Raw genomic sequence first — 57,671 nt, 5'->3', positions numbered from 1 at the left:
TGGACAGAGCATGATGAACAGGACTTGTATCAATTACTTGTACAAACACCGGCTAGGTTTATTCTTTCAACATGGTATGGCAATAAGTATCGCACAAACGCGATGATTAAGCGGTATCAAGCATTGTTTGATGTCTATACAAAAGAGCATTTCTACCACGTTGGCGCAAGTGAGCGAAATCGCAATTCAATGATTGAAGCGCTTGTGCTGAATTACCGCCCATTATCACTAGTACAAGATCCAGCGCCCACGGGTGCGCAGCAACTAGGGTTAACCGAATTCACATTGGATCAATGACCATCGCTTAAGGATACCGCCTGCCGTCCAACTATTACCAACAGCGCCATCCCCGCAGTTAGCAGCCCGATCAGACACCAGAGCATGCCGTGGTAGCCGGTGAGGCCGATCAACGCCCCCGCCCCCACCGGCGCGGCGGTGCGGGCCACGGTGAGCAGTACATTCTGCCAGCCGCTGATCAAGCCGTAGTTGGCCGAGCCGTACTGTTCGGCGATCAGCGCCGCACGCATAATGGTCTGGGTGCCGGCGCCGGCGCCAAAGAGGGCAATATAGACGATCGCGGCAGCGGTATGGGAGAATGCGACCAGCGCCAACAAACCGGCGATCTGCATCGCAAACAGACCAGCCGTCACCAACCAGCGCGGCCATCGTTCGCCGAGCGGGCCGATCAGCAGCCGGCCTAACAACGACATCATGCCATGCAGACCGGCGATGGACGAAGCGACCGTGAGACTCTCACCGCGCGTGAGCAGGTACGGAATGAGATGGACGGTCATTGCCACCGTCGCAAAACCGCTAGCGGCAAACGCGCCGCCGAGCAGCCAGAAGCGGCGTTGGCGCAATGCCGCACGTGGACGCACCACCGTTTCTGCCGGCGCAACGGCAGCGGTCGCCGGCGGATCGCCATCAGGGGCCAAGCCAAGGTCGGCGGGCCGGCGGCGGATGATCAGGGCATGCGGTGGAATGGTGAGCGCAAGTATGGCCGCGAGCGCGAGCAGCGCCGCGCGCCAACCGAGCTGATCGACCAGCCAGCCCGCCAGCGGGATGAAGATGAAACTGGCCCATGCGCCAAAAAAGGTGAGTATTTGCAGCGCTCGTCCGCGCTCGCGACGAAACCACGCGGCGACAATCGCAAACGCCGGTTCGTAGAGCACCGCCGCGCTGGCCACGCCAATCCCGGCCATCACCAGATAGAGCTGGAGCGGCGTGGTCACTTGCGACCACAATAGCACGAGGACACAACCGCCGATCGAGCCAGCGGTCATCAAACCGCGCGCGCCGTAACGATCGAGCCACCACCCGACGAGCGGCGCAGCCGCGCCATTGCTTAGCAATGCAATGGCGTAGCCGGTTGCGATGGCAAGTTGATCGACCGCCAGATCACGGGCCATCGGCGCTACAAAGACGCTGTAGGCGTAATACAAAATCCCCCACGAGACAACCTCGGTAAGCGAGACGGCCCACAGCATCACCCAACCGTAATAGAGGTGACCGGTGCGAACGCGGTTTAGCAGCATGAGCGTGATACGGGGTGCAACGCGATCAAACCAGACGGCGCACAACACGCGCCGGCCTCAGCTTGTGGCCCGCTGCACACCCCCGTCTCCGGCAGTTCGAGTTCGACCCGGCGGGCCGCGGCCCAATCACCGCATAGCGCCGCCGTCACCGAACGGGCCTGTTCGTAGCCGGTCAGCAGCAAGAAGGTCGGCGCGCGACCATAGCTCTTCATCCCAATGAGATAGAAGTCGGGTTCGGGATGGCGCAGCTCATCAACACCGTGCGGCGGCACCGTGCCGCAACTGTGCAGATTCGGATCGATCAACGGCGCTAACGCTACCGGCGCTTCCACCACTGGATCGAGCGCCAGCCGCAGTTCGCGCAGAAAACTCAGATCGGGGCGCAAGCCGGTGCAAACCACAATCTCATCGACCGGCGGCAAGGTACGTTGGCCATCACTCACAACCAATCCATCAGCAGTACGATCAACCCGTTCGGTATGCCACCCGGTAACGAGCGTTACCTGACCAGCCGCAACCAATTCCCGTATCTGCATCCCCAACCGTCCGCGCGCCGCCAGCGCATCGGCCTCGCCGCCGCCAAAGATACGGTCAAGGGTCGCGGTATCACGGCGCACCACCCAGATCACGCTTGTTGCCGGCGCAGTGGCGCGGAGTTGCACCAGATCGAGGATCGTGTTAAACGCCGAATGGCCGCTGCCGGCGACCAACACCCGCCGGTTGGCGTAACGGGCGCGATCACGACCCAAGACTGCGGGAATGCCGTAGAAGATACGATCAGAAACGTGTCGCTCGCCGATCGCCGGCACCCCCGCCGCACCGAGCGGGTTGGGCGAGAGGTAAGTGCCAGAGGCATCGATCACGGCGCGGGCCAAGAGTAGCGACTCGCGCCCCTCGTCATCAGCCAGCGTCAATTGAAAGGGGAGCGCCTGCCGATCAGGGCCTCGCTGGCGATCGTGGCCACGGCGGGCAACAGCGACGACGCGCTGGCGGTAGCGGATATGAGGAGCCATCGCCGGCAATGCTGCTAATGGCGCAAGGTACTGTGCAACCAACTCAGCGCCGGTCGGGAAGGCATCGGCGGGAGGCATCTGCCAACCGGCGGCGGCCAAGAGCCGGCCAGCCGCTTGATCAACACAATAGCGCCACGGGGTAAACATCTGCACATGGCCCCAGCGCAGCACTGCGGCGCCGGCTTGCGCCCCAGATTCAACGACCACAAAGGACTCGCCGCGTTCGGCCAGATGCGCAGCGGCGGCCAAACCAACCGGGCCAGCGCCGATGATGGCAATTGGGAGAGGCATGATCATGACCTTTCATTGATGTATTGAAATACATCGATATAATAGTTCATCAATTCGGTCGCAGCGGCGCTGCCCCCCGCTATATCCGCGCAAAAAACTGGGCTAGCGCCGCTTGCACTGCTGCCAGTTCTTCGCGACGCACGGCGTAATAGATCCACTGGCCGCGCCGCTCACCCTCGATCAAACCGCCATCACGGAGCAAGCGCAGATGGTGCGAGACGGTCGGCTGCTTCACCGGTAACGCGGCTTCCAGATCACACACGCAAACATGGCCGCCATTGCGGGCAAGGATCGCGAGCAAGCGCAGACGGATCGGGTGCGCCAGCAACGACAGTTTCTCGGCCAGTTGCGCGGCCTCGCCATCGGTTAACCCTACATCAAATACCGGCGCGCAACAACCGGGGATGGTTGTATGAGCAGTAGTGGGTGGTTCGGATTGGGTGTTCATCGTGCCTCCTGCCGTGAAGGGCATAGCGCCAGTATACGCGATATATCGAAGATTGTCAATATATTGATAAAGAGTGGTGTAATAAGTGATCATGAAGCACGCCAAGATAGTGCTTCAAAGACACTTAATCTATTCTTAACCAATGACATTGCGTCGGAGGATTATAATAGATACGGTTAGGCAGCGTCGCTTGAACTTCACGGTATAAACACTCACTAGCTGCACCAATATGAACATCTGGCGGATTGCCGCTCTCAGCCTTGTCGCGCTGCTGCTTGTCGCCTGCGGTGGAACCACCGCCGCCTTGCCGTCGCCTACGCCGGTTCCATCACCTACGGCGCCACCCCCACCAAGCCCGCTGCCGGAACCGACGATACCGCCGTTCACGCCAACCCCGGCGCTCGCCTTGCCCAATACCAATCTGGCCGCACTGAAGGGCGAGATTAAGATCGATGGTTCCAGCACGGTCTTCCCGATTACGGAACAGGTAGCAATTGCGTTCAACGAACTCGCTCCCGACGTCACGATCCGGCTCGGCGTGAGTGGCACTGGCGGCGGATTTACCCGCTTTTGCGCCGGCGAGACCGATATTTCCAACGCCTCGCGTCCAATCAAGCAACGCGAGCTAGAAGCGTGTACTGCGAACGGGATTCAGTTTATCGAATTGCCAGTCGCGTTTGACGGCTTATCGGTGGTGGTGCATCCGCAAAATGACTGGGCGCAGTGCCTGACGGTCGCTGACCTCAAGCGGATGTGGGAGCCAGAGGCCGAGGGGCAGATCACGCGCTGGAACCAGATTCGCCCTGAGTGGCCCGACCAGCCGCTGCGCCTGTACGGGGCCGGGGCTGATTCGGGCACCTACGACTACTTTACCTCAGCGATTGTGGGGAAAGAAGGGGTGAGTCGCGGCGATTATACGGCCAGTGAAGACGACTATCTGCTGGCGCAGGACGTCGCAGCCGATCGGTTTGGTTTAGCCTTCTTTGGCTATGCCTATTACGTCGAGTATACTGGCCAGTTGCGGGCAGTGGCGATTGATAGCGGCACCGGTTGCGTGGCACCATCGGAAACCACGATCGCTGATGGCAGTTATCAACCGCTCTCGCGTCCCATTTTTATGTACGTGCGGGTTGACGCACTGGAACGGCCAGAAGTGCGCGCGTTCGTCGATGTGTATCTGCGCAATGGCGAACTCTTCGTCAATAAAGCGCGCTACATCCCACTGCCGGCCAGAGCGTATGAATTGGCTATCCGGCGGGTAGAACGCCGGATCACCGGTTCGGTCTTTGCCGGCGGCTCGCAAGTAGGTCTATCCATCGAGCAACTGTTACAGCTAGAGGACCGCTAGCGATGCGTTTTCCGATCCGGGCCAAATTGTTGGGCACACTGGCCATCGACCTGCTGTTGATGATGGTGCTTGGCTTTTTTGCCACTCACCAAATGGCCACAATGAACGAGCGTGCCGTCTTTATCGAGCGCCATACGATCCCCTCGCTCGATACCGTTGGCGATATGACGGCCGCAATTAACCGTTATCGCGCCCGGCAACTAGAATTTTTGATCTACACCAATAATGGCGATCGGAGCCGCATCCTCGATCAGATGCGCGCCATCGAAGCCGAGATGGCCGGTTATTTCCGTGCTTATCGCCCGCTGGTCGGTTCAGACACCGAACGGATCAAGCTTGATGCGGTTGAGGCGGCATGGCAAGAGGTGGTACGCACGAACCACGAACGCTTCGTGCCGGCGGTGCGCTTGGCCAGTGATGGCAGTGTGCAACCCTTTTATTCGCGGATGAACCCGTTCTACGACGCACTTGATCGGGCGATGGCCGAATTGGTGCGCGAAAACCAACAACAGGCCCAAGCATCGCTGGAAGTGGTTGCTGCGAGCTACGATACGGCGCGCACCTTTATTATGATCGATACCGTGGTCGCCGTCATTATCTCAGCGGCAATCGGTCTGTTCCTCTCGGCCCGGATTGCGCGCCGGCTGCGGCGGTTGGCGCACGCTGCCGGTCGGGTTTCGGCGGGTGATTTTGTTGGCTCGATCAATGAACGAACCCGTGATGAAATTGGTGATTTGGCGCGCGCGTTTGATCAGATGCTCGCCAGTTTGCGCGCCCAACGCGCTGAGCTAGAAGAGCGCAATCGCGCGTTGCAAGCCAGCCTTATCCGCCAAGAACAATTGATGGAGGAGGTTATTCGCGGTAAGCAAGCCGAAGCCGAAGCCGAACGAGCGCGCGCGGCGGCGGAAGCGGCCAGCCAAGCCAAGAGCACCTTCGTGGCCACGATGAGCCACGAATTGCGTACCCCGCTTAATGCTATTCTCGGTTATGCCCAGTTATTGCATCTCAATAAGTCTGTTCCTGAACCCCATGCCGTGTATGTCGATCGAATCCTTGCTTCTGGACGCCATTTGCTGGCGTTGATCAGCGATGTGCTCGATTTTGCCCGGATTGAGCAAGGGGCGCTCGATCTCGAATACAGTCACGTTGAGGTACCCGCACTCGTTGATGAGTTAGTGGCAATGACGCTGCCATTAGCGCAACGCAACCATAATCAGCTTATTGCCCACTGCCCGCCTGATCTTGGCACTATCGAAACGGACAGCCGCCGGTTGCGGCAAGTGTTGATTAATCTGCTCGGCAATGCCGCCAAGTTTACCGAAGACGGCGTCATCCGGCTGGAAGCGGCGGCTGAACAACGCCATGGCGTTGACGGCGTTCGCTTTGCCGTGATCGATACCGGGATCGGGATCCCACGCGAGAAACAACCAAAACTCTTTCAGCCATTCAGCCAACTTGACGAATCGGTCACGCGCCGCTACCAAGGCACCGGTCTTGGGTTGGCGCTCACCAAACAGATCGTGCAAGCCCTCGGCGGCACGATCGAGGTCGAAAGCGACGCTGGGATCGGTTCAACCTTTACGGTCTGGATTCCGGCGGTGCCCGCGGTTAAACCGGATTCTTCATTGCCAGAACCGCACGTGGTAGGAGACCCTGTATGAGTTTCATTCTCATTGTCGATGACAATTTCGATAATCGTCACATCATTGGCCAGATGCTCAGTTTTAGCGGCTTTGCCGTTGAGTTAGCATCAGACGCGCAGACAGCGCTCGATATTGCCCGGCAGCGCCGGCCAAGCCTGATTTTGATGGATTTGTCAATGCCCGGCCTCGATGGTTGGACAGCGACCGAATATGTGAAACGTGATCCCCATCTGCATGATGTTCCGGTCGTTGCGGTGAGCGGCCATGTGACGCGCAACGACATCGAACGGGCCAAACGCGCCGGGTGCAATGAGTTTTTGCCCAAACCGATCGATTACGAGCACCTGATCAAAATTGCGCAGCGGTACACCCGCAAGAATTAACGCGCTATCGAGACGTAGCCCTCATTCCTCTGCCCTCTTCTCACTGTACGGGAGAAGGGGGCAGGCGTTTTGCGATTGGCCATTGCTCTTCCGGTAGCGCCAAATTCGGGGTACTATACTTAGTATGGATCACAACGTATTACCCCTCATCACGTGCCCGAGCCACCGCGAGATGGTGCTGACCGTAGACCAGATCGATCGCGAGGTGGCCGGGATGATCGAAACGGGCCGGTTGCGCTGCCCGCAATGCGCAACCGCATACCCGATTACCGAAGGCATTCTCGATCTGCTCGGCCAGCAATGGCCGGGCAGTATCGCCCAATTCGTCAATGTCTTGCCACCGGCGGCATGGGCCTACGAACGGACGTGGCGGCCACTGGCGCTGAGTATGCTCAGTGGCGAGCAGTTTCCGCTCGAACGCGAGCTGGCGTTGATCACCGAGCTGGCCGGCGTCGATCGGGGTGGGTTGATGATCGATGTTGGCTGTAGCAATGGCCTGTACGCGCGGGCGCTGGAGCAGGCCCGCCGCCGGAGCGGTGCGAGCGGATCGGTGGTCGGGATCGACCTCAGCCTGCCGATGCTGAAAGAGGCGCGCCAACGGGCACAGCGCGAGGGTCTGCGCATCAGTTTCATTCGGGCCAGTGCGCAGGCGCTGCCGTTCGCTGCCGGCACGGCCAGCGTACTGGCGATGGGTGGTTCGCTCAACGAGATTGGTGATATTCCGGCGGCATTAACCGAATGGCGCAGGCTGTTAGCGCCGCGGGGCAGGGGGGTGATGATGAGTCTGGCTGCCGCCGATAACCCGCCGGGCCGCGCCTTCCAGCAATTCTTGGGGGTAGGCGGACTACAATTTCCTACAGTTGCTGAACTGAACCGGCACTTTGCGAACGCCGGTCTGCGTCTGCGCGCCCAATGGCAATACGGGATCGTCGTATTTAGCGTGGTGCAGTGAGCTGTCGATTTGACGATTCGGCATAATTGTGCTATATTCAGACTCGCTGCGCGGTGCCTGTAGCTCAATGGCAGAGCGCCTGACTGTGGATCAGGAAGTTGTGGGTTCGAGCCCCATCAGGCACCCCACCAAGAAGCCTCACTGAGGCTTCTTTTTTTATTGCGCACGAATGCCCCTCCCCCTATGTAGCACACGCACCCATTCCCCAGCGGCAATGCACTTTCATTTGAAACGTTGTACAATATCGTTATCAATTCCACAACCATTCTGAGTAGAACTATGGCCAAGGTCATCCTTCAGATCGGCGCGAGCCGGATCGTGTTAATGGATTCCATTTCGTATGTAGACGAGAGCGATCGCGGCGCATTTGTGGTGAGCGGTTCGCACGGCGGCACAAGCTCGGCGCGCTATGCGCTGGCGGTACCACTGGCCGGCGTGGTCTTTAACGATGCCGGGATTGGCAAAGACAACGCCGGTATCGCTGGCCTTGCGATGCTCGATGCCCAGCGCATTCCAGCGCTGGCAGTGGCCCATACCTCGGCCCGCATTGGCGACGCTGCCGACACGTGGGAGCACGGTATCATCAGCGCCTGCAATGTGAGCGCGGCGGTACGTGGGGTGCGCGTGGGAATGGCAGTGCGCGAAGCAGCCGCATTGGTGTTGCGGGAAGGTGGTTTTTTGACCGCAGCGGGCGCTGAGGATGCAGAGGGGTAATAGCCACGAAAAGACACAAAAGGAAGATGTTGCGTCTTTTGTGTCGCTTTGTGGCTATTCCTTCCCCCCTCTCTGCCGGGGTTGAGGGGCGGCCAGCTATGGAGTGCGGCAGTTTGACTGCCGCACTCCACAGCCGGCAAGCGGGGGCGATGCCGTAAAGACGCAACGCACGCCAAGGCGCAACGACGGTACACGCCAAGACGCGAAAGGCGCGCAGGGTCGCAGCGGGTTGGGAAGGGGAGGTGCAAGGACGGGCGGAACATGGGATTCGGAACCCGGACTCTGAAGGGCGAGGCTAGGGTGACGAAACCCGCTTGCCGATTGTCATTGCGAGGGAGTGACGGCACCCTGCCACGCTGGGAGCCGCCCAATCGAAGCAATCTCCCACCTCAGCGAGAACGATGCCTGAGCGGAGTTCCGTTCGCGCTCGTGGGGGATTGCTTCGCTGCGGGACAGCGCGTTGCGCTGCCTCTCCGCTCGTAATGACAGTGGGAGAGAGGCCGGAATCCAGTGACGCAACCCGCGGCGCGGGCCGGCGGCCCTCAACCCCCGGCCCCCGCTCGCGCCGTGAGGCGGGAGCGGGGAAGCCGTTGCGAGAGCGGGAAAGGCATTGCGGGCGCTTCCTGCGTGCTTGTTTGTGTCTTTTTGTGGCAATGATCCTAACCGCTCAAGTGTAAGGCGCATGAAGACGAACATACCGCCAACAGTCTGGCAAGCCATGCTCTCAGCCACCATTGCCCACCCGGCTTGGCACGAGCGGTTGCAAGCGTGGCGCGAAGGGCGCAGCGCGGCCACCCTTCACCTTGCCATCTTGCGCGAGCCGTACTTGAGCCGCATCCTTGCCGGGTGCAAGCGGATCGAGAGCCGGTTTGGGCGCGACCGGCGGGCGCCGTTTGGGCAAGTGAAGACCGGCGATCTCGTGCTGCTCAAGCGGGCTGGCGGCCCGCTGGCTGGGTTAGCGCTGGTGACGGATGCGATCAGCCGGGCGATAACCCCAACTGAGATGGACGAACTCCGTGCGGCTTACGCCGCTGAGCTAGCCATTGACGACCCGCAATTTTGGACGCTTCACGCCCAAGATCGTTATGTCACGTTGATCTGGCTCGCCGGTATCTACCCGCTGCCGGCCATTCCTTTTCCCCGGCGCGACCGGCGCGGGTGGGTCGTGATCGGTTAGGATTGCCCCTCTGCACAAGGCGCGAAGAGCGTGGGGCGCCAGTTTCTCATTGTCTCCTCACATCCACTCGCGCCGCTATTCCGTTATGTTTAGCGAGACCGATGCTCTCCACCTTGTGACCGATTGACGGCCAATGCCAGCCGTGCTATATTGTGAATAATTTCACTAGAAAGGAGGCGGGCAATGGCTTCGCCACAATTAACAACCTCTCCCTCCCAACCGGCCCGCCCGCGAGTTGTGATCGTCGGCGCGGGTTTTGGCGGTCTCGCTGCGGTACGAGCGCTCGCCAAAGCGCCGGTAGAGGTGCTCTTGATCAATCGCACCAATTACCACGGCTTTTGGCCGCTGCTCTATCAAGTTGCCACCGCCGGTCTCGAACCAGAGTCGATCGCGTATCCGGTGCGCGCTATCTTGCGCCGCTACCGCAATGCCAGCTTCTTGCTGGCCGAAGTCACCGGGGTTGATTTCGCGCGGCGTCTGGTGCAGACCAGTGCCGGCCCTGTCAGCTATGACTATCTCATCCTCGCCGCTGGCAGCACGACCAATTTCTTTGGTAACGATCAGATCGCGCGCTATACGATGGGAATGAAGGATTTGAACGAAGCGCAGCGGCTGCGTAACCACGTGCTGTTGTGCTGCGAGCATGCCGCCGCCGAGAGCGATCCGATTCGGCGCGCGGCGCTGCTCACCTTTGCCGTAGTCGGCGGCGGGCCGACCGGGGTCGAGTTAGCTGGCGCGTTTGTCGAGCTGATCCGGCACGTGATTCGCCACGACTACCCGATGCTCGATGTGCAGCAGGCAAGAGTGGTGTTGATCGAAGCGACCAGCCACATTCTTGCCTCCTTCCCTGCATCGTTGCAGCGCGCGGCCTTGCAACGCTTGCAGCAGATGGGAGTCGAAGTGCGGTTGAATACACCGGTGGCCGGGGCCGATCCGCATGGGTTATCCTTCCGTGACGGTTCACGGTTAGACGCCGAGACCGTGGTGTGGGCAGCGGGAGTGCGCGGCGCACCGCTGGCCGATGCGCTCGGTGTGGCGCTAGGGCGCGGGGCGCGGGTCGTGGTGACGCCGGAACTGACCTTGCCGGATGATCGGCGGGTGTTTGTGATTGGCGATATGGCCTATCTCGAAGGCTATCGGCCCGGCGTAGCCTACCCGATGGTAGCGCCAGTAGCGATCCAGATGGGCGAACAGGCGGCGCGGAATATCATTGCGCAGATCAACGATCAGCCAATGCAACCATTTCGCTACGTTGACAAAGGCCAGATGGCAACCATCGGGCGCAGCGCCGCGGTGCTCGATGCGTTTGGCATCCGGCTGAGCGGGTGGCCAGCGTGGGCCGGTTGGCTGTTCGTGCATTTGATGGCGCTGGTCGGCTTTCGCAACCGGGCATTGGTGTTGTTGAATTGGGCCTATAGCTATTTCACCTACGATCGCGGCGTGCGGCTGATCTTTGGGGTAGGGGCGGAAGAGCAAACCGTTGCGGAAGCAGTATTGCGCGACTGATCCCGCAGCTTGTATGGAGTGCGGCAGTTTGACTGCCGCACTCCATACGTTTTGCGTGTTAGGTTGGTGCGCAGCGAGCTGGGGTAGCCATCCATAATGCCTTGAGCGACCGATCTCGCTGTCGGAGGAGATTGCTTCGCCGCCTCCGGCGGCTCGCAATGACAACAGGAAAGCGGGGGATTGCGTCGCCGCGCGCGGGCAGCGCATCGCTCTGCCCATACCGCGCGGCTCGCAAGGACAGAAAGGGAGCGCGGGGGGATGTGGCCCCCACCCCAGCCCTCCCCCGCTGGGGGAGGGAGTCACCGGGACGGGTGCCTGAGCGGGTGGTTCCCGTGCTCGCGGGGGATTGCGTCGCCGCGCGCGGGCAGCGCATCGCTCTGCCCATACCGCGCGGCTCGCAAGGACAACAGGGAGTTGGCGCAAACCACGATCGCTCATCTTATGCTATAGTGTTCTCATCAGCAACGCTATCGGAATGGCATGCATTTAGGACTGCAACCTCAGTGACGCAACACTAGTCATATCTCGCAAACAGTCGCTCAGCAGATGGAGGAGAGCCATGCCATTCTGCCCGCAGTGTGGAGTATCTAACCCTGATAGCGCTCGCTTTTGCGATCAGTGCGGCGCGCAGTTGATTCCAGTGCCGGCGCGCGCGCCAGCGCCGGCGTCTGCACCCAAACCGGCCCCGCCGATGAGTGGGCCGGTGAGCGCCGGTCCGACCAGTTGCCCGCAGTGTGGATCGGGGGTGATTCCGGGGGAAGCCTTTTGCGATAATTGTGGCGCGCCGTTATTTCAAGCATCACCGGTCGCCGCAGCGCCTGCGCCGGATCTCCCCTTCCCCGGCGCGCCGCCGCAGCCGGTCTATCCTCCGCCGCAACCGGTGACGATGCAACCAGCCACACCGCCGCCGGCAGCGATTCCCGCAGCGCCACCTCCACGCCCAACACCACCGCCAGCGCCGGCAGCACCACCGCCACCGCGTCCGGCGCCACCGCCAGCGCCAGCAACACCACCGCCACCGGTGCGCAGTTCGTTGGCTGGGGTGCGGTTGCGGCTGGCTGATGGCACTGTGCTCCTCTTGCCAGCGGCAGCGCAGGCGCTGATTGGGCGGGCCGATCCGGTGAGCAACTTCTACCCTGATATCGACCTGACTCCACACGGCGGCCTCGAACGCGGCGTAGGCCGCCGGCACGGACGGTTCTTCGTCCAGCAGGGGCAGGTCTATTACGAAGACCTTGATAGCACGAACGGCAGTTTTGCCGGCGGGCGGAAACTGTTGCCGCGCCAACCCCAGCCGGTGCGGCACGGCGAGGAATTGCGGCTGGGAACGTTGTCGCTCATTGTTGAATTGCAATAGCTGAGACCTATGACTACTGTTGAACCTATGCGCATTGCGATTGCCGGCGTTGGCGGCGTTGGCGGCTATTTCGGCGGACGTTTGGCGCAGGCCGGGCACGACGTTTTTTTCATTGCCCGCGGCGAGCATTTGGCGGCGATGCAGCAGCACGGGTTGCGCGTGCGCAGCATTGCCGGCGATTTTACCTTGCCCGAAGTGAAAGCAACCGATCATCCGGCTGAGGTGGGGCCGGTCGATCTGGTGATTGTCGCGGTGAAAGGCTGGCAGGTGCGCGAAGTGGCTGAAATGATCCGCCCGCTGATTGGCCCTGACACGGCGGTGCTGCCGCTGCTGAATGGCGTTGACGCGCCTAACGAGCTGGCCGAAGTGCTCGGTCGTGAACACGCCTTGGCCGGTCTGTGCCGGATCATTGCGTATCGCGAAGCGCCGGGGGTGATTGTTCACGCCGGCGTTAACCCGACCTCGATCGATTTTGGCGAACTCGATAACCGGCAGACGCCGCGCTTGTTGCGTATCAAGGCAGCGTTTGAGAGCGCCGGCATTCGCGGCAACCTGCCCGCTGATATTCATGTCGCAATGTGGCAGAAATTTATGTTAATCTGCGCGTGGAGCGGCTTTGGTGCCACAACGCGCGCCCCGATTGGGGTGTGGCGGTCATTGCCAGAGACGCGCCCGCTAGTTGAGCGCTGCCTGCAAGAGGTCGTTGATGTTGCCCATGCGCGCGGAATCGCGCTGCCTGATGACGCAGTGCCAAATATGATGGCCTTTATCGATAGTATGCCTTACGAAGGCACCGCGTCGCTGCAACGTGACATCATCGCCGGCAGACCGTCTGAATTGGCGAGCCAGAATGGAGCGTTGGTACGGCTGGCCCGTGAAGTGGGGGTGCCGGTTCCGGTCAACGAGATGCTCTATGCACTCTTGTTGCCGCAAGAGTTGGCGGCCCGCGGCCAGTTGCCGCGATTCTGAGCGAGGGAGGCCATGATGCCAGCACGTCTCGAACGGTTGATCGACCGCCTCGCGGCAGGCGGGTGGGCCGGCGCGGCCTTGATGCCGGCCACCAATCTCGCCTATCTGACCGGCTTGCAATTTCACCCCGGCAAGCGATTGACCCTGCTGCTGATCCCGGCCAGCGGCGCTCAGCCGGTGATGGTTGTGCCGCAGCTTGAATTGGAGCGGGTGCGCGCAGCAGCGCCGTTTGCGATGCAATATGTGGCATGGAGCGATGCTGAAGGGCCGCTGCGGGCACTCGCCGCGGGCATGGAAGCGGCGTTTGGCTCCGGCGCGCTGGCCAAGCCGCTGGCGGTTGAGCATACGGTGATGCGGGTGATGGAGCTGCGCGCGCTAGAGACAGTCGCCCCCGGTTTGCAGACTGGCGACGTTGACCCGTTGCTGAGCGAGCTGCGCATGGTCAAAGACGCTGAAGAGTTGGCGTTGATGGAACGGGCAGTCGCGATCGTCGAGCAGGCCTTGCACGCCTTCATCGCGCAGGTGCGTCCCGGCCTCAGCGAACGCGCGCTGTCGCGGATGCTGAGCGACGCGATCATAGCGGCAGGAGCCGACAGCGAAAGCTTTGCCAATATGGTAGCGAGTGGGCCAAACGCGGCTAACCCGCATCACGAAAACAGCGACCGGCTCTTGCAACCCGGCGATCTGGTCATCATCGATTGTGGCGCCGTCTATCACGGTTATCACTCTGATATTACCCGCACGATTGCTATCGGTGAGCCAGAACCAGCAGCGCGCCACGTCTACGAGATTGTGCTAGCGGCTAATGCCGCTGGCCGCGCTGCGGCCCGCCCCGGCGCCAGCGGCGCGGAGATTGACGCCGCTGCGCGCACCGTGATCGAGGCCGCCGGCTACGGCGCGGCGTTTGTCCACCGCACCGGCCATGGGCTTGGCCGCGAAACCCACGAATTACCGAATATCGTCGCTGGCAGCGATACGCCGCTGTTACCGGGTACAACCTTCACCGTCGAACCGGGCATCTACCTGCCGGGCCGGTTTGGCGTGCGGATCGAAGATGACGTGGTGATTACCGCCGAAGGCAGCCGGTCGTTGACCAGTTTCCCGCGCGAGTTGATTGTGGTAGAAGCTGGATCGCTCCCATGAAATTACCAGCGCGGAGTGATCTTTAGTGGGGGGAATCGTTATGACAGTTTGGCTCGGAGCGGTTTCGCGCGGCAGCCAACCCTTGCACCAATTTCTGATCTGGGCCGTCGTAGCTACGAGCATTGCCATTGTGGTGTTTCTTGTTGCTGGTGCATTCTTTGAACTGACACAACTCTTTATCCTTGCGGCTGGCGGCGGGGTCTTCCTAGCAGCGCAACTCGGTTCACTTTGGCTCAACCGGCAGGGAAAAGTCAAAACCGCTGTCTACCTCATGTGCGGGATTATTGCTGCCTATGCCCTGCTCATCACAATCGTTACGCCAGAACTGCTCGTGATCTCCATCTTTGGGCCCATTATGATTATCGCGCTGGCTAAACCATACCTTGATCGGCGAGTACCGCGCGTCATGAGCATGAGCGCCATCGGGTTGACCTTGATCATTGTCTCGCTTGGCGTCTACCTTCGCCCGCTCACTCCTATTGCTATCGAACTGATCGGCCTGCCAACCATTCTCATTACCACGTTAGTAGTAGCTATTATTCTGCTGCTCCTGTGGCAAAACTATATCCGTTTAGAAACCGCGTTGCAGCAGAGCGAACAAGCTAACGCCGAGTTGCAGCAGATCAAGCAAGGACTCGAACAGCAAGTCGCCCAACGCACCAACGATTTGCGCCAGACGGTCAACAAACTTGAAGCGCAATTTTACGAGCAGTCACGGATGCGCGCCGCCCTCGAACAACAGCGCGAAGTCATCCGCAACCTAAGTGTGCCGATTCTGCCGGTGACGGATCATATTTTAGTCATGCCGCTCATCGGTGAGCTTGATCGCCAACGGCTTGAAGACATCAATCAACAGGCGCTTGACGCTATCGATCAATGGCGCGCGCAGATGCTGTTGATCGATATTACCGGCGTGCCGGTTGTTGATGAAGCGGTTGCCAAAGGCGTGATCGCTATCGTCCAAGCGGCGCGTCTGCTTGGCGCACAGGTCTGCCTCATCGGCATCCGCCCGGAAGTGGCCCAAGCACTTGTAGCAGTGAATATTGATTTGCAAGGTATCCAGAGCTTTGCCACCCTCCAAGATGCGTTGGCGCGCGCGTTGCCGGCGGCGAAGGCAAGGGGGGCGTAGCGGCGCAGCCATCGCCCGCTGCGCGGGATGAATAGCCACAAAAAGCCACAAAAAGCCACAAAAACTATGCGATCGTTTGTGTCGTTTGGGTATCTTCGCGGCGCTTCCCCATCCCGGCCCTGAAGGACAGGCTACAATGACGAGGCCCGCTACGCGGGCTGCCAACGCAACGCCGCAAAGGGTGCAAAGGCGCAGAGAACGCAGAGAGCGCAAAGGTTTTTGGGGAAAGCGCCGCACCCCGGTTGTCATTGCGAGCGGAGCGCAGCGAAGCGAAGCAATCCCCCGCGAGCACGCGAGCGGAACCTTTCCGCTGAAGGGGGAGATTGCTTTGGGTCTCCCCGCCCGCGCACTGACAAGGGAATACCCGCGCACTGACAGACCCGTCCGCGCACAATGCCAGCTAGAAACCCTTTGCGCCCCCGCGCCGGCTGTGGTATACTGCGCGAGCATAGTTGCAGGCAAGGAGACGATGATCGCAATGGATACGATGGTTCTGCCCAACACCTACCGCAGCCACCCGGTGGTTCATCGTCGCCGTCGTCGTTGCCGTCGCCAGCCCATTGCGCGATCTGGCTAGCCGCGCCTGCACTTCTGTACGAGATGTTCTCAGGCCAGCACTGCCAGCGCGCAGGCTGGCTTCTTCTATGTATTCGCATCAAGCCAGCGCAGGGAGTTATGACGCACTTATATCTGATCCGTCACGGGGAAGCCGTCGCGAATGTTCAGCCGATTGTGGCCGGGATGCGCGGCGATGCTGGGTTGACGCCGCGCGGCATTGCGCAGGCCGAACGGTTGCGTGATCGCCTTGCTACCAGCGGCGAGATTAAGGCCGATGTCTTGATCTCGTCGACCTTGCCGCGCGCCCGCCAGACCGCCGAGATTATCCAACCCGCGTTGGGCCTGCCGATCATCTTTGATGATGAGGTGCAAGAGCTGCGCGTCGGCGAGGCTGATGGCATGCCGAATCACGAGGCTTGGGCGCTGTTTGGGGTGCCCGATTTCGACCGTTACCCGCTGCGCCCGATCGCTCCCGGCGGCGAGAGCTGGGGGGATTTTGCCCTGCGCGTGAGCCGCGCGCTCACACGCATTACTGCCGAGCACGAGGGCAAGACGATTGTGGTGGTCTGTCACGGCGGTGTGATTGACTGCTCGTTCATTCACTTCTTCCGCATGCCGAGTCTGGTGGTGCCGCCAACCGACTTTCATACCCGCAATACCAGCATCACGTGGTGGGAACGGGTGGAACGGCGGAACCAGCAGCTCTGGCGGCTCAATGCCTATAACGACATCGCTCATTTGCAGGGGATCGGCGCGGTCGAGTCGGTGCGTTGGGAAGACACGCATCCCGCTTCGCCGGTGCCAACCGAGGAGTAGCGCGGTATGATCAGCTTTCTCGCCGATGGACACGTCGCTAGCCCGCGCGGCTGGCGGGCCGCTGTGGCCGCATGCGGTATCAAGTACGCAAACCGCGACGATTTGGCGCTGGTGGTGAGCGATTATCCAGCCACAGCAGCGGCGGTTTTTACCACCAACGCTGTGAAAGCGGCGCCGGTGCTGTACGATATGGCGTTGATGGCGCAGGGCGGTGATTTGCGCGCCGTGGTGATTAACGCTGGCAACGCCAACGCCTGCACCGGCGTCGATGGTGATGCGGCTGCCGTGGCGATGGCCCGCGCCGTCGAGCAGGCACTCGACCTGCCGCCTAACAGCGTTTTTGTTATGTCAACTGGAACCATCGGCGTACCGATGCCAGTGGACAAGATCACCCGCGGGATCGCCGAGGCAGCGACCCGCCTCAGTCCCGATCACGGCTTGGCCGTGGCGCGCGCGATTATGACCACCGATACCCGGCCTAAGCATTGCGCCGTTACGGTGACGTTGCCCGATGGGAACGTGATCACGATTGGCGGGATGGCGAAGGGCGCGGGGATGATCCACCCGAATATGGCGACGATGCTGGCCGTGGTGACAACCGACGCCGCGGTGCCGCGCGATGTGCTTGATGCGGCGATGCGGCAGGTGCTTGAGGTGAGCTTTAACAGTATCAGCATCGATGGCGACACCAGCACCAACGACACGTTGCTGGTGATGGCCAACGGTGTGAGCGGTGCGCCGCCGATCACCGATCTGGCTTCACCCGCCGGCGCTGCCTTTATAGCCGGCCTCACTGCGGTGTGCCAGCACCTTGCCCACGCGATTGTGCGCGATGGCGAAGGTGCGACTCGGTTTGTCACCATCACAGTGCGCGGCGCCGTCAACAACGCTGAGGCTAAGCAAGCGGCGATGACGATTGCCCGCTCGCCACTGGTCAAGACGGCGCTGTTCGGGGCCGATCCGAACTGGGGGAGGGTGCTGTGCGCGATTGGCTACTCTGGGGTAACGGTTGACCCCAACCGGGTGGTGTTGCACTTCGGCGGCATGCGGGTGCTGGAAAACGGTCTGCCGCTGCCGTTCGACGAGAAGGCGGCGCATAAGCTGCTCGATGTGCCCGACATTACGATTGACGCCGATCTTGGTCTCGGCGACGGGAGCGCCACGGTCTGGACGTGCGATTTTAGCTACGATTACGTGCGGATCAATGCCGAATACCGGACGTGACCATCCCGTGGATCGGGACAGAGGTTGATAGCTATGGATCGCACTGCGCGCCAACAACTTGCCCGTGAGCTGTGCCAGCGCCTCGCCGCGCAGCCGGGAACGGTCGTGGTGGTGGCGGGGATGATTGAACCGCCTGCACCGCTGACCGATTTCGATCCGCTTGAGGTGCTGGCAGTGGTTGAGAGCGCCGTCATGCGCCCCCAGCACAGCTTCATCGTGCAGAATCTGCCGGTGACGATCCATACCATTGCCGCGGCGGAACTCACGGCAGTCGTGCGCGCACCTGACCTACGCTGGCCGCAGTGGCTGGGTTGGTTGGCGACCTTGCAGCCGCTGATCGGCGATGGTCACAAGGTCAGCGAATGGCTGGCGCAGGCCGGCGCCGTGGCCGAACTCGATTTCTACCGCAGCATCTTGCCGCATCTGCCGCAACTAGTATTCAGCATTTACGGAGAACTCCGCGCCGCTGCCGCGCGCCGCCACGAGCGCGATGCGGTCTTGCTGGCGCCGGCATTGCTTACCGAGCTGCACACTGCGCTCTGTTTGATCAACCGGCGCTGGCCGGCCCAGCGCCGCTTCGCCGGCATCACGGAAAGTTTTTCGTTCCCGTTGCAGCCGCGCGATTGGCCGCAACTGGCCGAAGAGTTGCTCAATGCGCATCAGCTCGACGAGATTGTGCGGGTGGCCGGCACGCTCGTCGCTAACTACTGGCAATTGCTGGTACGGTGCAGTTTGACCATTGAATCTCATCAGACCACAGCAACCGCACCTTTGTGATCCGAATGGAGGAGTAGCGTCGATGGAACACCGGCTTTGGGGGGGCAGATTTAGCGAACCAACGGCAGCCGAGATGCGCCGGTTCAATGACTCGTTCCGGTTTGACCGGCGGCTGGCCGAGGTTGATATTACCGGCAGCATCGCGTGGGCCAGCGCCTTGGCGCAAGCCGGCCTGATCAGCGAGGTCGAGCATGCCGAGCTGGTGCGCGGCTTAGAGCTGGTGCGGGCCGAATTCGCTAACGGTACGTTCGTCGCGATCGAGAGTGACGAAGACATCCATACCGCTGTCGAACGCCGGTTGCGCGAATTGATCGGCGACGCCGCGCTCAAACTGCATACCGGTCGCTCGCGCAACGATCAGGTCGCCACCGATATGCGCCTCTATACGATCGGCATTGCTCGCCAGCTCGACCGGCGGCTGCGCGATCTGCAATTAGCGCTGCTCACCCAAGCCGAACAACATGCCGATACCCTCATGCCGGGGTATACCCATCTGCAACGCGCCCAACCGATCACGTTCGGCCATTGGTGCTTGGCCTACATCGAGATGTTTGCCCGCGACCGCAGCCGCTTGCGTGACGCCATTGCCCGCATGCGCGTGTTGCCGCTCGGCGCGGGGGCGCTGGCCGGCAACTCGCTCGGCGTTGAACGCGAGCGGCTGACCGAATTGCTCGACGAATTTGATGAGCTGGCCGCCAACTCGCTCGATGCGGTCAGCGACCGCGACTTCGTGGCCGAGACGCTCTTCGCGTGCGCGCTGACCGGCATTCACCTCAGCCGGCTGGCCGAAGATGTCATCCTCTACGCGAGCAGCGAATTTGGTTTTGTGGAACTGGCTGACGCCTACAGTACCGGCTCAAGTCTGATGCCGCAGAAGAAAAATCCTGATAGTATGGAATTGTTGCGCGGCAAGAGCGGCCGGCTGCTGGGCAATCTGGTGGCGCTGCTGACCGTGCTGAAAGGCTTGCCGCTCACGTACAACAAAGACATGCAAGAGGACAAAGAGCCGCTCTTTGACAGTTTTGACACGCTCGATCTCGGTTTGCAAGTAGCGGCGGCGGCCATTGCCACCATGACCGTGCGCCGCGAGCGGATGGCCGCCGCGCTCGATGATGCAATGCTGGCCACCGACTTGGCCGACGAACTGGTGCGGCGTGGCGTGCCATTCCGGGTTGCCCACGGCAAAGCCGGCCAACTGGTGCAGCGCGCGATCGCGCTGGGCACCAGCCTGCGCCATCTGCCGCTGAGCGAGTATCAGGCGGTCGAGCCAAGCCTTGACGCGAGCATCTATGCTGTGTTCGATATGGCGCACAGCGTCGCCCAAAAAGCCAGCTACGGCGGCACCGCGCCGCAACGAGTCCGTGAGCAATGCGCTCGCTGGCACGAAATCTTAGAGGAAGAAGACGAGTAGGGTACAGCCTGCTGTGCCCCCTATGAGACACCGAAACCTATGACCAGCCCGCTCTACACACCGCCAGTCAGCCTGCCGGTACTCCACATCCGGCCCGACGCCGCCATATCGATCCGCCGCGCGCGAGTGAGCGACGTGCCGCGGCTCTATGAGATTATCAACTACTATGCTGCCCGCGGCGACATGCTGCCCAAGACGCTCGATCAGCTCTACAACCGGGTGCGCAATTTTAATGTGGCCGAAGCCGATGGCGAAGTGATCGGCTGTGCCGCGTTGCATATCACGTGGGCCGATCTGGCCGAAGTGGTCAGCGTCGCCGTGCATCCCGCATTTCAGGGCCGCGGCGTTGGCCGCCGTCTCGTCGAACCGCTCTTCGCCGAGGCGATTGAGTTGGGCATTCCCACCCTCTTCACGCTCACCTTGCAGGTCGGATTTTTCAGTTCGCTCGGTTTCCGTGAAATACCAAAACTGCGCCTGCCGCACAAAATCTGGCAAGATTGCGCGACCTGCTTCAAACAGGATCGGTGCGATGAAATCGCGATGATCCGGCAGGTACCGTAATCTTGATCTTCACAACCCAGAGCGGCGCTTGATCACGTGCTGCTCTGGGTTGTGAGCGCCATCACATATTCCCCAGCCACTCCGCGACGATCTCCTCCATTGCAATGCGCCAAACTGCCCTGTTGCCGGATGGCATCCAGACATACAATTGCTCCGTATCTCTCCATGAAGCACGACAACACAGGAGTAAGCGTATGCTGATGAATAGCACCATTGCCACCGCCATTCTGCTGCTTGTGCTTGGCATCGGCGGCGTCTTTTCAACCGGCGCCGCAACGTCGGCCATTCCCGCCTTGTTCGGGATCGTCTTGCTGGGGTTGGGGGTGGCGATTGAACGATCACCAACTCCGCGCCGCTTTGAGTGGATCGCTGCGCTGGTCGGGTTGCTCGGCTTTCTGGCGCCCGTCGCCAACCTTGCCCGCATCATTGGCCAGACCGGTTTGATCATCAACGCGGCTGTCTTTGCGAATATCGTGATGTTGGGTACGTGTGGCCTCTACCTGCTGGTCTGGCTCTGGGAGCAGCGCACCGGCGAGCGCTTGCGGATTCGGTAGACAACGAATGGGACAACGAATAGGATAACGAATAAACGAATAGGATAACGAATAAACGAATAGGATAACGAATAAACGAATGGGGGAACGAATGGGGAAGCGATACTACCTCCCCATTCGTTTATTCGCTCAATTATTCGTTGTCCCCTACTTCAATCCCGGCCAGCCGCTCGATCGCTTTGATCAGCGCGTGATTGCCTTCGTGGCCCAAGCCGGCGGCTTGCAGCGTGCGGTAGAGCTGGAAGACGGTTGAGGTGGTGAGCATCGGGGCGCCGACGGCGTCGGCAGCGGCTAGCACCAGCCGCAAGTCTTTCTGTTGCAGGTCGATGGTGAAGCCGGGCCGCCAATCGCGCCGGATGACTTGCGGCCCCCGGTTCGAGAGCATCCAACTGCCCGCTGCACCGCCGCTGACCGCTGTCAGTGTCTTTTCGAGATCGACGCCGCTGGCCTGCGCGAAGACAAGCGCCTCGCTGATCGCCAACATTGTGCCGACCACGAGAATCTGATTGACCAGCTTGACCGTCTGGCCGGCGCCGTGCCCGCCGACATGGGTGATGGTCTTGCCCATGGCTTGAAACACCGGCATCGCCCGCTCGACCAGCTCTGCCGGCCCACCCACCATGATGCTGAGCGTGCCGCGCGCTGCGCCTTCGCTGCCGCCACTGACCGGCGCGTCAAGGAAGCCGATGCCGCTCTCGCCGAGCCGGGCAGCGAATCGCTGCGCTCCCTGCGGACTGATCGTACTCATGTCGATCATCAGCATCCCAACCTGCGCGCCCTCAATCACTCCCTGCGGCCCGAAGATCACTGCCTCGACATCAGGCGTGTCGCTCACGCAACTGATCACAATATCACTGCGCGCAGCCACCTCAGCCGGCGACGCAGCCAACTGCGCGCCGGCGGCCACCAACTCATCGGCGCGCCCCGGCGTGCGGTTCCAGACCGTCAGCGGAAACCCGGCGCGCAAGATGTTGGCCGCCATCCCGCGCCCCATAATGCCCAATCCGATAAAGCCGATCCGTTCGGTCATAGCATTCTCCTCGTTGCTATGTGCGTGGTGCAACTAATGGTATCATACCTGCCGGTGGGCAAATCATGCCATATCTGGAGCCGCACCGCCGCCGTGCGGCTATGGAGCCGCACCGCCGTGTGGCTCTACAGGAGGGATCAATTCGCTATGCCTGCTGCGCTCGCCGATCTGCTGGTGCTCGATCTCAGCCGGGTGTTGGCCGGCCCCTACGCCACAATGGTGCTGGCCGATCTGGGGGCACGGGTGATTAAGGTGGAACAACCCGGCCTTGGTGATGAAACCCGCCAGTGGGGGCCGCCGTTTGCCGAGAATGGCTTGAGCGCCTATTTTATCGCGGTGAACCGTAATAAGCAGAGCATTGCCGTCAACCTCAAGCATCCTGACGGACAAGCGATCGTGCGCGCGCTCGCTCGCCGGGCCGATGTGCTGATCGAGAATTTCTTGCCGGGGACGTTGGCGCGGATGGGGTTGGGTTATGACGATTTGCGCGTGCTGAATCCGGGGTTGATCTACTGTAGCATTACCGGTTATGGCCAATCTGGCCCCGACGCGCTGCGGCCCGGCTACGATACGGTGATACAGGCCGAGGGCGGGTTGATGAGCATTACTGGCGAGCCTGATGGCCCGCCGCTGAAGACTGGCGTGGCCGTCGCCGACATCACCACCGGCTTGTACGCCGCCGCCAGCATTTTGGCCGCGCTGCACTACCGCGCGCAGAGCGGCGTAGGCCAGTATATCGACATCGCGCTCTTTGATGTGCAGCTCAGTTGGTTAGCGAATGTCGCCTCGGCTTACCTCGTCTCTGACCAACCGCCGCGGCGCTACGGCAACGGTCACGCCACGATCGTGCCATACCAGCCCTTTGCCGCCGCCGACGGCTATCTGATGATCGCGGTTGGCAACGATCAGCAATTCGCCCGCTTCTGCGCTGCGCTTGCACACCCGGAATGGGTGGCCGACGAACGCTTCGCCACCAACCCGGCCCGCGTTGCCCACCGCGCCATCCTCGTGCCGCTGATTGCAGAGGTCATTGCCCGCGAGCCGGTTGCCGTCTGGCTCGAACGGCTACGCGCCGCTGAAGTGCCGTGCGGGCCGGTGAACGACATTCCAACCGCTCTGCACAGTCCGCAGGCGCAAGCGCGAGCGATGGTGCAGCGTATCGACGGCGTGCGCATGGTTGCTCCTGCCCCCAAGCTGAGCGAAACCCCGGCGACGATCCGCAGTGCGCCGCCTGCGCTTGGCGTAGATACCGAAGCGATTTTACGCGAAATGGGCTATGAACCTGACCAGATCAGCGCGCTGCGCGCAGCCGGGGTGGTGGGGTGATTAAGCGGCGAGAAAGGCCAAGCCGCGCTGCACCGTCGCCGTGAAATCCGGCGGATAATCGTGGTTTACGCCGCGGCACACTTCAACCTCGCACGGCACACCGGCCTGCTGGAGGGTTACGACCCACTCTTGCACTGGCTGGGAGAGGCTATCGAGGTCGCCGATCACCACATACCCCCGCGTGTGCGGATCAGCATGCGCGAGCAGCGGCTCAACCTGCTCTGGCCGGATCGCTGGCGCAACGGCAAGAAACCGGTTCACGGCAACGGCCCCGCTCAATACCGCACGCACCGCAAGCGCCGCTCCCATCGAAAAACCGCCGATCACCGTCAGAGGCGGCGGCACTAGCTCAGCCAGATGCTGGCGCAGCTCGGCCAACGCCTGCGCTGGATCAGCCCAATGGTACCGGTTAGGCGACCAAAGCTGGGCCGATTGCAGCATCGCTACCCGCCAGCCAAACGCCGTCGCCGGCTGCCAGTAGTCGCCATCGCTCGCGATACTGCCGTTCGCCCCGTGCAGCGCAACGAGCAACCCCTGTACCGCCCCCGCCGGTTCCCACACCCGGCGCTGTGGGGTGGCCACGGCCTGCGCTTGCGCGTATCGCTGCTGAAACAGAACTTGCAACTGCGCGAATGCTTCCGTTCCCCGCACGCTATCGAGATCAGGATCGCGCAGCATCCGCTCGTGATACCAGAGACCCCGATCGGCGGCTTGTTGCAGCCAACCAATGGCGCCGGCCTGATCGCCCATAGTACTGGCAAGGCACGCTCGCCAGAACAAGAGATCGCTTTCGTATTGCGGGAAGAGAGGTGCTTGTTGCTCGATCAGCGCCAGCGCCGCCGCATACGAATGCTGGTTATAGAGCGCAAAGACTTGCGCGCGCAACACACGAAAGGCAGCTTCAGTCATTGCGGTATCCTTAACGCATAGGCAGTCAATACGTACAGTACACGCGGCGTACTGTGGCACACGCAGCCAGCTAACGCACTCAAGGAGGTATGGAGTGCGGCAGTTTGACTGCCGCACCACGTGTCGCCTATGAGGTATCCTACCACCTGCTCGCTCATGCTACAATGCCGCTACCCGCAGACAATTGGCGTCTGGGGAACGCAGACGGAGAGACGGCAATGCGACACGAACTGCATAGTCCTACCGGCACGGTTGTGATCGATAACGCTGGCCGGATGGTCTTCTTCCACGACGGGCGCGAGGCGCTGCGTGGCTACGGCGCAGTAGCCCATGCCTACGGCGTTGATTTTCCCATTACCGGCGTCGCCGGCGCCGACGTCACCGCCCATCATGCCCGCATTCATTACACCACCACTCGGACGGAAGTCACGTTGCGCGTCGAGATCGAAGCAACCCCGACCGGCTTTCGCTTGGTCTGGTCTGGGCCGCCCCATCTCCACGCGGTAAGGGTTGAGTGGCAGCTCGAGCCGGGCCGGCCATGGTATGGCATGGGAGAGCGCATCTTCCAGCATTGGCCGCTCGATAGCGCACCAGTCGTTTCCGATCCGTTCGAGCCGATCGACCATGGCCGCGATGGCACGCTCAATATCGCCACCCCCTTTTGGCTCAACGCTGCTGGTGCGGCGATCTTGCTTGAGGAAGGCGATGGCGAGTTAGCGGTGACGATGGATCGAGCAGGAGACGGTTTGTTGCGCATCACCAGCCGCGAAGCACCGCCGCCGCCTAACCTCGGCTTTGACGAGCGTTATGCCGCACCCGGCCCCAACCTCGCCAGCCATATTATTCTAGCCGCCAATGCCCCGGCTGCGTTCCATGCCGCGTTGCCATTGCTTGGCCGCCCGACCGCCGCTCCGCCGCGCGATCTCTTCGCCCGCCCGATCTGGACGACGTGGGCGCATTATAAGATGCACATTACCCAGCGCGATGTGACCGAATTCGCCACCCAAATCGTTGCCCGCGGCTACCCCTACTCGGTGCTCGAAATTGATGACCGTTGGCAACGCGGCTATGGCGCGTATGTGTTCGATCAACGCAAATTTCCCGATCCGCGCGCGATGGTCGATGAGCTGCACGCGGCTGGGTTTAAGGTCACGCTCTGGACGCCGATCTTCTTCGATCCAGCCGATCCAGCCTTTGCCGTCGCTGCCCGGCGCGGCTACCTGATCCGCCATCCTGCCGATGGCTCGCCCTACCTCGTGCGCTGGTGGCAAGGCTACGGCGGCGTGCTTGACTTGACCAATCCTGAAGCGGTAGCGTGGTGGCTGAGCGAACTGCGCGCGTTGCAAGCCGAAACTGGGGTTGACGGCTTCAAGTTTGACGCCGGCGAAGCCAACTTCATCCCTCCCGACGCCATCTGCTATGCGCGAGAGCCGCGCCGCCGCTACGCCGATCGCTACACTGAGTTTGTCGCCGACCACTTCGCCTATACCGAAGTGCGCGCCGGTTGGCGCAGCCAGCGCCGCGGCATTCTCTTCCGCGAGTGGGACAAGTGGAGCCGTTGGGGAATTGATAACGGCTTGCACAGTGTGCTGACGCAGGCGCTGACTCTGAGTGTCTGCGGTTTCCCATTCGTGTTGCCCGACATGATCGGCGGCAACGCCTACCAAGACGAAGTGCCCGACGGCGAACTCATGGTGCGTTGGACGCAATTGAGCGCATTATTGCCCACCATGCAGTTCAGCGTTCACCCGTGGCAGTACGGCGCCGAAGTTGACGCCATCTGCCGGCGGTATGCCCACTTGCACACAGAACTCGACTCGTATCTCGCCGAGCTGATCGACGAAAACCTGCGCGACGGCACGCCATTGGTGCGCCCGCTGTTCTGGCACGATCCCAATGATGAGCAAGCGCTGCGCTGCAACGACCAATTCCTGCTCGGCGCGCGCTACCTCGTGGCGCCAGTGGTGCAGCCGGGCCAGCGCCAACGCGATGTCTACCTGCCGGCAGGCGTCTGGCGCGATTACTGGAGCGGTGCGATCCATCAGGGGCCGGCTCAGTTGACCGACGTGCCGGCGCCGCTCGAGCAGATGCCGCTGTTTGAACGGCAGGAATAGGGGCGGCCCGGCAAGCCGCGGCTCGCTCTCCAATTGTCATTGCGAGCCGCGCGGTAGGGGCAGAGCCGCGCTCTGCCCCTACCGCGGTGAAGCCATCCCCAGCGAGCACGACAGCAACCCGCTCAGGCATTCCTCCCGCTGAAGGAGGAGATTGCTTCGGGCGCTCCGCGCCCTCGCAATGACAGACGGGCTGGTTGTCATGGCGTTCCGCTATATGCCTCTCTCAACACCACAAACGCAATCACCTCCGCCACCCGCGCCCGCCATGCCGCCTCGTTGTGATCCGCGCCGGGAAACTTGCGCGTGACCCAATCGAGGCCATGCCGATACCCGGCCCGCCGCATCCATTCGTCCATCCGCTGTTGGAACGGCTCATACTCGGCGTCAAGGCCAACCGTGCCGTAATCAAAGTAGAAGCGGTGGCGGCCCGGCGGCGGCAAGAGCGCCGCCAATTCATCAACCAAGATATTGCCGCCTGCCGGCCAGTGGGTCGAGACACAACCCGCGCCGTGAAAGACATCCGGGTAGCGGCAGAGACCATAGAGCGAGACTAACCCGCCCATACTCGACCCTATAATGAAGGTGTTAGCTTGATCGGGCAAGGTAGGGTAGTGGGCATCGACAAACGGCTTGACCTCTTCCACCAGATAGGCCAGATACGCATCCGACACCGGCTCGCCGCCTATCCGCTCGATCATGCCTTCCCATCCGCGCGTTTGGCGGAGCGCCGCAAACGGTTGTTGCGGCGCATATTCGCGCCAGCGTTGATCGGTACACCAAATCCCAACCACAATCGCGCCGGGCCAGCCGCGCTCGGCGCGCAATCGCTCAATCGCCTGATCAACTGCCCAGACCTCGCCGTCGGCCCGGAGGGCGGGATCAAACAGGTTTTGACCATCGTGCATGTAGATGACCGGTAGGCGTTGATCGCTTATCGCCGCCGGCAGCCAGACATCAACCGGACGTGATGAAACATAGCGGCTGGTGATGTTCGTATGGCGAGTGAGAGGCATAAATCTATTCCTTTGATTCACTGCGATGTTACCGTCCTAATTGGTACGTGATCACCCCATCGGTGCGGGTGCCGATCCAGAGCACCCGCCGTTGATCAACCGCTAGCGCCAGCGGTTCAGCGCCGGTAAAACCCGAATCACGCGGCAGAAAGTTGCGCCATGTCCGGCCATCGTAGCGGAGCAGAAAGCCGCCGGTGGTGAGCGGGCGGGCCGCGCCGACCCACAGTTCGCCGGGAGCGGTCTCAAGCAAGGTTGTGATCGTCTGCGCCGGCAACTGCCGGTTAGCGGTGGTCAACCACTCCCAGCGCGTGCCATCCCACCGCGCCAGACCTTCACCCAGCGTCGCTACCCACACGATGCCGTTGTGATCAACCAAAATAGCCGAGACGCCGGACCCGCCAAAGCCATCGGCGCGATCAAAGTGCTGCCAGAGGCCGGTAGCCAGCGTGTAGCGGCTGACCACGCCAAGCCCGCCAAACCACACGGCGCCGGCGGGATCATACCCCATCGCGAGCACCAAACCGCCGCGCGCCGCTTGCGGCAACGGCTGCCAGCGACCATCAGGGTGGCGCACTGCGCCGCCGGCGCTCGTGCCCAGCCAGAGCGTGCCGTCTGGCCCAGCGACCATCGTGCGGACAAGCAGATCACGCTGCCCGCCAAGCGTGGGGGTCTGCCATGCCCAATTGCCGTCACTGGTGACGAGTGCCAGACCGCGATTGCTCGCTGCCCACAACCCAGCGTCTGTCTCGGCCAGCGCGTAGACTCGCCCTAGTGGCAGGCGCGTCCAGCGCGGCGGGTCTTCGCTCACTGCCGGCGCTTGCCAGATCACCAATCCGGTCTCACTGCCGATAGCCACTCTCCCATCGCGTAACGGTTGCAGCGCGTATATCGCTCCCGGCGGCAACCCGCCAGCACTCGGCTTGATGGTGTTCCAGCCAATGCTACCCAGCGTGACCATCACCAATGCGGTGCCGTAGACCGTCGCAATAAACCCTACCAACAGCGCCAGCGCGATCCACGCATAGCGGGGCGGGCGCAGAAACATGATCTCGCTCCACCCCCAATACTCATTGAGATCGCGCAGCCACCTGACGATCCGGCTCAAGACCGGCGCTGCCAACAGCACGATGGGGATGGCTAGGGTAAGCGCATACTGCGGCCACTTGACCGGCCACCAGAGCAAGATCAGCAACCCGCTTACAAACCAGACGGCCAGATAGCGGCGTTGCGGATCGCGCCACGCGGCGGGTAGACCGATCAGGGCCAGTAGGGTCAGCCATGGATCAGGGCCGGGGAAGAAGAAGACTTCGGGGTGCCATTCAACCGCCGGCGCTGTTGCGACCCAAATCAGCGGCTGGTACCACGGATAACCGGCGGCCTGCACCTCGCTCCCGTGGGTGTAGGCCGTCCAGAAACCGGCCATAGCGCCAAGGCGAGTCACCGGCTCGCGCCAGATCGTGGGGTTCGCGAGCGCGAAGACCAGCAACGCAAGGCCAGCCAATCTAGCCAGCCGCCACGCATACCACACCCACCCTGTGCGCGCTTGTGGCTGCGCCGTTGCCTCGGCGCGCAACGCAGCCAGCGCGAGGACGATCATCGCCGGCAGGGCAACGATCGCGTACGACATCTTGGCCGCCGTCGCCAAGCCCCATGCGATCGCGCCGAGCCATAACCACCTCCGGCGATGGTGCGTGGCCGGCAGGCCGGCGCGTTGCCATGCGCTGATAGCCGCCACCGCGAGCGCCAACGGCAAGGCTTCAAGGTACGCCTGCGCGGTGTATTTGATCGTCAGGGTATGGACGGCTAGCAAGCCGGCGGCCAGCGGGCCGGCGCTGAACGCCAGCAACGCAACCGCCAGCGTGCCAAACAGCACCGAGATCAAGCGCGCCGCCAAGAGAACGGTTGTTTGGTTGGCGTTCTCACCCAACAGCAGCGCACCACCAGCATAGACCAGCTTGGCAAGCGCCGGATGCTGGCGATTGCCGGGGTAATCGATCACTCCCACCCAATCGCCCTGCCGGATGAGGCGAGCATAATCAAGCGCCGCCCCCACATACACCGGCTCATCAAAATCGGGCGGCAGCGTTAACGCGGCCCACAAGCGCAACAGCGCGGCCAGTACGATCACGCCGATCAACCAGCCGCGCGACGAAGAAGCGTTCACGGTTGCCTATCCCTTGACACCGCCAACCGTCAACCCCGACACAAGGAACCGTTGGAGCATCAAGAAGACGATGATCGTCGGCAGAATGATGAGCAACCCACCGGCAGCAAAGTTGCCCCATGGCACGCTCTGGCTATTGGCCAAGCTGAAGAGACCGGGCACCACCAGTTTCATGCTGTCGGGAGCCGGTACCAACACCGAGGCGAAGATAAAATCACCCCAACCGGCTAGAAAACCGAGCAGTGCCGTCACTGCCAAGGCCGGGCGCGCCAACGGCAACGCGATCAAGATAAATGACTGGATCGGCCCGCAGCCATCGATCATCGCTGCCTCTTCTAGCTCGATAGGGATCGTATCGAAATAGCCCTTCATATTCCACGTGCTAAAAACCAGTGTGCCGGTGGTGTAGGCAAGGATCAGACCCTCATGCTTACCGTACAAGCCGAGCGCCGTCAGCAACTGCGCCACCGCCACCAGACTCAACACGCCGGGGAAGGTCTGAATAGCCAGCAGGAGAATAAGGGCAAACTCGCGGCCATAAAACTTAAACCGCGAGAAGGCAAACGCCGCCGAGGTCGTAATCACCAGCGAGGCCACCGTCGTCACGCCGGCCACATACAGGCTATTGCGCAACCACGTCAGCAGCGGGCGGTCAAAGATCATCGCCCGATAATTCTCAAACGTCCACTCGGTGGGAATAAACATACCGAGCAGGTTGAGAGTATACAGCCGGTCGCCGGTGCGGCCTGAAGCCAGAAAGGCAAACCAGAGCGGGTAGACGGCAAACAACACCCCAAGGATCAGGATGGTGTACTGCAAGATCAAAACCGGTCGAGTAGGTTTGCGGATCATGACTCGTAGGCCCCTTTCGTGATGCGCGTTAGCCGCAGGCTATAGAGCGTCGCGGTAAAGAGGAAAATAAAGAGAATGACGGCAAAAGCGGTCGCATTCCCGTAATTCTGAGTTTGGAAGATCTGCTTGTACGCATAGACAATCACAAACTCAGTCGCGCCGGGCCGGCCAACCTCATTGATCGGCCCGCCCTGCGTGATAGCCCACACCGTGCCAAACATCTGAAACGCAGTGATCGACGTCAGCACCGTGGCTGGCAATACCGCTGGCCGGATCAGCGGCAAGGTGATGCGTGTCAATTGCTGCCACCACGACGCACCATCAAGTTCAGCCGCTTCATAAACATCGCGTGGCACTGACTGCAACGCGCCAAGGATCACGATCATGAAGAAGGGGTACGAGAACCACGTATCAACCAGCACAACAATCAAGAACGCGCTGACCGGATCGCGCAGCCACGCAAACCCGGACAAGCCAAAGAACGCCAGCACTTGATTGATCGTGCCCTGTTCGCGGAAGAAAAATTGCCAGATCAAGGCCATCAAAATTGCCAGTGATGAGGCTGCCCACGGCACAAATAACAACACCCGGAAGATGGTGCGTCCGGGGAGGTTATCACTATTCAAGATCAGCGCAAAGGTGAGGCCAAGCAAAAAGCTAAACGGCACGCGCGCTATGACAAAGAGCAGAGTGCGGAAGACCACCACCACGAAATCGCCGGTGCGCATCAGGGTATCATACGCCTGCGCTACATTGACGGCAGTGGCAAGAATAAAACCCAACACCAACGCCCCTAGCCAGACGAGACGCGGCGAAACCGGCGGTTCCAGCATCTGGTTGAGGCGACGATTAACAAATGATGCGGCAATCAGCGGCACGAAGCAGAGCGCAATCGCAGCCATTGCGCCGAGCGCTTCTGGCGTGAAGAGATTACCAATCAGATTCGCGTAATTAGCGTAAATGGGGTCTTGCAAACGGTAGGGCTGGCCTAATCCCACTGGCGCACTGGTGCGGAACTGCGGCCAACACAACGGGTCAAGCACACCGGTGAGGAAGACGCTGCAATCAGGATTGGGCCGAAAACGGTTGCGATTGGTAAACGAGGTATAAACGCTGAGCAGAATGGGATAGATATTAAACAGCAGAATGCCGATAATGGTGGGCCCGGTGAAGAGCAAAACGGTGAGCGCCTTGCGGCGATTAGACCACGACACCATGTGCGTTACCTCACTGGAAGCAGCCGGAAGGCCATTGAGCGGACGCCGGGCGCCCGACCGGCGCGACGGTAGCGAGTGAGCCGGACGACAAGGTCCGGCTCATATTCATCATCAACGTTGACGACGCAGCAGGGCAAGGCGTAAAGCTTGCCCTGCTGCCACCACCTTACTTCATCTGCATAATGGCCGCTTCGATCGCCTGCGCGGCGGCAGCCAGCGCATCAGCCGGCGACTGCGTGCCCGTCCAAATCGCGACGCTCGCATCACCCACCGGGCCCCACTGGGCCGAGGCAAACGGGGTATTCGCCATCGGCACGCCAGCATTCAACGCCGCGCCAAAGCCGGCCAGCGTCGGCAACGCCGCCACTTCCGGATTCTTCAACGCCGCAGTCGCCGCCGGCACCGTCTTGTTGGTCAGCGCCAGCTTGGCCTGCACCTCGGCGCTGGTGAAGTACTTCATAATGTCAAGCGCCACCTCGGCGTTGCCGCGCTCAACCGCATTGCGGGTCAACATGAGGGTCTTGATGCCGACGAAGGGCTTGCCCAGCGGCAGAATGCCGTAATCAACGCCGTCCTGCTCGATGCCGGCAATCGCCCACGGGCCGGTCCACCACATCGCCGCCTTGCCCTCGGCCAGCGCCGCCTTGCAGATGTCGTAGCTCTGCTCGCTGAACGAGACCTTGCTCATCTCGGCCAGCCACTCGCCACCCTTGATCATCTCAGGAGTGTTGACGTAGACATTTCCTTCGTCATCAACGTAGCTCGGCACGCCGTAGCCGAAATAGATCGGGGCAACGTGATAGGCATCGCTGCCGCCAAAGCCCTGATTGCAGACATACGTCTTGTCAGGATTGGCTGCACGGAAGTCCTTCGCCATCTGCAACAGCTCATCGAGGTTAGCCGGCAGCTTCATATCGCCGATCACCTTCTTGTTGTAGATCAGCGCGATGCCTTCCTGCGTCTCGGGCAAGGCCCAAATCTTGCCTTGCCAGATCACGCCGTTGACCGCCGCCGGCTCATAGGTGCTGCGCAGGAAGTCTTCGGTGATGCCGTAGTCGTTGAGGGCGACAATGTTGCCCACCAGCGCCTGCTGGCCGATCTGGTCGTTGGCCCACCCGATAATATCGGGGCCTTCACCAGCCGGGATAGCCACGTTGAGCGCGTTGCTCACATCTTCGGGCTTCGAGAGGTCAATCTTTACGTTCGGGTGGGAAGCCTCGTAGTCGCGGAACGCCTGCTCAATCGCAGTGAGGTACGCACCATCCCATTGGTGCCAGATGCGGATCGTCACTTGCTGGCCGGTCGGAGCAGCGGTCGGCTGGGCCGGAGCAGCGGTCGGCTGCTCGGCTGGCGCAGCGGTCGGCTGGGCCGGAGCAGCGGTCGGCTGGGCCGTTGGGCCGCCACCACACGCCGCAAGCATCATGGCCGCGGCAAGGAACATAGCGATCAAGGCACGCTTCATTGCATTCACGGTTGTACTCCTTAACTGTGTCTACGACGACGACAGCACTGTGAAGGGAAATTTGTGCTAACGGGCGAACAAATCCGGCAGTAACTGAGCGGTATGCGACAATTGAATGCGATCCACCTCCTTTCTACGCATTCAACAGGAGCGCATCACGCGCAGCCGGGAAGGAGAACAGGTATACATGGAGGCCGGCATTGCTTCTCGCCATTGTCAGGCAAGGGCCAACCAAAGGGCATTTGGGGATGTTTCCCTCCCCTGCGCTGGACGGCAATAGTTGTGCTAAACATTGTTTTATCTACAACCTTTTCAAGCACAACTATACCGCATTCCTGCGCCCCTGTCAAGTAGGCGCTAGTAATTATACCGCAGAATATCATAGCATGGCGGGGCAATGAGGGAACATTGCCCCGCCATGTGGCGGCCCGTAGGGGCATAGCAATGCTATGCCCGTAGAGTCATAGCGACGCTATGCCCCTACGGGCCATACCGCCAGCGCACATAGTGCTGCCCGACGTTGCCCATCTCGACCCGCCAATTCGGATCGTTGTCGGGGGTATAGGTCAGCACGCGCCGTTCAAAGGCCTGCATCAGCACATCTTTCTCAACGCCGCCGACGTTGACCCGCGCCCAGTAGGGTTCGCTGATCGGCAAGCCCATCACGAAGAGCCAGTCGATGATCTGGCGGTTCACATACCGGCCATTTTCGAGCACGACTCCCTGTTGGGCGAAGTAGTCGAGGAAGACTTGCGGGATGTTGTGGCCGAGGGTTGGTTCGTAGCGACCGATTCGCACGTCGTAGCGGGCCAGATCGGGTCGCTCAATCACTGTGCCATCGCGGTTGAGGAAGGCGGTCACCACTTGTCCGGTTTGATCCGGCGCGCGGTTTTGGTTGACCGGGAAGGCGACACTGCGCAGCGTGGCGTAGGTCGGTGCATTGGGGTTGACGGTAGCCGGATCGCCGGCCACCGCCTCGTTGGCCGGGGCACGATCTTCAAACTGGGCATCGCCAAGCTGCATCCGCCCGGTCAGCATCTCGACGACGAGCAAGCCATTGGTGACGTACCACTGGTTGCGCGGCGCATCTGGATTGTTGATCTCCATCCGGCTCTTGTCAAAATACTGCACCAAGCGGCTGCCGCCGGGGCTTTGCGCGTATGGTTCGCGCATCGCGCCGCTGATCGGTTGCGGCCCCCAAATCCACGAGCGCGGGCGCAAACCCGGTGCGCCGCCGGCCACCGGTTGGTCGGTGCGCTGCCAGACGTTGCGCATTGCATCGTCAGCAAAGGCGCCGTTGGCCGGCACGAAGCCGCCGCTCACTGGGGGTTGCGGTGGCGCAGGTGGTTGCGGCTGCGGCTGGGCCGCTCCCGGCTGATAGACGAGGTAGATCGGGCGTGGCCCGACATCAAGGGTCAAGATGCCTCCCGGTGCGGCTTGCCGGCGTTGCCCGCCGTCGCGATCAATGATCGTCACTTCGGCGTCGGCGCTAGGAATGCGCACCTGCCCGCCATCAACCGCCCAAATAACCTCAACCACGCCGCGATCGGCGGCGAAACGGGCAGCGTAGGCTTCCGGCCCGCTATAGCCGGTCAGATCGTCGAGGTAGATCACGCCTTCACCGGTGCGGCTGTCGGGATCGTCGTCAATCACGATTGCCTGCAACGTGATCTCGCCGTCGAGTTTGCCATCGACAAAGCGAATCCGGTTGCCCGGTTCGACAGGGCCATTCACCGCCGCCACCAGTTGTTGCCAGCCGGGAGGGCCGATCTTGCCGAGCCGGTATTGCAAGATTTCGCCTTGCGAATCGCGCAGTTGCACTTTGAGATCAAAGCTGCTGCCGTCGCCATACACCCAAAGCCCAATCTGGGTCGTGCCAGCAGGGAAGGTGATGGCTTCGCGCGGCGTGAAGCTGACGTAATCGTTGCCAGCAGTGGTGAAGCGGTAGCGCACCTCAGCCGCACCGCCGCCGTTGCGCACCTGTGCGCTGCTCTGGCCAATCGAGCCATTGCCGGTGGGGAAGGTTTGCCACGCAATCGCTCGCTCAAAGTCAAACGCGACTCGCGCTTCGCTCAACCGGCGCAAACCAAGCGGCTGCCGCCCGCCTACCTGCTGGTTGAGGGTGCGGAAAGCGTTGAAGGCTGGTTTGAATTGGCTGTAATCGGCTTGCCCGCTGCCGTAGCGCAAGAGGCCGTAGGCGTTAAACGGCGCGCCGTTGCGCAGTTGCATGTCCTTGAAGCGGTACATGATGATCCGCTCGACGCCGGCCTGCCGCAACAGCGCCATCGCCCGGATCAGATAGTTCGCTTGCGTTTCGACATCAAATGCCTGCTCGCCGGTGCGATCGGTCGGGCTGTCGGCCCATCCGAATTCAGTCACCCAAATCGGTTTGGGGCCGAGCCGGGCGGCCAGTGTCTGGATCGCGCCAATCCCGACCGTATCGATCGAACCGGCTTCCGGGCCAAGCGGATCGGTGTAGGGATGCAGCGCAATGATATCGAATGATCCCCACGCGCCGTTGTCGGCGATGGCTTGCAAGAACGAGCCGGCTGGTTCAGGCGAGACAATGCCGGCGGCTAGCACCGTCGCGCCCGGATCTGCGCCTTTGATCGCAGGATAGACCGCGCGCAACAGCGCAGCATACGCTGCCGGGTTGGGCGCTGGCCGCCAATACACCGCATTATCCGGTTCGTTCCACACTTGCCAATAACGCACGCGATCTTTGTAGCGGTTGACCACGGTTGCGGCAAACTTGGCGAAGAGTTGCGGATCAGGCGGGTAGAAACTGCCTTGCTCAGGCGGAATGTTGTCGTCAGCCGGATCGGGCGTACCCCAACCCACCGCCGGGTTGAGCAGGCCTACGATATTGATCCCGCGTTGCACCAATTCATTCACCGCCCGATCGGTGAACGTCCAATCAAATTGGCCGGGACGCGGTTCGATCCGGCCCCATTGGAACTCCTCGCGCACCCAGCCAAGACTGCTCTGGGCAATCACGTCGGCGGGCCGGTTCAGCGAATCGGGGAAGGGGTAGCTCGCAGCAATGTGGGTATTCGCACCAAAGACCGAGGGGTTCGCCGATTGTGCAACCGGCGCCACGGCGGGCCAGCCGGCCAGCAGCACTCCAACCAGCAGTAACAGGCTGAGATGGCGGGCATAACGCATACTGCATTCCTCTCCAAACTACAACAGGATCGATAAACGTAGTATACCGGTTTGGCCAGCCAAAAACGGTAACACTTTTTGCAAAATTTTGCGCCGGCCACATCCTGCGATGGGCCGGCGGTTGCATGCCAGCGTCGATTATCGATCCAAATTACCGCGATACAAGCGGGATCATCACGTGGTGTTGCGCCGGCGGCGTTTCAATTGGCACGGCATAGGCCAGCGACGGTAAACCGGCGCTATCGATAAACCGGACGTACATCGTGGTCGTCGCGAGCGGTACCGTAGCGAGCGACAGATCGTTATTCAGCGGTAACGTTATTTCAGGCGCGTAGGGCAAGCGGAGTGCATTGGTAAAGGCGCGATGGAGGCTCACCTCAACGGCGCGGGTCGCTTGTGGCGCTTGGGCGTGGATAATGAGGGTTTGGCCATTCAGACGCGCTGGTCCGGTGAGATGGTATTCTGGCGCCGGGCCAAGCCCGCTGACCGTCACGGTTTGCGTGATGATCGCAGAAGCATTGCCGGCCAGATTGAGTGCGCGAAACTCCACCACATACTCGCCATCATAGAGCGGCAGCTCGAACTGCGCCATCTCACGAACACTATTGTACGTCCCATCCACTGGCTCAACGAATTGCCAGTCGCTCTGATCCACGCGATACTCGATCGCGGTGATCGGATTAACGCTCACATCAGGTTGCACCGGCGAAGGATAGGGCAGATCGCGCGCCGCCAGCTCAACCAGCGGACGCTGGCCCGGCGCTTGCTGCACGGCAGCCAGTGTCAGCGACGGTGTCGTATCGAGCACATCAATGATCCCATCACTGTCACTATCGCGATAACCAAGCTGCGCCCGCGCCGAGGCGTCAACCGCGCCAGTGATGAAGCTGTTGATCAATTCCCGCATAATACTCGGCTCACTCGTGCCACAGTTGTTGAACATGCTGTTGGTCGTGGGGGCAAATAGATAGCCGCTGCGCTGATCACATCTAACTCCGGCGGCGCTGTATTGATCAAGCGCGCCGAAGAGATGGGCAAATTCGTGGGCAATCACTGCCCGCAGCCACTGGGTGCTGTACGGGCCGCCGTCAGAGGTCATCACGCTAAAGGGGCCATTGAGATAGGCATACGCGAAGCGGCCATCGGCGAAGTAACCATCATCACGCGCGCTATTGACGATAAAGATCGTTGTCGCCCAATCAGCGCCACGCTGGTCGCGCAAGTCAAACGCCGCTTGGAAGGCTTGTTCAAAATAGTTGTTGCTAGTATAGCCCAACGCCCGCAAGACATCGCTAACCCAAAGGCCCTCTTGCGCCAAGCCGTAGCGAATCGGCTCGTAGCGGGTCGGCACAGTCTGCACCACTAGATCGAACTCGAGACGGGCAGCGGGCAACCGTTCACGCCACCAATCGAGGGCAGCGCGCATTTGGGCAGTCACCTGCTCGATCTGCTCTGTCGTCCAATCTTCGCTCGAAGGATCAACCACGCCGTTGCTCTCAGGCAGCACTAACCGTACAGCAATGCGCCCTGCGAGGTATTGGCTCGGCAAACGCAGGTCTTGTTCGCTATCGACGGCAAACGCGAGTGATGCCGGCGTAGGGGCAATCAGTACGTCATCAACCGGCAGCGGCAGGTTCGGTTCCCCTTGAGGGGCGGCGTGGAGGGTGGGGATAGGCGCGATGACCAAGCAAAGCAGCAGGCTGAGCAGAAGGTTGGTACGCATAGCGGCCTCGCTCGGCTAGAATGAGAGTGAGTGGCAAAGCCGTTTCTTGATGTCACTGTACCGTGCCTAGGCGCAGATGCCGAGGGGCGAAAGAGACCCGTCGTTGCTCTACAGGAAGGGGCATACGGTAACGACAGGAGATAGGAGCAGCGTACTAATCGATAACGGCAGCGGCATTGGAGAGCGTTGCAGCAACTGAGCGACGCTGTACAATACAGTTGGGATACAGGTTACGCAGCTCTATCCACGGAGGAGGCAGGATGCGATCGTTACTCCCGTGGTTGATGCAGATCCAGCACGGCAACGAAGATGTTGTCCGGCGCGGGCGGGTGATCGTGGTATTAGCGTTGTTTGCCAATGCCATGGCGATCATCGCCATTCCATTAGTGCTGTTCGCAACGCCGCAAACCGCATTTGCGCTTATCGCGGTCAATCTGCTCGGGCTAGTGGTCTACACGGCGGTGATAATTCTTGCCCGGAAAGGGTTGGTAGCGGTAAGCGGGGTTGCCTTTGTCACCACCATTTCGTTGCTCACGCTGATGGCTACGTTTGGCTTTGCAAACGATAACGCTACCTCGTATAGTTCGCCCTTCTTTCTAGCCTTTCCCATCATCATTGCTGGGATGGTGCTGAAACCGGCCTTGGTGTGGCTAGTATTCCTGTTCAATCTGGCCGGTCTGTTCATTGCATGGCGGCTTACCGGCATTCCGCTGTTTGCCAGCCCCTTAGAGATCTCGCTCCAGAGTGCTGCGATCCTGTTGTTGTTTGGTACGGCTCTCTTTACCTTTGTGGGCGGATCCATTACTGCGCGGGCGTTGCGCGAAACGCGCCGGTTACGCGAAGAAGCCAATCGGAACGCCTTCCGATTTACAGCGCTCAATGCCGGGTTAGAAATAGAAATCGCGGAGCGCACGGCAGCATTGCAAACGACATTGCGCGATCTCGAACAGCGCACGGCGGCCCAAGCCCGCTTGCTGGCCGAGAATGAGCAGCAGCGGCAGGTCATCCGCGAGCTAAGCGTGCCGGTCTTGCCGGTGCGCGCTAACACTTTGGTGATGCCGCTGATTGGCCCGCTCGATCCGGCGCGCCTCGCTGATCTGCAACAACAGGCGCTCGGCCAGCTTGCCCAGACTGGCGCACGTGATCTGCTGCTCGATATCACCGGCGTGCCGGCCATCGATCCGCAGGTCGCGCAAGGCTTGCTGCAACTGGTTGCTGCTGCCCGGCTCATGGGAACACGGGTAACGCTGGCCGGAGTCAGGCCGGAAGTGGCGCAACGCTTGGTGAGTCTCGGCATTGACCTCCAAGAGGTGCGCACCGCGAGCACCCTGCAGGTGGCGTTAGCCCAACGGTAAGTGGCTCAGGAACCATACGGCACGTAACAGAGCGACACCAAAAAAGGTATAATTGGGGTTACAGACCGATCCTTGCACACGCTTGCAGGAGAAGTTATGCAATCCTTCTTTGCGTGGCTAACCCAGATTCAAAGCACGAATGAAGACGATCTGCGCCGCGGGCGTACCACGATCATCGTGGCACTGGTGATGATTGGGTTAGCAGTACTCGCCATCCCGATCAGCTTGCTTAGCGATACTGCGCTCAGTGGGGTTGCCATTATTACGATCGGCATTACTGCCTATCTTGTGACTATCACCGTCACCCGGTTGGGCCGGGTCAATCTCGGCGGTTTCATTCTGATCACCTTTATCATCCTGCCCATTTTAGCCCCGATCATCATTGCAGCCTCGCCAACCAGCCCGCTCACCTCACCGTTTTACCTGATCCTTGCCTTGCTCGTCGCCGGCTTGACCCTGCGCCCAGCACTGATATGGGTCGTCTTAGCGATCAATGTCGTGGGATTGTTTATTGCGTGGAATATTGCCGGGGTACCGCTATTCGCCAATGCAATTGAAACCTCGCTGGAAGCGGCGGCGATCTTTTTGCAAATCGGCGCCGCACTCTTCACCTTTGTCGGCGGGAAAATTACCGATGGCGCTCTGCAAGAAGCGCGGCGGCTGCGCGAGGATGCCCGGCAGAGTGCAGCTCGGTTAGCAGAATTGAATGCTAGTTTGGAAACGCAAGTTGCGCAGCGCACGGCGGCATTGCAAACAGCGTTGCGCGATCTCGAGCTGCGCGCAGCGGAACAGGCCCGCCTGCTGGCTGAGAATGAACAGCAGCGGCAGGCCATCCGCGAGCTGAGTGTGCCGGTCTTGCCGGTGCGCGATACCACCTTGGTCATGCCGCTGATTGGCGCGATTGATAGCACTCGCTTGAGCGATATGCAGGAGCATGCGCTCGAACAGATTGAGCAGACTGGCGCGCGTGAGCTGTTGATCGATGTTACCGGCGTGCCGGTGATCGATACACAGGTGGCTAAAGGCCTGATTCAGCTTGTGGAAGCGGCGCGATTGATGGGGACGCGGGTGATGCTGGCTGGAATCCGGCCCGAGGTGGCGCAGACGCTGGTTTCGCTCGGTGTAGATTTGAGCAGTATCCGTACCTTTAGCACGTTGCAGGCGGCGTTGGCGCAGCGATCATAGCCACGAAGAGACACAAACCACACAAATTTTCTGAGATGATTGATCCGGCACCCGGCCCGGAAGGGCCGGGCTAGGGGTACGAAGCCCGCTGCGCGGGCTGATGCCCCCACCCCTTGCCCCTCCCCCGCTGGGGGAGGGGTGGCCCTCACCCCCAACCCCGCTCCCACGGGTGCGGGAGCGGGGAGCAGAGCGTGTGATCCGGCACCCGGCCCGGAAGGGCCGGGCTAGGGGTACAAAGCCCGCTGCGCGGGCTGATGCCCCCCACCCAGTCGGGACGTCCCAGACCTCAACGGTACAGCCGAGTTACAAAGCCCGCTGCGCGGGCTGATGCCCCCACCCCTTGCCACTCCCCCGCTGGGGGAGGGGTGGCCCTCACCCCCAACCCCGCTCCCACTGGCGCGGGAGCGGGAAGCTGCGATGTTCCGCTCCCGCCATGCCTCGCCCGCCCATTGCGCGGCTCCTCCTCGCCCGCCTAACGGCGGGCGAGGAGGCCGGGGGGGGAGGGAGTCATCACCAAGGCGCAGGAGAGCCGGACGGCTGTCCGGTTCCGCAAAGAACGCAAAGGATGCAAACGCAAAGGCGCGAAGGGCGCAAAGGGCGCAGAGGATTCACACGCAAAGACGCAAAGGAGGCAGAGAGTGCAAAGGTTTTTTTAATTGTTTGTGCCTTTTGTGTCTTTTCGTGGCTATTCTCCCGCTGCCTCCTCGGCGTTACAAACGTGCCCCCACTCCGTGCCCCTCCCCGCTGGGGGAGGGTTGGCCGCTCAGGCATATCATGCGCTGAAGGAGGAGATTGCGAGGGCGCTGCGCGCCCTCGCAATGACAAAAGATCGGCAGCGCCACACCCCGGTTGTCATTGCGAGCGGAGCGCAGCGAAGCGAAGCAATCCCCCGCGAGCACGCGAGCGGAACCTTTCCGCCGAAGGGGGAGCGTGCTGCGACCTCGGCGGTACATAGACCCTCACCCCCGTCCCCTCTCCCGCGTCGCGGGAGAGGGGCGCTGCTGCGTTCCGCTCAAGCAATGCCTCGCCCGTCCATCGCGCGGCTCCTCCTCTCCCGCCGTCAGGTGGGAGCGGGGGTCGGGGGGTGAGGGCTAGCGGCATCGCCACGAAAAGACACAAAACGCACAAAAACGTACGATTTTTGCGCCTTTTGCGTATCTTTGTGGCTATTCGGCTCCATGCCCCCACTCCGTGCCCCTCCCTCGCAGGGGGAGGGGTGATGGGAAGCGCAGCCCGGGGCTTTGCGGCATTGCCCAGCGACTAACGGTTGTACGCAACCATATGTTCTGTCCGCCCCGCTGCCTCCTTCTCCCACAGTGCGGGAGAAGGAGGCAAAGTACGTGTCTACCAAGCGCGCGCTTTACGCCGATGGCGCATCCTCGTCGCCGGACGGCGGGGCGAGCTGCGGCAACACCCCGCTATCGCCGAGCAAGCCGGTGCGCAGGTAGACCATCAGTTTCTTGCGCGTGTCGGCAATATCGTTGTTGCGCATGTGCAACTGGCCGATCCGATCTTGCGGGGTAAAGCTGGCTTCCCCCTTCTCCATCGTCAACCGGCTGGGATCGTAGGTCAAATTCGGCGAGCTAGTATCGAGGATCGAGTAGTCATTGCCGCGGCGCAGGCCAATTGTCACTTCGCCGGTGATCAAGCGGGCCACCCAGCGCTGCAACGACTCGCGGATCATCATCGCCTGCGGGTCAAACCAGCGCCCGGCGTAGAGCAAGCGGCCCAATTTGCGCCCGTACTCGCGGTACTGGTCGATGGTATCTTCGTTGTGAATGCCGGTCACCAACCGCTCGTAGGCGATGAAGAGCAACGCCATGCCCGGCGCTTCATAGATCCCGCGGCTCTTGGCCTCGATAATCCGATTCTCGATCTGATCGCTCATGCCCAACCCGTGCCGACCGCCGATCCGGTTGGCCTCGGCCATCAAGGCGACGTGATCGGGGAAGGTCACGCCGTTAATCGCCACCGGAAAGCCCTCTTCAAACGTGATCCGCACCTCTTCGTACTCGATCGGCACCTCAGGACGCCAGAAGGCGACTCCCATAATCGGGTTGACGATGGTAATATTGCGGTCGAGGAATTCGAGATCCTTGGCCTCGTGGGTCGCCCCCAGCATATTCGAGTCGGTCGAATAGGCCTTCTCTGCCGGCATACGGTACTCAAAACCGGCTTGGCTCAGGTAGGCCGACATCTCGGCCCGCCCGCCCAACTCGTCGATAAAGGCTTGGTCGAGCCATGGCTTATAGATGCGCAATTCAGGGTTGACGAGCAAGCCGTAGCGGTAAAACCGCTCAATATCATTGCCCTTGTAGGTGCTGCCATCACCCCAGATATTGACACCATCTTCGCGCATCGCCGCCACCAGCATGGTGCCAGTGACCGCACGGCCCAGCGGGGTCGTGTTAAAATAGGGTAGGCCAGCGGTGGAAATGTGGAACGCGCCACACTGGAGCGCGGCCAACCCCTCGGCCACCAACTGGTGGCGGCAATCGATCAGCCGTGCCGCCTCGGCGCCGTACATTAAGGCCCGGCGCGGAATATCTTCGTAGTCAGGCTCGTCAGGCTGGCCAAGATTAGCAGTGTAGGCGTAAGGGATCGCGCCTTTGGCGCGCATCCAGTGGATCGCGGCGCTGGTGTCGAGGCCGCCGGAAAAGGCGATGCCGATCTTCTCACCAACCGGCAGGTGTTGCAATATTTTGGCCATGGCGCTACTCGTTTCTGGTCTGCGAAATGACGTTCACTCATTCCGCCGTATTATAGCAGGGAAGTACACACCCTACGACGCTGCAACCAACCGCAGTAGAGATGGTACAATAATCGTGAAATATTGGTTAAACAACGACTGATTCATCATCAATCGAGTATTGCTATGGATCTACGCGCGCGCCTCATCCTCTCACTTTCACCGCTGCTGGTGGCGCTGGCGATTATTGGGGTGGTGGCTGTATACTCACAACAACGCATAGCGCAGGCCATTCATCGCGTTGATAACACTGCCCGTGACCTCGTCGAAGTGGCTCAGAGCGAATCGCTGATCCTACTTGAACACTATTATGTGCGCGAAATCATTGCCGGTCGCCAGGTTGATCGCAATGAGCTTGAGAAGATCCGCGCTGAAGCGCGCAACTTTTTCGCAGCGTATGGGCAGTTCGACGCGGGATACATTGAACTGGAATTGGTTGCCCGATTTGAAGCAATGGTCGCCCAACACGACGCTGCGCTCACCTTTCTTGACCGTGGCAATCAGGAAAAGGCGCGTGAACTGATCAGCTCAACTGACTATCACCGCAATCTGCGCGCGATTCATAATTTGTCGCTGGGCGCGCAGTTGGAATACGAGGCGGAATACCTGCGCCGAGTAGCCGAGCTGGAACGGATTGCGAATGAAGGGTTCTGGATTGCATCAGCAGTGGTTGGCGTGGCGGTATTGATTGCGCTGGCCTTTGCCGTATCGTTGATCTGGCAAGTCGGCAAGAGCGTCGATCAACTGACCGCTGATGCCGAACGCTTAGCGCATACTGACGAGCGCGGCCAGCTCAGCGCCGTTAGTTCGATCAACCAACTCCAACGGTTGCGCGATTCCTTCCAGTACCTCCTCGATACGAATCACGAACGCCAACAGCAACTCACTGCCGCAATAGAGGCTCAGCAAGCCCAGCTTGAGCGCGAAATGCAATTGCAGGCGACGATCCGGGCGCTCAGCCTGCCGGTAACGCCACTCGGCCCACAGACGATCTTTGTGCCGCTGGTCGGCCATCTTGACGCTGAACGCAGCAAACAGCTTGAGCAGACAGTCCTCAATGCAATCCAACAGCGGCGAGCGCGCACGGTGGTGATCGATATCAATGGTCTGGCGACGCTTGATGAGGACAGTATCGCGACACTGATCCGGGTTGGGCGCGGGACGCGTCTACTCGGCGCGCAAAGCATTCTGGTCGGCACCCGGCCTGAACAGGCGCTGCTCCTTGCCGATATCCCGTCTGATCTGTTCCGGTTTGCCCGCGATATTCCGGCTGCGTTGAGTCTCGCTGGCTAACACTCTGCTATAATGCAGTGCGTTACCGCCCATGGTACGAAGGAGGCCATAGCATGCACATCGTGGTGTGTCTCAAGCAGGTCCCCCGCGACAATTCGGTCAAGATCCGGCCTGATCTGACGATTGACGCCGAGGGGATTGAGAAGATCATTAACCTCTTTGATGAATACGCGCTCGAAGAGGGGATTCGCTGGAACGAGCAGCATGGCGGCAAGGTGACGGCGCTCTCGATCGGCACCTCTGAATGGGTTGAGCAGTTGCGGCGGGCGCTGGCGATGGGGGCGACCGATGCGCTGTTGCTGAGCGATCCGGCCTTTGCCCAGCTCGATACGATTGCCGCCGCACGGGTGGCCGCCGCCGCGATCCGCAAGCTCGGCGATGTGGATTTGGTGATTACCGGTCGCAATAGCACCGATGATGAGAGCGGCGCGTTTGCGCCGGCGCTGGCCCGCTTGCTCGGCTGGCCCCAGTTGACCTACGTCGGCAAGGTGCTCGAACTCCAGCCGGGTGGTACGGTCAAGGTCGAACGCCACCTCGAAAGCGTGATCGAAACGGTAGCATGCCGCTTGCCGGCAGTGATGTCGGTGATTAAGGATATTAACGAACCGCGTTACCCGTCGTTGCTCAAGATCAAGCGCGTGGCCAAGGTTGAGCCGCCGGTGTGGACGGCAGCCGATCTAGGGTTGAGCACCGCTGATCTGACTCCAGCCGCCCAACTAGCCGAGCGGGTGCCGCCGCCGCCACGCCCGAAGGGCGAGATGATCGATGGCCCCGACGCCGCCGCCAAGGTGCGCAAGCTGGTCGATAAGCTGCTGGAGTATCAGGTCATTTAAGCGCGGAAAGGAGCCGATCATGAGCAACGTGTTGGTTATTCTCGAAGCAGTCGGTGATGATCTGGCCGCCATTTCGCGCGAATTGCTCGGCAAAGGGCGGCAGTTAGCCGATGCGTTGGGCGGCTCGCTGGCGGCGCTGGCAATCGGCCCCACGACCGCGGTCGCGGCACGGGCCGGCCAGTTTGGCGCCGATCAGGTCTATACCGCCAATGCGCCGGCGCTGGCCCAGTACACCACCGATGGCTACGTCGCAGCAGCAATGGCAGCGGTGCAGGCGTGCAATCCGGCGCTGATTCTGGCCGGCACGAGCTTCCAGATGCGCGATTTCGGCGCGGCGCTGGCCACCGATCTCAATGCTGGGTTGGTCGTTGACGCGACCGATCTGCAGGTAGTAGATGGCGCGATCCGGGCCACCCGCCCATCGCACGGCGGCAATGTGATCAATACCTACCGGTTTGCCGCCGGCAAGCCGGTGGTGGCGCTGGTGCGCAAGCAGAGCTTCCCCGAAGCTGCGGCCCAGCCCGATCGCAGCGCGCCGGTGACGGAATTGGCGGTTGCGAACCTCACCCCGCGCACTGAGGTGCAGGCGGTAGCGCCGAAGGCCGGCGCGGTCAACCTGACCGATGCGGCGATTATCGTCACCGGTGGGCGCGGGTTGGGCAACAAAGACAACTACTACCGCCTGATCCCGCCGCTGGCCGAGGCGTTGGGGGGCGCGTATGGCGCCTCGCGTGCGATCGTGGACGATGGCTGGGTGCCGTATGAGCATCAGGTCGGCCAGACCGGCAAGACGGTCAGCCCCAAACTGTACATCGCCGCCGGCGTCAGCGGCGCGATCCAGCATCTGGCCGGCATGCGCACCAGCCGCACGATCGTGGCGATCAACAAAGACCCCGAAGCGCCGATCTTCCGCATTGCCACTCTCGGCGTGGTCGGTGATGTCAACGAGATTTTGCCGTTGCTGACCGCAGAGATCAAGGCGCGGTTGAACCGGTAACGAAGGGTGTCACCCTCTCCCCCAGCCCCTCCCCCGCTGGGGGAGGGGTGGACAGAACGCATAAGCGCAGATACGGTTGATGGGCGTTACGATGCGCCGGTTTGCCCCCACCCCGTGCCCCTCCCCCGCTGGGGGAGGGGTGGACAGAACGCATAAGCGCAGATACGGTTGATGGCGTTACGATGCGTCGGTTTGCCCCCACCCCGTGCCCCTCCCCCGCTGGGGGAGGGGTGGACAGATATGGAGTGCGGCAGTTTGACTGCCGCACTCCACAGCCGGCAAGCGGGGCGATGCTGTAAAGCCGCCAAGTAAGCAAAGACGCAGAGACTCTTAACGCAAAGGCGCGAAGGGCGCAGAGGGCGCAAAGGTTTTTTTATTTTTTGTGCCTTTTGCGGCTTTTCGTGGCGCCTCACCCGCTGGGGGAGGGGTGGCCTTTACCCCATGTCACCTAGGGCAAAACCGGGCAATGCGTTTGGCCATCGCGCTGGCTGATCTGGTATGATGAACGTACCGGATCATCAACCCAAGGTTGCACAGGTATGAAACGCTCATTGGCTGTCTTGCTGGTTGCGCTGGGATTGGCGCTCGTCGCCATCACACTTGCCCAACCCATTCAGTTGGTACACCTGCCTCTTATCACCCGCACACCGGCTATTCCGCCAGCCGACGCGATCAGCGCGCGGTTACAAGTCGCTGAAGGGTACACGGTACGGCTCTATGCGAGCGGGTTGAATCGCCCGCGCCTGATGGCTATCGGGCCTGATGGCGCGCTTTATGTCGCCGAGCGCAGCGCCAACCGGGTGGTGCGGCTGGCCGACGCCGATGTCGATGGAAGGGCGGACGGGATCACGCCGGTGGCCACGAATCTGCCCGGCGTGCATAGCCTTGAATGGCATAACGGCGATCTCTACGCCGCCGGCAATGCTACTGTGTGGCGGCTGCGCGACAGCAATAGCAACGGGGTGTTCGAGAGCGGTGAGATCACGGTCATCGTTGATGGCCTGCCCAACGATGGCGGCCACTCAACCCGCACGGCCCGCATCGGCCCGGACGGCATGCTCTACGTGGCGGTCGGCTCGAAGTGCAATATCACCGTCGGTTGCAGCGAAGGCGATCCGCGCCGGGCCGCTATTCTCCGCTATACCATCACTGGCGGCATCCCCGCCGATAATCCATTCGCCAGCGATCCCGATCCGCGCCGGCGCGCGGTGTGGGCCGAAGGCTTGCGCAACAGCGTTGATTTCATCTTTTTGCCCGACGGGAGGCTGTGGGCCACGCACAATGGCAGCGATGGCTTGGGCAACGATCTGCCGCCGGAAGAGGTGCTGATCGAGGTTGAGCGCGGTAAGCATTACGGCTGGCCCTACTGCTACACCGCCGAACTAGGGTCGGTGCCTGCCGGCGCGCAAGAGGTGCGTGACACGCGAGTGCCGCTCGATGCCACGTTCACCAGTTGCGCGCAAGCGACGCCGGCGCTGTTTACCGATCTAGCTCACTACGCGCCGTTAGGGCTTGACCGGCTGGCAAATGGCGATGTCTTGATCGCCTACCACGGCTCTTGGAATGCTGACGAAACGCCACGCGATTGCCGCGTGCAACGGATTCGCGTCACCAACGGCATGCCAGTCGCTAGCGAAGCCTTCCTCACCGGCTTTCGCGACAACCCGCAGCAAGAGTGCGGCGGGGCATGGGGCCGTCCGGCTGGCGTTACGATCGCCCCTGACGGAGTCATCTTTGTCTCAGACGATCGGAACGGCAATATCTACCGGATCGTGCCGGTTGGCATACCGTAGCGCGGTTAGGTGGCGCGTTCCGGCTCGGCCACATCGCAATAAAAGAGGGTGCCGGCAGTGATGCAGATCGGCACCGCCACCAAGTTGAAGAGCGGAACACTCACCAAGCCGAGGCAGATCAGGCCAAAACCGGCGCTAGCCGGCAAATGGCGGCGGATGAAGCCGAGCTTGGCGCGAAAACGCCAGCGCCGCCGTTCGAGCGGCGGATCGAAGAAGTCGAGGCAGGCGATCGTCGCGCCGAGCGCAATGCCGGCGATCGTCGCCAACACCGAACCGGCGCCGGGGATCAGGTTCAGCAAGAGCGAAGGTAAGCCAATAGCGAGCGTCAGCAACAACTTCTTTAGCTCAAACGAGAGGGCGCGGCCCAGATCACGGGCAATGTTAGCTGGGGTTGCCGGCGGCGCAGTAATGGCAACCCCGCGTAACCGTTCTTCGAGCAGCTCGGAAAGCCGGCTGTAGAACGGTGAACCGAGCACCACCCCGAACCGCACCAGCAGATACCCCAACCCAACAAAGAGCGCAACGATTAGTAAACCGCGCACCAGCCACTCGATCCACGCCGGCCAACCGGCCAGTAGCGCATCAATCGCTTGGAACCCGGCCAGCAACAAGGTAGTGTAGAGGACAAAGCCCACCAGCAGGTTTAATCCGATTGGAATGGCAATATAGCGCCAGAGCAGGGGTTGGCCGGCAATCAGCCGGATCGCGCGGAAGGGATAGCTGAAACCGTGCAGCAATGCGTGCATAGGGGGTGAAACTCTCTTTCTTCATTTGCCAAGTACCGCAGCGAGCGCAGGTTGCGAGAGACAACCCATGGTACCGCAGCGGGCACGGAGGTGAAAGGGAGATTTTTACCGCAGGGGTGGGATGTGTTTTTTACCGCAGCGGGCGCGGAGGACGCTGAGGGAGAGGCATGCTGTCATTGCGAGCGGAGGGGCAGCGCAACGCGCTGTCCCGCAGCGAAACCATCCCCCGCTGAGGTGCAACCCAATGGCGTGGAGGCGCCCCTGCCGCTGAAGTGGGAGATTGCTTCGCCGCGCGCAGCGCGGCTCGCAATGACAATAAGCAAGCGGGCGATGGTTCACCCTCACTCCCAACCCCTCTCCCACTGGCGCGGGAGAGGGGCGCTGCGCTGTTCCGCTGCCGTAGTGCCGTTGCCGCCGATCCGGCGGCTCCCCTTTCCAACCCTCTGCGGCTCTTCGCGCTCTCTGCGTCTTGGCGTGTAACCTCGCTGCGCCCCCGCTTGCCGGCTGTGGAGTGCGGCAGTTTGACTGCCGCACTCCATATCTGGCCGCCCCTCCCCCAGCGAGGGAGGGGTTGGGGGTGGGGGCATTGGGCCGAATAGCCACGAAAAGACACAAAAGGCACAAACAATAAAAAACCTTTGCGATCTTTGCGGAGCCGGACAGCCGTCCGGCTCTCCAGCGTCTTTGCGTGTGAACCCTCTGCGCCCTCTACGCAGCCGGACAGCCGTCCGGCTCTCCAGTTATTCCGGCAACACGTGCAGATACCCTTCATCGATCAGGCGCTTGAAATAGGCGACGACACTCAGCGCCATGCTGCGATCGCGCAGCAAGACGCCGATTTCGATGTTGCGTTCGCCGGCGGCTGCGGTGAGGTTGGCTGAGGTGATAAAGAGTCGTTCATCGTCAACGACGACGGCTTTGGCGTGGAGGACGGCGCGCTCGTTGGCATCGAGACTGAGCGAGCGGGGGTCGTAGTAGACGCGCGGCCGGCGGGTTCCCGGCCATGCTTTACGCCAGAAGTCAACGGCAAAGGCGCGCACCAGTGCGTCGCTGGCGGTGGTGTCTCCCCAGCGGCGCTGGATGTTTAAGAGCAGGGTGACGTTTAACTGTGGTTGCTGTTCCATACGCTGGGCGAGGGTGGCAAAGATGTTCGGCCCGTCGTAGTAGACGAAGCTGCTGAGCCAGACGCTGCGTTCGGCGTTGCCGAGCAGTTCGTTGTACACGATGTTGGTGTCGCGGGCGTAGATTCCCGGCACTTGCAGGCCGGACAGCACGAGGTCGGGTTTGTGCTGGCGAGCGGTGACGCGCTCGATGGCGCGGAGGGCGGCAGCGGCGGCGCGTGCGCTCATGCCGAGGTCGTGCAGTTCGTGGAGAGCGACGGCGAGGGCGGCGGCGTTGTCGAGGCGGCCAAGGGCGGCGCGCAGTTCGACTTCGCCGCTGGTGAGGTTGAGCTGGCCGTGTTCGAGCGCGGCGATGAGTCTGGCTCGTTTGTCGGCGGGTAGGTCGATCAGGATGTCGTTCATAGGCTTGACCAGTCATGAGACACGCGGAATAGCCACAAAGAGACGCAAAAGATGCAAAAATGTTCTATCTTTGGGTCTTTTGTATGGCTCCACCTCGCCCGCGGATTGTGGCCCCCACCTCGTGCCCCTCCCCCGCTGGGGGAGGGGTGGAAGGAATAGCCACAAAGCGACACAAGAGACGCAAAAATATTCTTTTTTGGGTCGTTTGTATGGCCCCCACCCCGTGCCCCTCCCCCGCTGGGGGAGGGGTTGTACGGAGTTACTCCACCGCGAAAAATGCGGCGTCTTCCAAGCCGACGACCGGCACCACCAGCGCCCGGTCGAGGTAGTCGTTGCGCATTTCACACGATGATTCGCCAACCAAGGCGCAGCCGTGGCACGCGGCGCCAAGCAGCCACCGCTCTTCAAAGGTGTCGCTGGGAGAGTGCTGGGCGCAGATTGGGTCGTTCGAGCAGAACATGCCGGTGCGCAGGGCGTAATCAAGGTGCTCTTCGAGCGAGCGAGCTTGTTGTACGAGCCCTCCCAGTGTGCCGCTGGCGTCGGGACTGCCGGTGTAGAGGAGGATGCCGTAGCGTTGCCCAGCAACGTCGGCATAGATCCGTTCACGGATGGCGCTCATCGGGTAGCCGCAGCGCAGCGCGAGCGATTGGATGAGCAGGTGCGAGAGGGTGTGCAGCAAGATGTACGGGCCGCCGGGGAAGGGACGTTTGCTGTGGCGGTGTACTTGCCATTGGGCATGGCCGCCGGCGAGCTCTTGCAAGCGGCGCTGCACATCGGGCCGTTCGAGCCAGCGCGCAACAGCGACGCTGTCGAGTTGGATGAAGATGCCTTCGCCGCGGTTTTCGACCGCCGGAAACCACTTCGGCTCGCGCGCCAACTGCGCCCGCTCGACCTCTTGCTCGTATTCGCCGTTGATGTCGGGCATGATGGCCTCGAAGCGGGTGAAGCCGATCAGCGCCAGCACTTCGCGCAAGCGGTGCAATTGGTAGACGGCGGCGATGCCGTCGCTGATCTTGCTCTTGCGCCAGACTCGATCGGGCAAGCGGCGAACGTGAAAGTCTTCGTTGATCGGCACGTCGTCGCCGTAGCCTTCCGGCGCGGCGAGGATGGCATCGAGTTCCACCAGTTTGGGCGGTTTTTCCGGCGAGCTCATGCCGCTCTGCTTGCGTTGGATAGCGGCGAAGATGTCTACATCGGTGAATGCCGCCAGTTTTTGGGCGACATCTGCCTTGCGTTTAACGAGGCGTAAGTCACCGATTTCTTCGACGATGTAGAGTTCGTTCCACAATTCCGCGACCACCGCGTCAATCCCTTGATCAGGTTCGGGGATCGAGAGCACGGCCAGCACTTGCGGGAAGTAGGCGTTCGAGGCGGTACGGATGAGGAGGCGCAGCGGTTCGCCGCACTCTTCGTTGCTGTCGAGGCCAAGCCATGGCCGCCTTCCGCTGCACCAACCGAGCGGGTGCGCTGCGCGGTTCCGCGCTTCAATCATCGAACGCTCGGCGCCGCATTCGCAGCGCACTTTGAGATCGCTGAGATCGCCGCTCGTGCCGTGTTCGTCGAGCCAGAGTTGTTGCCGGCAGTCGGTTTTGCCGCGATGGACGAATGTCCGCCAGTCGATGTCATCGACGTGGCCCCGGCTGCACGCGGCAATGAAGCGGGTGGCGACGACCGGTAGCTTGTTGTATCGATCGCGCTCAAGCGCCCGGCGTGGCACGAGTCGCCGCGAGCGGACGCGGCTGCTGCTTTGGTCGTTTTCTTGGACGACGAACCATTCCGGGAAGCGGTAGACGCCAACACCGAGCGGTTTGCCTCCCGGCGCGTCATCGGCTGCCGGCGGCGCGTAGAGGCGCGGGTGGCTGATGCCGGTGATGTGTTGGATGATGCGCGCGAGGCGCGGTTCGCTGATCTCTTCGAGGGCGCTGGTTGGCGGCCATGCGTCAAGGCCGCCGATGATGGCAGCGTGGCGCGGCAGGTCGAAGAGCGCCCCCGGCCCGTAGGTGGTGAGTAGTTGTCCGCGCCGTAGTTGTCCGTTTGCTTTGGTTGTCATAGGCGTTGTGGTTGGTTTGTGATATAAGAATAGCCACAAAGCGACACAAAATACGCAACATCTTCTCTTTTTGTGTCTTTTGCGCCTTTTGGTGGCTATTCTTCCTCAGCGATAAACCGGTAGCCCCCACCCTCGGCCTCTCCCCCGCTGTCATTGCGAGCGGAGGGGCAGCGCAGCGCGCTGTCCCGCAGCGAAGCAATCCCCCGCGAGCACGAACGGAACTCCGCTCAGGCATTGTTCTCGCTGACGCGGGAGATTGCTTCGCTCGGACGGCTCCCAGCCGCGCTGGGAGCCGCCACTCCCTCGCAATGACAATCGGCACGCGGGTTTCGTCACCCTAGCCTTGCCCTTCCGAGTCGGGTTCCGAATCCCATGCTCCTCTCGTCTTTGCCCCCCCTTCCCAACCCGCTGCGACCCTTCGCACCCTGCGCGTCTTGGCGTGTAAGGTCGCTGCGCCTTGGCGTGCGTTGCGTCTTTACCGCATCGCCCCCGCTTGCCGGCTGTGGAGTGCGGCAGTTTGACTGCCGCACTCCATATACGCAACATCTTCTCTTTTTGTGTCTTTTGCGCCTTTTGGTGGCTATTCTTCCTCAGCGATAAACCGGTAGCCCCCACCCTCGGCCTCTCCCCCGCTGTCATTGCGAGCGGAGGGGCAGCGCAGCGCGCTGTCCCGCAGCGAAGCAATCCCCAGCGAGCACGAACGGAACTCCGCTCAGGCAGCGTTCTCGCTGACGTGGGAGATTGCTTCGGTCGGGCGGCTCCCAGCCGCGCTGGAAGCCGCCACTCCCTCGCAATGACAATCGGCACGCTGGTTTCGTCACCCTAGCCTCGCCCTTCCGAGTCGGGTGCCGAATCCCATGTTCCTCTTGTCCTTGCCCCCTTCCCAACCCGCTGCGACCCTTCGCACCCTGCGCGTCTTGGCGTGTAAGGTCGCTGCGCCTTGCGTGCGTTGCGTCTTTACCGCATCGCCCCCGCTTGCCGGCTGTGGAGTGCGGCAGTTTGACTGCCGCACTCCATATACGCAACATCTTCTCTTTTTGTGTCTTTTGCGCCTTTTGGTGGCTATTCTTCCTCGGCGATAAACCGGTAGCCCCCACCCTCGGCCCCTCCCCCGCTGGGGGAGGGGAGTGATGCTTCCTCACCCCTCAACCGGTTGGTTGTTGAGGTCGCGCAGATAGAGGTTCACCTCCGGTTCGACATCGCGTAACGATCGCCCGATCCGGAACTTGCGCTGCTCGGCGAAGTCGAAGTCTTTGGCGAGCGGATCGCGCAAGAGCGGTTTGGCGGTGCGGCTGTCTTCAAACGGTTGGTATTGCACCGCAACGCCTTGGCTGGCGTACCCTTCAACGATCCGTTCCCACGCATCGAGCAGGTCGCCGATCCGTTGCTGTACCGAGAGCAGCCGCTCGTCGAGATCGTCGTGGTCGAGGTCTTGCTGGCGTAAGCGGGCATGGAAGATCTCGATTAGCCGCTGTTCGAGGCGCTGGCGTACCTGTTTGATCTGGGCGACGCCGCTCGGCGGGGTGAGCTTCGATTCGAGGTGACGGGCCAACGCGACCAGCGCCCCGGCGAAGCCGCGGTCGAGGGCGCGGGCGGCGAAGGGGGTGACGCTGCCAGCTTCGACTGCGCGGTAGAAGGTTTCATGGTAGTGGCGGAACCGTTCGTAGTGCGAGCGGTCGCGGGGCCGGTGGATGTTGAGCAGGGTGACGACGATCCCCGGTCGCTTGTCGTCGCGCCCGACCCGGCTGGTGGCCTGAATGTATTCGGCGGTGAGCATCGGTTGGCCGATGACGACCATTAACCCCAGCCGCGGAATGTCGAGGCCGACTGAGATCATGTTGGTGGCGAGAGCGCAGTCGATGCGCCCGTCAGGTTGGGCGAAAGAGAGACTGAGCTTGCGGCGCGCTTCAGCGACTTGGGCCGTGCTGACCCGCGAGGTGAGTTCGAGCACTTCGCTGAAGCGTTCGCGGTTGGCGAACAGACCGCGCGTTTCGCCAACCCGTTTGCGCTCGCCGTAGCCTTTGATGGTGCTCTGCACCTCTTCTTCCAAAATGCGCCGCGCGCCGCCGAGTTCGCGCAGGTTGTTGAAGTAGCCGAGCACGGTCATGTACGGGTCGGCGGGGTTGGCCGGGTTGCGATCGCCGCCTGCGTCGAGATAGGCCTGTTGCGCCGCTCCCATCAGCGCTAGCCACGCTTTGCGCATCATCACTTTGGGGCTGCGCCCTTGCGCGGCGATGCCGATGTATTGGCGGGCCGGCGTGATGCTGGCTGGGACGGTACGGGCAAAGAATGAGTCGCGCCGGTCGGGGCCGGGAGGCGGGAAGACGGCGGTCAGCGGGCGGCCAAAGAGGGCTTGGATCTGGTCTTGAGCCCGGCGGACGGTGGCGGTGGAGGCGATGATCTTGGGCCCGACTGGTATGCCGTTGACGTCGCGAGTGCAGAGCGCGTCAATGGCGGTTTCGTAGAGGCCGGCGAGCGTGCCGAGCGGGCCGGAAATCAGGTGCAGTTCGTCTTGGATGATCAGGTCGGGCGGCGCGAGCGGTTGGCGGAGCCGTTTGCCCCGCCCTAGCTCAGCCGGGCCGTAGAAGCCGTCGTTATCGTAACGCTCGGCGCCACCGAGCAAGACGCCGCTTGGCCCGACCCACGGCAGCGCGGCGAATTTATCGACAGTGGCGACCAGAAAGGCTGGCAAGCGCCGGTAGATCATCTCATCGACGGCGACGATGGGCAGCGCGTTGTCGCCGCTGAAGTCGCACTCAAAGTTTGGGCAGACGACGCGCAGCGCGCTCGGATTGTCGGCGTTGGGCACGAGGGTGAACGAGGACGGTGTGAAGCTCGTGCCGCACCATGGGCAGCTCTCAAGCGGGATGGGTGGTGAATTCCCGCGTGGATCGCTCTTGTACCGATTGAGCAGCGACCGCGCCGTGTCGTCGCGTTGGTCGCCTTTTTTGCCGAGGTGGTTTGGAGTCGCTCCTTTCCCCACCCACAACCCGATCTCGAAGGGCCACGGGCCGTACTGTGCCGGCGCTTGTTGCCGTTCGAGTTCGAGGGCGCAGATCATGCCGGTCGCGCGGGAGAGCTGGTCGAGGGTGAGCAGGCGCAGGGTGTAGCGCATGATGACGCTGACGCCGGCCCCGGCTAGGCCGCCGTCGCCGTGGTGGTGGAGGCGGCGGAGCACCAGCGTGAAGGCGGCGAGGCCGAGGTAGGCTTCGGTTTTGCCGCCGCCGGTGGGGAAGAAGAGCAGATCAACCACGCCGCGGTCGGGATCGGCGGGGTCGGCAATGCCCGGCAGGTTGAGCAAGATAAAGGCGAGCTGGAAGGGCCGCCAGCGCGGGAAGTCGATCTGGTTGCGCTGGCGGAGGGCGCGGGCCACGGCGCGATTGGCGACGCGAAAGGCATCGAGCGCCAGCGGCGATTGGGCCAAGAGGTCGATGCCGCGCGCGATCCGTTTGGCGGCGTTGCGGGCATGCCGCACTAAGGCCCGCGCCGTCTCGCCGCGCTTGCCGGCAAGAGAGGCGCTGCGCTGTTCCTGTTCATCCAGCCATTCGTGGTACGCCGTCACCAACGGGCGGAGGGCCTGTTCGGCAGCCGCGCCGTCAGCCAGCGCGCCGAGCGCGTCCATGCCCAGTTCCACATCCGGTACCGGCGCCGTCACCGTCTTCTCGACCGCAGCTTGCGGCAGCCACGCCGTGCGCACGACCGTGCATGCGCCATCAACCAATGCCCAATCAGCCGCCACCGCGTGGCCAACGGCGTATTCCGGCACATTGGCGTAATGCAGATCGGCCACCAGCTCATCCCACTCGGCGGCGCGCAGACCGCTCAGATTGGGGCGCGGCACAAACGGGCGCGCGCTGCGCACCTCGATCTCAGCCTGAAACGCATACATCTCGTCGAACGGTTCATAGTCAGCGGGCCGGTTGTTGATCAGGTAGATCGTCACCGAGCGCGTGCCGGCGGGCAGGGGTTGTTCCGGCCCCGGCAAGGCGATCGGGCGTTCGACCACTTGATACTGCAAGCCGCCGGAGTTGGGCACCATGCGGGCCGGCGTCCGCCCTCCCGCTAGCTTGACCGTGACCGTCTCAGCGCGCGGCTCGCGCTGCCATACCTGCTTCCCTTCCGCTTCCGGCGCAGCAACCAGCCGATAATCTCCCCAGCGGAAGGTGACGGCCAGCTCGCGGGTGGCGGCGTCAACCAGAAAGGTGAGGCCGATGGACGAAGGAAAGTTGCCTTTCCGCGCCGCCGGACGGTCATCGTTGGCTTCCGGCTCGACCCCGCTCGCAGCGGCAGCCACGGCGAAATCGTCGTCTTCGTCGGGATCGGCGGCGCGTTCGGCGGGAGTGCCCGACGGGATGAGGAAGCCAGTGAGGTACCACGTGGAGGGCCGGATGTCGGCGGGCAATTGTTCGCGTTCGAGCGGGTGGCCCGCCGGCGGCCCGACGAGGTCGAGTTGTAAGGCGGTGATGAGCCGTTCGCGTACGTCGAGTGAGGTGAGCGTGTTCGTCATAACCACCTGCATGATGTTTTGGGGGAATAGCCACAAAGAAACACAAAAGACACAAAATATAGTTGTGCAGAGTGCGCCCCTTGCTAGCGATTCATCCTATCTCGGTGTCCAGATATATTTTTTAATCTCAAACTTGGCCGCACCAAAATTGATCAG

Annotated in this window: 43 protein-coding genes and 1 tRNA gene (1 of these 44 running past the window's edge); 27 read left to right on the top strand and 17 right to left on the bottom strand. The window is 61.7% G+C overall.

The features are described from left to right. Nucleotides 1-297, top strand: the final stretch of a protein-coding gene (locus tag A6A03_RS06920; protein ID WP_066785436.1) for a DNA adenine methylase. 612 nt of this gene lie to the left of the window's left edge; 297 of the gene's 909 nt are visible here — the last part of the coding sequence; its start codon lies off the left edge, out of view; it ends in the stop codon at nt 295-297. Here A6A03_RS06920 and A6A03_RS06915 read toward each other — a convergent pair. From A6A03_RS06915 to A6A03_RS06905, 3 genes are all read right to left on the bottom strand, one after another. Further along, on the bottom strand, nt 291-1,535 hold the full coding sequence (locus A6A03_RS06915; RefSeq protein WP_066785434.1) for an MFS transporter: 1,245 nt from the start codon (nt 1,533-1,535) through the stop codon (nt 291-293). The genes A6A03_RS06920 and A6A03_RS06915 overlap by 7 nt on opposite strands. Beyond that, the gene (locus tag A6A03_RS06910) at nt 1,526-2,845 is read right to left on the bottom strand and encodes an FAD-dependent oxidoreductase (RefSeq protein WP_245668872.1); all 1,320 of its coding nucleotides are present in this window, start codon (nt 2,843-2,845) and stop codon (nt 1,526-1,528) included. The genes A6A03_RS06915 and A6A03_RS06910 overlap by 10 nt, the downstream gene beginning before the upstream one ends. A 73-nt stretch (nt 2,846-2,918) precedes the next feature. Then, entirely contained in the window at nt 2,919-3,287 is a 369-nt protein-coding gene (locus tag A6A03_RS06905) for an ArsR/SmtB family transcription factor (protein WP_066785429.1), read from the bottom strand. A gap of 229 nt (nt 3,288-3,516) precedes the next feature. Here A6A03_RS06905 and A6A03_RS06900 point away from each other — a divergent pair, with 229 nt between their 5' ends. From A6A03_RS06900 to A6A03_RS06815, 18 genes are all read left to right on the top strand, one after another. Beyond that, nucleotides 3,517-4,635 carry a PstS family phosphate ABC transporter substrate-binding protein gene (locus tag A6A03_RS06900; protein ID WP_066785426.1) on the top strand — a complete coding sequence of 373 codons (1,119 nt, stop codon included), beginning with the start codon at nt 3,517-3,519 and terminating at the stop codon, nt 4,633-4,635. Between the two features lie 2 nt (nt 4,636-4,637). Next, on the top strand, nt 4,638-6,296 hold the full coding sequence (locus A6A03_RS06895) for a sensor histidine kinase (RefSeq protein ID WP_066785424.1): 1,659 nt from the start codon (nt 4,638-4,640) through the stop codon (nt 6,294-6,296). Further along, a complete protein-coding gene (locus A6A03_RS06890) occupies nt 6,293-6,661 on the top strand; it encodes a response regulator (RefSeq protein ID WP_066785421.1) in 369 nt (122 codons plus the stop codon). The genes A6A03_RS06895 and A6A03_RS06890 overlap by 4 nt, the downstream gene beginning before the upstream one ends. A 172-nt stretch (nt 6,662-6,833) precedes the next feature. Further along, entirely contained in the window at nt 6,834-7,613 is a 780-nt protein-coding gene (locus tag A6A03_RS06885; RefSeq protein WP_245668871.1) for a class I SAM-dependent methyltransferase, read from the top strand. A 53-nt stretch (nt 7,614-7,666) separates the two neighbouring features. Beyond that, a tRNA-His gene (locus tag A6A03_RS06880) sits at nt 7,667-7,741 on the top strand. Between the two features lie 151 nt (nt 7,742-7,892). Continuing rightward, nucleotides 7,893-8,327: a hypothetical protein gene (locus A6A03_RS06875; RefSeq protein WP_066785416.1), complete on the top strand. Its 435-nt coding sequence runs from the start codon at nt 7,893-7,895 to the stop codon at nt 8,325-8,327. Nucleotides 8,328-9,009: 682 nt separating this feature from the next. Further along, entirely contained in the window at nt 9,010-9,504 is a 495-nt protein-coding gene (locus A6A03_RS06870) for an ASCH domain-containing protein (protein ID WP_066785414.1), read from the top strand. 183 nt (nt 9,505-9,687) lie between these two features. Further along, nucleotides 9,688-11,010, top strand: coding sequence for an NAD(P)/FAD-dependent oxidoreductase (locus tag A6A03_RS06865; protein WP_066785411.1), 1,323 nt, complete (start codon nt 9,688-9,690; stop codon nt 11,008-11,010). Nucleotides 11,011-11,569: 559 nt separating this feature from the next. Next, the gene (locus tag A6A03_RS06860) at nt 11,570-12,367 is read left to right on the top strand and encodes a double zinc ribbon and FHA domain-containing protein (RefSeq protein WP_066785408.1); all 798 of its coding nucleotides are present in this window, start codon (nt 11,570-11,572) and stop codon (nt 12,365-12,367) included. Nucleotides 12,368-12,376: 9 nt separating this feature from the next. After that, nucleotides 12,377-13,336 (top strand): 2-dehydropantoate 2-reductase, encoded by a 960-nt coding sequence (locus A6A03_RS06855; protein WP_066785405.1) that lies wholly within the window; start codon nt 12,377-12,379, stop codon nt 13,334-13,336. 12 nt (nt 13,337-13,348) lie between these two features. Next, the gene (locus A6A03_RS06850) at nt 13,349-14,479 is read left to right on the top strand and encodes a M24 family metallopeptidase (RefSeq protein ID WP_245668870.1); all 1,131 of its coding nucleotides are present in this window, start codon (nt 13,349-13,351) and stop codon (nt 14,477-14,479) included. Nucleotides 14,480-14,519: 40 nt separating this feature from the next. Continuing rightward, nucleotides 14,520-15,608 (top strand): STAS domain-containing protein, encoded by a 1,089-nt coding sequence (locus tag A6A03_RS06845; RefSeq protein WP_066785398.1) that lies wholly within the window; start codon nt 14,520-14,522, stop codon nt 15,606-15,608. A 675-nt stretch (nt 15,609-16,283) separates the two neighbouring features. Next, entirely contained in the window at nt 16,284-16,982 is a 699-nt protein-coding gene (locus A6A03_RS06840; RefSeq protein WP_066785394.1) for a histidine phosphatase family protein, read from the top strand. Nucleotides 16,983-16,988: 6 nt separating this feature from the next. Beyond that, the gene (gene argJ / locus A6A03_RS06835) at nt 16,989-18,206 is read left to right on the top strand and encodes a bifunctional glutamate N-acetyltransferase/amino-acid acetyltransferase ArgJ (protein ID WP_066785392.1); all 1,218 of its coding nucleotides are present in this window, start codon (nt 16,989-16,991) and stop codon (nt 18,204-18,206) included. A 33-nt stretch (nt 18,207-18,239) separates the two neighbouring features. Further along, the gene (locus A6A03_RS06830) at nt 18,240-18,983 is read left to right on the top strand and encodes a hypothetical protein (RefSeq protein ID WP_066785389.1); all 744 of its coding nucleotides are present in this window, start codon (nt 18,240-18,242) and stop codon (nt 18,981-18,983) included. A 22-nt stretch (nt 18,984-19,005) separates the two neighbouring features. Next, nucleotides 19,006-20,394, top strand: coding sequence for an argininosuccinate lyase (gene argH / locus A6A03_RS06825; RefSeq protein WP_066785386.1), 1,389 nt, complete (start codon nt 19,006-19,008; stop codon nt 20,392-20,394). 39 nt (nt 20,395-20,433) lie between these two features. Continuing rightward, nucleotides 20,434-20,955, top strand: a complete 522-nt coding sequence (locus A6A03_RS06820; RefSeq protein WP_066785384.1) for an N-acetyltransferase — start codon at nt 20,434-20,436, stop codon at nt 20,953-20,955. Between the two features lie 194 nt (nt 20,956-21,149). Beyond that, nucleotides 21,150-21,509 carry a hypothetical protein gene (locus tag A6A03_RS06815; RefSeq protein ID WP_066785382.1) on the top strand — a complete coding sequence of 120 codons (360 nt, stop codon included), beginning with the start codon at nt 21,150-21,152 and terminating at the stop codon, nt 21,507-21,509. A 133-nt stretch (nt 21,510-21,642) separates the two neighbouring features. On the opposite strand, the gene A6A03_RS06810 is transcribed toward A6A03_RS06815, so the two are convergent. After that, nucleotides 21,643-22,572, bottom strand: coding sequence for an NAD(P)-dependent oxidoreductase (locus tag A6A03_RS06810; RefSeq protein WP_281181275.1), 930 nt, complete (start codon nt 22,570-22,572; stop codon nt 21,643-21,645). A gap of 114 nt (nt 22,573-22,686) precedes the next feature. Here A6A03_RS06810 and A6A03_RS06805 point away from each other — a divergent pair, with 114 nt between their 5' ends. Further along, entirely contained in the window at nt 22,687-23,865 is a 1,179-nt protein-coding gene (locus A6A03_RS06805) for a CaiB/BaiF CoA transferase family protein (protein WP_066785377.1), read from the top strand. On the opposite strand, the gene A6A03_RS06800 is transcribed toward A6A03_RS06805, so the two are convergent. After that, the gene (locus tag A6A03_RS06800) at nt 23,866-24,774 is read right to left on the bottom strand and encodes a TPR end-of-group domain-containing protein (RefSeq protein WP_066785375.1); all 909 of its coding nucleotides are present in this window, start codon (nt 24,772-24,774) and stop codon (nt 23,866-23,868) included. Between the two features lie 218 nt (nt 24,775-24,992). Here A6A03_RS06800 and A6A03_RS06795 point away from each other — a divergent pair, with 218 nt between their 5' ends. After that, entirely contained in the window at nt 24,993-26,888 is a 1,896-nt protein-coding gene (locus A6A03_RS06795; RefSeq protein ID WP_066785373.1) for a glycoside hydrolase family 31 protein, read from the top strand. Nucleotides 26,889-27,085: 197 nt separating this feature from the next. On the opposite strand, the gene A6A03_RS06790 is transcribed toward A6A03_RS06795, so the two are convergent. From A6A03_RS06790 to A6A03_RS06760, 7 genes are all read right to left on the bottom strand, one after another. Then, nucleotides 27,086-27,901 (bottom strand): alpha/beta hydrolase, encoded by an 816-nt coding sequence (locus A6A03_RS06790; protein WP_066785364.1) that lies wholly within the window; start codon nt 27,899-27,901, stop codon nt 27,086-27,088. Nucleotides 27,902-27,929: 28 nt separating this feature from the next. Next, a complete protein-coding gene (locus A6A03_RS06785; RefSeq protein WP_066785361.1) occupies nt 27,930-30,065 on the bottom strand; it encodes a ligand-binding sensor domain-containing protein in 2,136 nt (711 codons plus the stop codon). 6 nt (nt 30,066-30,071) lie between these two features. Then, nucleotides 30,072-30,917, bottom strand: coding sequence for a sugar ABC transporter permease (locus A6A03_RS06780; protein ID WP_066785357.1), 846 nt, complete (start codon nt 30,915-30,917; stop codon nt 30,072-30,074). Further along, on the bottom strand, nt 30,914-32,134 hold the full coding sequence (locus A6A03_RS06775; RefSeq protein ID WP_066785353.1) for a carbohydrate ABC transporter permease: 1,221 nt from the start codon (nt 32,132-32,134) through the stop codon (nt 30,914-30,916). The genes A6A03_RS06780 and A6A03_RS06775 overlap by 4 nt, the downstream gene beginning before the upstream one ends. A 166-nt stretch (nt 32,135-32,300) precedes the next feature. Further along, nucleotides 32,301-33,596: an extracellular solute-binding protein gene (locus A6A03_RS06770; protein WP_066785352.1), complete on the bottom strand. Its 1,296-nt coding sequence runs from the start codon at nt 33,594-33,596 to the stop codon at nt 32,301-32,303. Between the two features lie 480 nt (nt 33,597-34,076). Further along, nucleotides 34,077-36,761: a flagellar filament outer layer protein FlaA gene (locus A6A03_RS06765; protein ID WP_066785347.1), complete on the bottom strand. Its 2,685-nt coding sequence runs from the start codon at nt 36,759-36,761 to the stop codon at nt 34,077-34,079. 151 nt (nt 36,762-36,912) lie between these two features. Next, nucleotides 36,913-38,484: a zinc metalloprotease gene (locus A6A03_RS06760; protein ID WP_066785345.1), complete on the bottom strand. Its 1,572-nt coding sequence runs from the start codon at nt 38,482-38,484 to the stop codon at nt 36,913-36,915. A gap of 260 nt (nt 38,485-38,744) precedes the next feature. On the opposite strand from A6A03_RS06760, the gene A6A03_RS06755 reads away from it, so the two are divergent. Both A6A03_RS06755 and A6A03_RS06750 read left to right on the top strand, forming a co-directional pair. Further along, nucleotides 38,745-39,839, top strand: coding sequence for an STAS domain-containing protein (locus A6A03_RS06755; protein WP_066785343.1), 1,095 nt, complete (start codon nt 38,745-38,747; stop codon nt 39,837-39,839). Nucleotides 39,840-39,935: 96 nt separating this feature from the next. After that, a complete protein-coding gene (locus tag A6A03_RS06750; RefSeq protein ID WP_066785342.1) occupies nt 39,936-41,024 on the top strand; it encodes an STAS domain-containing protein in 1,089 nt (362 codons plus the stop codon). Between the two features lie 1,360 nt (nt 41,025-42,384). Here A6A03_RS06750 and argG read toward each other — a convergent pair. After that, entirely contained in the window at nt 42,385-43,734 is a 1,350-nt protein-coding gene (argG, locus tag A6A03_RS06745; protein WP_066785339.1) for an argininosuccinate synthase, read from the bottom strand. A gap of 165 nt (nt 43,735-43,899) precedes the next feature. Between argG and A6A03_RS06740 the strand changes: the two genes are divergently transcribed. From A6A03_RS06740 to A6A03_RS06725, 4 genes are all read left to right on the top strand, one after another. Continuing rightward, entirely contained in the window at nt 43,900-45,066 is a 1,167-nt protein-coding gene (locus A6A03_RS06740) for an STAS domain-containing protein (RefSeq protein WP_066785336.1), read from the top strand. Between the two features lie 53 nt (nt 45,067-45,119). Further along, a complete protein-coding gene (locus A6A03_RS06735) occupies nt 45,120-45,899 on the top strand; it encodes an electron transfer flavoprotein subunit beta/FixA family protein (protein ID WP_066785333.1) in 780 nt (259 codons plus the stop codon). Nucleotides 45,900-45,918: 19 nt separating this feature from the next. After that, nucleotides 45,919-46,896 (top strand): electron transfer flavoprotein subunit alpha/FixB family protein, encoded by a 978-nt coding sequence (locus A6A03_RS06730; RefSeq protein WP_066785331.1) that lies wholly within the window; start codon nt 45,919-45,921, stop codon nt 46,894-46,896. A 539-nt stretch (nt 46,897-47,435) separates the two neighbouring features. Next, a complete protein-coding gene (locus A6A03_RS06725) occupies nt 47,436-48,689 on the top strand; it encodes a PQQ-dependent sugar dehydrogenase (protein ID WP_066785329.1) in 1,254 nt (417 codons plus the stop codon). A 5-nt stretch (nt 48,690-48,694) separates the two neighbouring features. On the opposite strand, the gene A6A03_RS06720 is transcribed toward A6A03_RS06725, so the two are convergent. The 4 genes from A6A03_RS06720 to drmA all read right to left on the bottom strand — a co-directional run bounded on the left by A6A03_RS06720 (nt 48,695) and on the right by drmA (nt 57,515). Continuing rightward, complete coding sequence (locus A6A03_RS06720; RefSeq protein ID WP_066785326.1) at nt 48,695-49,435, bottom strand: EI24 domain-containing protein; 741 nt, start codon at nt 49,433-49,435, stop codon at nt 48,695-48,697. Nucleotides 49,436-50,175: 740 nt separating this feature from the next. After that, the gene (gene drmC / locus A6A03_RS06715) at nt 50,176-50,958 is read right to left on the bottom strand and encodes a DISARM system phospholipase D-like protein DrmC (protein ID WP_066785321.1); all 783 of its coding nucleotides are present in this window, start codon (nt 50,956-50,958) and stop codon (nt 50,176-50,178) included. Nucleotides 50,959-51,217: 259 nt separating this feature from the next. Next, a complete protein-coding gene (gene drmB, locus A6A03_RS06710; protein ID WP_066785318.1) occupies nt 51,218-53,008 on the bottom strand; it encodes a DUF1998 domain-containing protein in 1,791 nt (596 codons plus the stop codon). 1,138 nt (nt 53,009-54,146) lie between these two features. Next, entirely contained in the window at nt 54,147-57,515 is a 3,369-nt protein-coding gene (drmA, locus tag A6A03_RS06705; RefSeq protein ID WP_066785314.1) for a DISARM system helicase DrmA, read from the bottom strand. Nucleotides 57,516-57,671: the final 156 nt, after the last annotated feature.

Source organism: Chloroflexus islandicus (assembly GCF_001650695.1).
Taxonomy (GTDB): domain Bacteria; phylum Chloroflexota; class Chloroflexia; order Chloroflexales; family Chloroflexaceae; genus Chloroflexus; species Chloroflexus islandicus.
Note: the sequence above shows the minus strand (reverse complement) of the source record. Positions and strands in the feature narration are given on the sequence as shown.

Bases quoted from the DNA above. Each gene is read 5' to 3' on its own strand.
- A6A03_RS06915 (WP_066785434.1), bottom strand. From the start codon at position 1,535: ATGCTGCTAAACCGCGTTCGCACCGGTCACCTCTATTACGGTTGGGTG.
- A6A03_RS06910 (WP_245668872.1), bottom strand. From the start codon at position 2,845: ATGATCATGCCTCTCCCAATTGCCATCATCGGCGCTGGCCCGGTTGGT.
- A6A03_RS06905 (WP_066785429.1), bottom strand. From the start codon at position 3,287: ATGAACACCCAATCCGAACCACCCACTACTGCTCATACAACCATCCCC.
- A6A03_RS06900 (WP_066785426.1), top strand. From the start codon at position 3,517: ATGAACATCTGGCGGATTGCCGCTCTCAGCCTTGTCGCGCTGCTGCTT.
- A6A03_RS06895 (WP_066785424.1), top strand. From the start codon at position 4,638: ATGCGTTTTCCGATCCGGGCCAAATTGTTGGGCACACTGGCCATCGAC.
- A6A03_RS06890 (WP_066785421.1), top strand. From the start codon at position 6,293: ATGAGTTTCATTCTCATTGTCGATGACAATTTCGATAATCGTCACATC.
- A6A03_RS06885 (WP_245668871.1), top strand. From the start codon at position 6,834: ATGGTGCTGACCGTAGACCAGATCGATCGCGAGGTGGCCGGGATGATC.
- A6A03_RS06875 (WP_066785416.1), top strand. From the start codon at position 7,893: ATGGCCAAGGTCATCCTTCAGATCGGCGCGAGCCGGATCGTGTTAATG.
- A6A03_RS06870 (WP_066785414.1), top strand. From the start codon at position 9,010: ATGAAGACGAACATACCGCCAACAGTCTGGCAAGCCATGCTCTCAGCC.
- A6A03_RS06865 (WP_066785411.1), top strand. From the start codon at position 9,688: ATGGCTTCGCCACAATTAACAACCTCTCCCTCCCAACCGGCCCGCCCG.
- A6A03_RS06860 (WP_066785408.1), top strand. From the start codon at position 11,570: ATGCCATTCTGCCCGCAGTGTGGAGTATCTAACCCTGATAGCGCTCGC.
- A6A03_RS06855 (WP_066785405.1), top strand. From the start codon at position 12,377: ATGACTACTGTTGAACCTATGCGCATTGCGATTGCCGGCGTTGGCGGC.
- A6A03_RS06850 (WP_245668870.1), top strand. From the start codon at position 13,349: ATGATGCCAGCACGTCTCGAACGGTTGATCGACCGCCTCGCGGCAGGC.
- A6A03_RS06845 (WP_066785398.1), top strand. From the start codon at position 14,520: ATGACAGTTTGGCTCGGAGCGGTTTCGCGCGGCAGCCAACCCTTGCAC.
- A6A03_RS06840 (WP_066785394.1), top strand. From the start codon at position 16,284: ATGACGCACTTATATCTGATCCGTCACGGGGAAGCCGTCGCGAATGTT.
- argJ (WP_066785392.1), top strand. From the start codon at position 16,989: ATGATCAGCTTTCTCGCCGATGGACACGTCGCTAGCCCGCGCGGCTGG.
- A6A03_RS06830 (WP_066785389.1), top strand. From the start codon at position 18,240: ATGGATCGCACTGCGCGCCAACAACTTGCCCGTGAGCTGTGCCAGCGC.
- argH (WP_066785386.1), top strand. From the start codon at position 19,006: ATGGAACACCGGCTTTGGGGGGGCAGATTTAGCGAACCAACGGCAGCC.
- A6A03_RS06820 (WP_066785384.1), top strand. From the start codon at position 20,434: ATGACCAGCCCGCTCTACACACCGCCAGTCAGCCTGCCGGTACTCCAC.
- A6A03_RS06815 (WP_066785382.1), top strand. From the start codon at position 21,150: ATGCTGATGAATAGCACCATTGCCACCGCCATTCTGCTGCTTGTGCTT.
- A6A03_RS06805 (WP_066785377.1), top strand. From the start codon at position 22,687: ATGCCTGCTGCGCTCGCCGATCTGCTGGTGCTCGATCTCAGCCGGGTG.
- A6A03_RS06800 (WP_066785375.1), bottom strand. From the start codon at position 24,774: ATGACTGAAGCTGCCTTTCGTGTGTTGCGCGCGCAAGTCTTTGCGCTC.
- A6A03_RS06795 (WP_066785373.1), top strand. From the start codon at position 24,993: ATGCGACACGAACTGCATAGTCCTACCGGCACGGTTGTGATCGATAAC.
- A6A03_RS06790 (WP_066785364.1), bottom strand. From the start codon at position 27,901: ATGCCTCTCACTCGCCATACGAACATCACCAGCCGCTATGTTTCATCA.
- A6A03_RS06780 (WP_066785357.1), bottom strand. From the start codon at position 30,917: ATGATCCGCAAACCTACTCGACCGGTTTTGATCTTGCAGTACACCATC.
- A6A03_RS06775 (WP_066785353.1), bottom strand. From the start codon at position 32,134: ATGGTGTCGTGGTCTAATCGCCGCAAGGCGCTCACCGTTTTGCTCTTC.
- A6A03_RS06770 (WP_066785352.1), bottom strand. From the start codon at position 33,596: ATGAAGCGTGCCTTGATCGCTATGTTCCTTGCCGCGGCCATGATGCTT.
- A6A03_RS06765 (WP_066785347.1), bottom strand. From the start codon at position 36,761: ATGCGTTATGCCCGCCATCTCAGCCTGTTACTGCTGGTTGGAGTGCTG.
- A6A03_RS06760 (WP_066785345.1), bottom strand. From the start codon at position 38,484: ATGCGTACCAACCTTCTGCTCAGCCTGCTGCTTTGCTTGGTCATCGCG.
- A6A03_RS06755 (WP_066785343.1), top strand. From the start codon at position 38,745: ATGCGATCGTTACTCCCGTGGTTGATGCAGATCCAGCACGGCAACGAA.
- A6A03_RS06750 (WP_066785342.1), top strand. From the start codon at position 39,936: ATGCAATCCTTCTTTGCGTGGCTAACCCAGATTCAAAGCACGAATGAA.
- argG (WP_066785339.1), bottom strand. From the start codon at position 43,734: ATGGCCAAAATATTGCAACACCTGCCGGTTGGTGAGAAGATCGGCATC.
- A6A03_RS06740 (WP_066785336.1), top strand. From the start codon at position 43,900: ATGGATCTACGCGCGCGCCTCATCCTCTCACTTTCACCGCTGCTGGTG.
- A6A03_RS06735 (WP_066785333.1), top strand. From the start codon at position 45,120: ATGCACATCGTGGTGTGTCTCAAGCAGGTCCCCCGCGACAATTCGGTC.
- A6A03_RS06730 (WP_066785331.1), top strand. From the start codon at position 45,919: ATGAGCAACGTGTTGGTTATTCTCGAAGCAGTCGGTGATGATCTGGCC.
- A6A03_RS06725 (WP_066785329.1), top strand. From the start codon at position 47,436: ATGAAACGCTCATTGGCTGTCTTGCTGGTTGCGCTGGGATTGGCGCTC.
- A6A03_RS06720 (WP_066785326.1), bottom strand. From the start codon at position 49,435: ATGCACGCATTGCTGCACGGTTTCAGCTATCCCTTCCGCGCGATCCGG.
- drmC (WP_066785321.1), bottom strand. From the start codon at position 50,958: ATGAACGACATCCTGATCGACCTACCCGCCGACAAACGAGCCAGACTC.
- drmB (WP_066785318.1), bottom strand. From the start codon at position 53,008: ATGACAACCAAAGCAAACGGACAACTACGGCGCGGACAACTACTCACC.
- drmA (WP_066785314.1), bottom strand. From the start codon at position 57,515: ATGACGAACACGCTCACCTCACTCGACGTACGCGAACGGCTCATCACC.